Annotated in this window: 60 protein-coding genes, 1 tRNA gene, 1 pseudogene and 1 other annotated feature; of the genes and pseudogenes, 41 read left to right on the top strand and 21 right to left on the bottom strand. The window is 36.8% G+C overall.

Going from position 1 to position 57671, the window contains the following annotated elements; translation table 11 throughout:
• Nucleotides 1–170: 170 nt before the first annotated feature.
• Genes sufB through sufC form a run of 5 tightly spaced genes read right to left on the bottom strand, consistent with a single transcriptional unit; the run spans nucleotide 171 to nucleotide 5240 of the window.
• A complete protein-coding gene (gene sufB / locus ACQV2X_RS02745; RefSeq protein ID WP_428873105.1) occupies nucleotides 171–1565 on the bottom strand; it encodes a Fe-S cluster assembly protein SufB in 1395 nt (464 codons plus the stop codon).
• Nucleotides 1565–2074 carry a Fe-S cluster assembly sulfur transfer protein SufU gene (gene sufU, locus ACQV2X_RS02740; RefSeq protein WP_428873106.1) on the bottom strand — a complete coding sequence of 170 codons (510 nt, stop codon included), beginning with the start codon at nucleotides 2072–2074 and terminating at the stop codon, nucleotides 1565–1567. Before sufU ends, sufB begins: the two co-directional genes overlap by 1 nt.
• Nucleotides 2064–3311 (bottom strand): aminotransferase class V-fold PLP-dependent enzyme, encoded by a 1248-nt coding sequence (locus ACQV2X_RS02735; protein ID WP_428894215.1) that lies wholly within the window; start codon nucleotides 3309–3311, stop codon nucleotides 2064–2066. Before ACQV2X_RS02735 ends, sufU begins: the two co-directional genes overlap by 11 nt.
• Nucleotides 3295–4464, bottom strand: a complete 1170-nt coding sequence (locus tag ACQV2X_RS02730; protein WP_428873108.1) for a SufB/SufD family protein — start codon at nucleotides 4462–4464, stop codon at nucleotides 3295–3297. Before ACQV2X_RS02730 ends, ACQV2X_RS02735 begins: the two co-directional genes overlap by 17 nt.
• An 8-nt stretch (nucleotides 4465–4472) precedes the next feature.
• Nucleotides 4473–5240 (bottom strand): Fe-S cluster assembly ATPase SufC, encoded by a 768-nt coding sequence (gene sufC, locus ACQV2X_RS02725; RefSeq protein ID WP_428873109.1) that lies wholly within the window; start codon nucleotides 5238–5240, stop codon nucleotides 4473–4475.
• A 164-nt stretch (nucleotides 5241–5404) separates the two neighbouring features.
• Between sufC and dnaX the strand changes: the two genes are divergently transcribed.
• The 12 genes from dnaX to ACQV2X_RS02665 all read left to right on the top strand — a co-directional run bounded on the left by dnaX (nucleotide 5405) and on the right by ACQV2X_RS02665 (nucleotide 14716).
• Nucleotides 5405–7447, top strand: a complete 2043-nt coding sequence (gene dnaX, locus ACQV2X_RS02720) for a DNA polymerase III subunit gamma/tau (RefSeq protein ID WP_428873110.1) — start codon at nucleotides 5405–5407, stop codon at nucleotides 7445–7447.
• Nucleotides 7448–7763: 316 nt separating this feature from the next.
• Complete coding sequence (locus ACQV2X_RS02715; RefSeq protein WP_428873163.1) at nucleotides 7764–8069, top strand: YbaB/EbfC family nucleoid-associated protein; 306 nt, start codon at nucleotides 7764–7766, stop codon at nucleotides 8067–8069.
• Nucleotides 8070–8096: 27 nt separating this feature from the next.
• Nucleotides 8097–8693: a recombination mediator RecR gene (gene recR / locus ACQV2X_RS02710; protein WP_428873111.1), complete on the top strand. Its 597-nt coding sequence runs from the start codon at nucleotides 8097–8099 to the stop codon at nucleotides 8691–8693.
• Between the two features lie 14 nt (nucleotides 8694–8707).
• Nucleotides 8708–9343: a dTMP kinase gene (tmk, locus tag ACQV2X_RS02705; RefSeq protein ID WP_428873112.1), complete on the top strand. Its 636-nt coding sequence runs from the start codon at nucleotides 8708–8710 to the stop codon at nucleotides 9341–9343.
• A 21-nt stretch (nucleotides 9344–9364) separates the two neighbouring features.
• The gene (locus ACQV2X_RS02700; protein ID WP_428873113.1) at nucleotides 9365–9694 is read left to right on the top strand and encodes a cyclic-di-AMP receptor; all 330 of its coding nucleotides are present in this window, start codon (nucleotides 9365–9367) and stop codon (nucleotides 9692–9694) included.
• A 27-nt stretch (nucleotides 9695–9721) separates the two neighbouring features.
• Nucleotides 9722–10702 carry a DNA polymerase III subunit delta' gene (locus ACQV2X_RS02695; protein WP_428873114.1) on the top strand — a complete coding sequence of 327 codons (981 nt, stop codon included), beginning with the start codon at nucleotides 9722–9724 and terminating at the stop codon, nucleotides 10700–10702.
• Between the two features lie 19 nt (nucleotides 10703–10721).
• The gene (locus tag ACQV2X_RS02690) at nucleotides 10722–11093 is read left to right on the top strand and encodes an initiation control protein YabA (RefSeq protein WP_428873115.1); all 372 of its coding nucleotides are present in this window, start codon (nucleotides 10722–10724) and stop codon (nucleotides 11091–11093) included.
• A complete protein-coding gene (locus ACQV2X_RS02685) occupies nucleotides 11094–11882 on the top strand; it encodes a tRNA1(Val) (adenine(37)-N6)-methyltransferase (RefSeq protein ID WP_428873116.1) in 789 nt (262 codons plus the stop codon).
• Nucleotides 11869–12243 carry a GIY-YIG nuclease family protein gene (locus ACQV2X_RS02680; protein WP_428873117.1) on the top strand — a complete coding sequence of 125 codons (375 nt, stop codon included), beginning with the start codon at nucleotides 11869–11871 and terminating at the stop codon, nucleotides 12241–12243. The genes ACQV2X_RS02685 and ACQV2X_RS02680 overlap by 14 nt, the downstream gene beginning before the upstream one ends.
• On the top strand, nucleotides 12240–13127 hold the full coding sequence (gene rsmI, locus ACQV2X_RS02675; RefSeq protein ID WP_428873118.1) for a 16S rRNA (cytidine(1402)-2'-O)-methyltransferase: 888 nt from the start codon (nucleotides 12240–12242) through the stop codon (nucleotides 13125–13127). The genes ACQV2X_RS02680 and rsmI overlap by 4 nt, the downstream gene beginning before the upstream one ends.
• 173 nt (nucleotides 13128–13300) lie before the next feature.
• Nucleotides 13301–14152 carry a YdcF family protein gene (locus tag ACQV2X_RS02670; RefSeq protein WP_428894214.1) on the top strand — a complete coding sequence of 284 codons (852 nt, stop codon included), beginning with the start codon at nucleotides 13301–13303 and terminating at the stop codon, nucleotides 14150–14152.
• Between the two features lie 9 nt (nucleotides 14153–14161).
• Nucleotides 14162–14716, top strand: coding sequence for a DNA-3-methyladenine glycosylase I (locus tag ACQV2X_RS02665; RefSeq protein WP_428873120.1), 555 nt, complete (start codon nucleotides 14162–14164; stop codon nucleotides 14714–14716).
• 70 nt (nucleotides 14717–14786) lie between these two features.
• Here ACQV2X_RS02665 and ACQV2X_RS02660 read toward each other — a convergent pair whose 3' ends face one another.
• The 5 genes from ACQV2X_RS02660 to ACQV2X_RS02640 all read right to left on the bottom strand — a co-directional run bounded on the left by ACQV2X_RS02660 (nucleotide 14787) and on the right by ACQV2X_RS02640 (nucleotide 18332).
• Complete coding sequence (locus ACQV2X_RS02660) at nucleotides 14787–14900, bottom strand: helix-turn-helix domain-containing protein (protein WP_428894213.1); 114 nt, start codon at nucleotides 14898–14900, stop codon at nucleotides 14787–14789.
• Nucleotides 14855–15466 (bottom strand): hypothetical protein, encoded by a 612-nt coding sequence (locus ACQV2X_RS02655; RefSeq protein WP_428894212.1) that lies wholly within the window; start codon nucleotides 15464–15466, stop codon nucleotides 14855–14857. The genes ACQV2X_RS02660 and ACQV2X_RS02655 overlap by 46 nt, the downstream gene beginning before the upstream one ends.
• A 45-nt stretch (nucleotides 15467–15511) precedes the next feature.
• Nucleotides 15512–16615 carry an ABC transporter ATP-binding protein gene (locus ACQV2X_RS02650; protein ID WP_428881968.1) on the bottom strand — a complete coding sequence of 368 codons (1104 nt, stop codon included), beginning with the start codon at nucleotides 16613–16615 and terminating at the stop codon, nucleotides 15512–15514.
• Nucleotides 16616–16743: 128 nt separating this feature from the next.
• Nucleotides 16744–17118 carry a large conductance mechanosensitive channel protein MscL gene (gene mscL / locus ACQV2X_RS02645; RefSeq protein ID WP_428873123.1) on the bottom strand — a complete coding sequence of 125 codons (375 nt, stop codon included), beginning with the start codon at nucleotides 17116–17118 and terminating at the stop codon, nucleotides 16744–16746.
• Nucleotides 17119–17204: 86 nt separating this feature from the next.
• A complete protein-coding gene (locus tag ACQV2X_RS02640; protein WP_428873124.1) occupies nucleotides 17205–18332 on the bottom strand; it encodes an NAD(P)/FAD-dependent oxidoreductase in 1128 nt (375 codons plus the stop codon).
• Nucleotides 18333–18412: 80 nt separating this feature from the next.
• On the opposite strand from ACQV2X_RS02640, the gene ACQV2X_RS02635 reads away from it, so the two are divergent.
• The 5 genes from ACQV2X_RS02635 (at nucleotide 18413) to ACQV2X_RS02615 (ending at nucleotide 23155) form a co-directional block, all read left to right on the top strand.
• Nucleotides 18413–19180: an NADPH-dependent oxidoreductase gene (locus ACQV2X_RS02635; RefSeq protein ID WP_428873125.1), complete on the top strand. Its 768-nt coding sequence runs from the start codon at nucleotides 18413–18415 to the stop codon at nucleotides 19178–19180.
• A 176-nt stretch (nucleotides 19181–19356) separates the two neighbouring features.
• Nucleotides 19357–19615, top strand: a binding site (T-box leader).
• Between the two features lie 41 nt (nucleotides 19616–19656).
• Nucleotides 19657–20712 (top strand): methionine ABC transporter ATP-binding protein, encoded by a 1056-nt coding sequence (locus tag ACQV2X_RS02630; RefSeq protein WP_428873126.1) that lies wholly within the window; start codon nucleotides 19657–19659, stop codon nucleotides 20710–20712.
• 20 nt (nucleotides 20713–20732) lie between these two features.
• Nucleotides 20733–21449 (top strand): methionine ABC transporter permease, encoded by a 717-nt coding sequence (locus tag ACQV2X_RS02625; RefSeq protein WP_428873164.1) that lies wholly within the window; start codon nucleotides 20733–20735, stop codon nucleotides 21447–21449.
• Between the two features lie 15 nt (nucleotides 21450–21464).
• Nucleotides 21465–22292, top strand: coding sequence for a MetQ/NlpA family ABC transporter substrate-binding protein (locus tag ACQV2X_RS02620; protein WP_428873127.1), 828 nt, complete (start codon nucleotides 21465–21467; stop codon nucleotides 22290–22292).
• 125 nt (nucleotides 22293–22417) lie between these two features.
• Nucleotides 22418–23155 (top strand): DUF3021 family protein, encoded by a 738-nt coding sequence (locus ACQV2X_RS02615; RefSeq protein WP_428873128.1) that lies wholly within the window; start codon nucleotides 22418–22420, stop codon nucleotides 23153–23155.
• Nucleotides 23156–23225: 70 nt separating this feature from the next.
• On the opposite strand, the gene ACQV2X_RS02610 is transcribed toward ACQV2X_RS02615, so the two are convergent.
• Genes ACQV2X_RS02610 through ACQV2X_RS02600 form a run of 3 tightly spaced genes read right to left on the bottom strand, consistent with a single transcriptional unit; the run spans nucleotide 23226 to nucleotide 25929 of the window.
• On the bottom strand, nucleotides 23226–23630 hold the full coding sequence (locus tag ACQV2X_RS02610; protein WP_428873129.1) for a bis(5'-nucleosyl)-tetraphosphatase: 405 nt from the start codon (nucleotides 23628–23630) through the stop codon (nucleotides 23226–23228).
• Between the two features lie 11 nt (nucleotides 23631–23641).
• Entirely contained in the window at nucleotides 23642–25045 is a 1404-nt protein-coding gene (locus tag ACQV2X_RS02605) for an HD domain-containing protein (RefSeq protein ID WP_428873130.1), read from the bottom strand.
• Between the two features lie 23 nt (nucleotides 25046–25068).
• Entirely contained in the window at nucleotides 25069–25929 is an 861-nt protein-coding gene (locus ACQV2X_RS02600; protein WP_428873131.1) for a lipoate--protein ligase family protein, read from the bottom strand.
• Nucleotides 25930–26045: 116 nt separating this feature from the next.
• On the opposite strand from ACQV2X_RS02600, the gene ACQV2X_RS02595 reads away from it, so the two are divergent.
• The 10 genes and pseudogenes from ACQV2X_RS02595 to pcp all read left to right on the top strand — a co-directional run bounded on the left by ACQV2X_RS02595 (nucleotide 26046) and on the right by pcp (nucleotide 34612).
• Nucleotides 26046–26118, top strand: a tRNA-Arg gene (locus ACQV2X_RS02595).
• 31 nt (nucleotides 26119–26149) lie between these two features.
• On the top strand, nucleotides 26150–26572 hold the full coding sequence (locus ACQV2X_RS02590) for a DUF1934 domain-containing protein (RefSeq protein ID WP_428873132.1): 423 nt from the start codon (nucleotides 26150–26152) through the stop codon (nucleotides 26570–26572).
• A 38-nt stretch (nucleotides 26573–26610) separates the two neighbouring features.
• Nucleotides 26611–26874, top strand: a pseudogene (gene rpoE, locus ACQV2X_RS02585) (DNA-directed RNA polymerase subunit delta); the annotation flags it as partial.
• A 559-nt stretch (nucleotides 26875–27433) separates the two neighbouring features.
• Entirely contained in the window at nucleotides 27434–28279 is an 846-nt protein-coding gene (locus ACQV2X_RS02580) for a hypothetical protein (protein ID WP_428873133.1), read from the top strand.
• Between the two features lie 32 nt (nucleotides 28280–28311).
• Complete coding sequence (locus ACQV2X_RS02575) at nucleotides 28312–29571, top strand: UDP-N-acetylglucosamine 1-carboxyvinyltransferase (protein ID WP_428873134.1); 1260 nt, start codon at nucleotides 28312–28314, stop codon at nucleotides 29569–29571.
• A gap of 14 nt (nucleotides 29572–29585) precedes the next feature.
• On the top strand, nucleotides 29586–30851 hold the full coding sequence (gene rho / locus ACQV2X_RS02570; protein ID WP_428873135.1) for a transcription termination factor Rho: 1266 nt from the start codon (nucleotides 29586–29588) through the stop codon (nucleotides 30849–30851).
• A 94-nt stretch (nucleotides 30852–30945) separates the two neighbouring features.
• Complete coding sequence (locus ACQV2X_RS02565; protein ID WP_428873136.1) at nucleotides 30946–32118, top strand: zinc-ribbon domain-containing protein; 1173 nt, start codon at nucleotides 30946–30948, stop codon at nucleotides 32116–32118.
• Between the two features lie 141 nt (nucleotides 32119–32259).
• Complete coding sequence (locus tag ACQV2X_RS02560; RefSeq protein ID WP_428873137.1) at nucleotides 32260–32943, top strand: DUF969 domain-containing protein; 684 nt, start codon at nucleotides 32260–32262, stop codon at nucleotides 32941–32943.
• 83 nt (nucleotides 32944–33026) lie between these two features.
• Nucleotides 33027–33932 carry a DUF979 domain-containing protein gene (locus ACQV2X_RS02555; RefSeq protein WP_428873165.1) on the top strand — a complete coding sequence of 302 codons (906 nt, stop codon included), beginning with the start codon at nucleotides 33027–33029 and terminating at the stop codon, nucleotides 33930–33932.
• 32 nt (nucleotides 33933–33964) lie between these two features.
• Complete coding sequence (gene pcp, locus ACQV2X_RS02550; protein WP_428873138.1) at nucleotides 33965–34612, top strand: pyroglutamyl-peptidase I; 648 nt, start codon at nucleotides 33965–33967, stop codon at nucleotides 34610–34612.
• A gap of 76 nt (nucleotides 34613–34688) precedes the next feature.
• Here the strand turns inward: pcp and ACQV2X_RS02545 are convergent, their stop codons facing one another.
• The 4 genes from ACQV2X_RS02545 to ACQV2X_RS02530 all read right to left on the bottom strand — a co-directional run bounded on the left by ACQV2X_RS02545 (nucleotide 34689) and on the right by ACQV2X_RS02530 (nucleotide 39205).
• On the bottom strand, nucleotides 34689–35420 hold the full coding sequence (locus tag ACQV2X_RS02545) for an amino acid ABC transporter ATP-binding protein (RefSeq protein ID WP_428873139.1): 732 nt from the start codon (nucleotides 35418–35420) through the stop codon (nucleotides 34689–34691).
• Nucleotides 35421–35440: 20 nt separating this feature from the next.
• Entirely contained in the window at nucleotides 35441–36997 is a 1557-nt protein-coding gene (locus ACQV2X_RS02540; protein WP_428873140.1) for an ABC transporter substrate-binding protein/permease, read from the bottom strand.
• 167 nt (nucleotides 36998–37164) lie between these two features.
• The gene (locus tag ACQV2X_RS02535) at nucleotides 37165–38742 is read right to left on the bottom strand and encodes an AbgT family transporter (protein ID WP_428873141.1); all 1578 of its coding nucleotides are present in this window, start codon (nucleotides 38740–38742) and stop codon (nucleotides 37165–37167) included.
• Between the two features lie 193 nt (nucleotides 38743–38935).
• Nucleotides 38936–39205: a type B 50S ribosomal protein L31 gene (locus tag ACQV2X_RS02530; protein ID WP_428873142.1), complete on the bottom strand. Its 270-nt coding sequence runs from the start codon at nucleotides 39203–39205 to the stop codon at nucleotides 38936–38938.
• A gap of 200 nt (nucleotides 39206–39405) precedes the next feature.
• Here ACQV2X_RS02530 and ACQV2X_RS02525 point away from each other — a divergent pair, with 200 nt between their 5' ends.
• From ACQV2X_RS02525 to ypfJ, 7 genes are all read left to right on the top strand, one after another.
• Nucleotides 39406–40062, top strand: coding sequence for an NUDIX hydrolase (locus tag ACQV2X_RS02525; RefSeq protein WP_428873143.1), 657 nt, complete (start codon nucleotides 39406–39408; stop codon nucleotides 40060–40062).
• A complete protein-coding gene (pgeF, locus tag ACQV2X_RS02520) occupies nucleotides 40055–40792 on the top strand; it encodes a peptidoglycan editing factor PgeF (protein ID WP_428873144.1) in 738 nt (245 codons plus the stop codon). The genes ACQV2X_RS02525 and pgeF overlap by 8 nt, the downstream gene beginning before the upstream one ends.
• A 100-nt stretch (nucleotides 40793–40892) precedes the next feature.
• A complete protein-coding gene (locus tag ACQV2X_RS02515) occupies nucleotides 40893–41102 on the top strand; it encodes a hypothetical protein (protein ID WP_428873145.1) in 210 nt (69 codons plus the stop codon).
• Nucleotides 41103–41132: 30 nt separating this feature from the next.
• On the top strand, nucleotides 41133–41753 hold the full coding sequence (locus ACQV2X_RS02510; protein ID WP_428873146.1) for a hydrolase: 621 nt from the start codon (nucleotides 41133–41135) through the stop codon (nucleotides 41751–41753).
• Between the two features lie 17 nt (nucleotides 41754–41770).
• Nucleotides 41771–43771, top strand: coding sequence for a transketolase (gene tkt / locus ACQV2X_RS02505; protein WP_428873147.1), 2001 nt, complete (start codon nucleotides 41771–41773; stop codon nucleotides 43769–43771).
• A 20-nt stretch (nucleotides 43772–43791) separates the two neighbouring features.
• On the top strand, nucleotides 43792–45351 hold the full coding sequence (gene cls / locus ACQV2X_RS02500; RefSeq protein ID WP_428873148.1) for a cardiolipin synthase: 1560 nt from the start codon (nucleotides 43792–43794) through the stop codon (nucleotides 45349–45351).
• 17 nt (nucleotides 45352–45368) lie between these two features.
• Nucleotides 45369–46310 carry a KPN_02809 family neutral zinc metallopeptidase gene (ypfJ, locus tag ACQV2X_RS02495; RefSeq protein WP_428873149.1) on the top strand — a complete coding sequence of 314 codons (942 nt, stop codon included), beginning with the start codon at nucleotides 45369–45371 and terminating at the stop codon, nucleotides 46308–46310.
• A 58-nt stretch (nucleotides 46311–46368) separates the two neighbouring features.
• On the opposite strand, the gene pepD is transcribed toward ypfJ, so the two are convergent.
• Nucleotides 46369–47784: a beta-Ala-His dipeptidase gene (pepD, locus tag ACQV2X_RS02490; RefSeq protein ID WP_428873150.1), complete on the bottom strand. Its 1416-nt coding sequence runs from the start codon at nucleotides 47782–47784 to the stop codon at nucleotides 46369–46371.
• 242 nt (nucleotides 47785–48026) lie between these two features.
• Between pepD and ACQV2X_RS02485 the strand changes: the two genes are divergently transcribed.
• Complete coding sequence (locus ACQV2X_RS02485; protein WP_428873151.1) at nucleotides 48027–49304, top strand: RNA polymerase subunit sigma-54; 1278 nt, start codon at nucleotides 48027–48029, stop codon at nucleotides 49302–49304.
• 44 nt (nucleotides 49305–49348) lie between these two features.
• Here the strand turns inward: ACQV2X_RS02485 and ACQV2X_RS02480 are convergent, their stop codons facing one another.
• Nucleotides 49349–50032, bottom strand: a complete 684-nt coding sequence (locus ACQV2X_RS02480) for a hypothetical protein (protein WP_428873152.1) — start codon at nucleotides 50030–50032, stop codon at nucleotides 49349–49351.
• Nucleotides 50033–50259: 227 nt separating this feature from the next.
• On the opposite strand from ACQV2X_RS02480, the gene ACQV2X_RS02475 reads away from it, so the two are divergent.
• A complete protein-coding gene (locus ACQV2X_RS02475) occupies nucleotides 50260–51570 on the top strand; it encodes a uracil-xanthine permease family protein (RefSeq protein WP_428873153.1) in 1311 nt (436 codons plus the stop codon).
• Between the two features lie 65 nt (nucleotides 51571–51635).
• Here the strand turns inward: ACQV2X_RS02475 and ACQV2X_RS02470 are convergent, their stop codons facing one another.
• Complete coding sequence (locus tag ACQV2X_RS02470; protein ID WP_428873154.1) at nucleotides 51636–52043, bottom strand: transposase; 408 nt, start codon at nucleotides 52041–52043, stop codon at nucleotides 51636–51638.
• A 422-nt stretch (nucleotides 52044–52465) separates the two neighbouring features.
• The gene (locus ACQV2X_RS02465) at nucleotides 52466–52717 is read right to left on the bottom strand and encodes a helix-turn-helix domain-containing protein (protein WP_428892398.1); all 252 of its coding nucleotides are present in this window, start codon (nucleotides 52715–52717) and stop codon (nucleotides 52466–52468) included.
• Between the two features lie 376 nt (nucleotides 52718–53093).
• On the opposite strand from ACQV2X_RS02465, the gene ACQV2X_RS02460 reads away from it, so the two are divergent.
• From ACQV2X_RS02460 to ACQV2X_RS02440, 5 genes are all read left to right on the top strand, one after another.
• Complete coding sequence (locus ACQV2X_RS02460) at nucleotides 53094–53792, top strand: zinc metallopeptidase (protein WP_428892356.1); 699 nt, start codon at nucleotides 53094–53096, stop codon at nucleotides 53790–53792.
• A 20-nt stretch (nucleotides 53793–53812) separates the two neighbouring features.
• Nucleotides 53813–55018, top strand: coding sequence for a YcjF family protein (locus tag ACQV2X_RS02455; protein WP_428873156.1), 1206 nt, complete (start codon nucleotides 53813–53815; stop codon nucleotides 55016–55018).
• 151 nt (nucleotides 55019–55169) lie between these two features.
• The gene (locus ACQV2X_RS02450; RefSeq protein ID WP_428873157.1) at nucleotides 55170–56105 is read left to right on the top strand and encodes a metal ABC transporter solute-binding protein, Zn/Mn family; all 936 of its coding nucleotides are present in this window, start codon (nucleotides 55170–55172) and stop codon (nucleotides 56103–56105) included.
• 23 nt (nucleotides 56106–56128) lie between these two features.
• Entirely contained in the window at nucleotides 56129–56824 is a 696-nt protein-coding gene (locus tag ACQV2X_RS02445; RefSeq protein WP_428873158.1) for a metal ABC transporter ATP-binding protein, read from the top strand.
• Nucleotides 56782–57606, top strand: a complete 825-nt coding sequence (locus tag ACQV2X_RS02440) for a metal ABC transporter permease (RefSeq protein WP_428873159.1) — start codon at nucleotides 56782–56784, stop codon at nucleotides 57604–57606. The genes ACQV2X_RS02445 and ACQV2X_RS02440 overlap by 43 nt, the downstream gene beginning before the upstream one ends.
• Nucleotides 57607–57671: the final 65 nt, after the last annotated feature.

Raw genomic sequence — 57671 nt, 5'->3', positions numbered from 1 at the left:
AGCACTTTGTATTGCAATAACTAAATAATTAAAAAGAAGATTTTACATGGTTGAATGAAAATGTCTTAATGAACTTATTTCTTTATTACAAGACACAGTATGTTCCTTATTGGATGAATTGTCAACACTTATTTTAAAATAAATAACAATTTAAATCATTTAATAGAGATTTAACCCACGCTACCTTCCATCTCATAAGCAATCAGACGATTCAACTCGACAGCATATTCCAATGGCAATTCCTTGGCAAAAGGTTCGACAAAGCCCATGATGATCATTTCAGTCGCTTTTTCTTCGCTAATACCACGACTCATTAAGTAAAAGAGCTGTTCTTCAGAAATACGCGACACTTTCGCTTCATGTTCTAATGAGACATTAGAATTATGGACTTCATTAAAAGGAATGGTATCTGATTTTGATTTGTCATCCATGATAATGGTGTCACACTCTACGTGGGATTTAGCCCCATCTGCTTCAGGGCCAAAGTACAACTGCCCCATATAATCGACATTTCCCCCATCTTTAGCAATCGATTTGGAAACAATGGTTGAGGAAGTGTTTGGAGCATTGTGATAGATTTTAGCTCCAGAATGTTGATGTTGTCCTTCACCGGCAAAGGCAATGGATAAGACAGTTCCTCTAGCTCCCTCGCCATTTAAGCGACAGGAAGGGTACTTCATCGTTTTATAAGAGCCTAAGTTACCATCTACCCATTCCAAGGTACCACCCTCAGCAACTGTTCCACGCTGTGTTACTAGGTTGTAGACATTATTGGACCAGTTTTGGATGGTCGTATACCGGCAAGTAGCATTTTTCTTAACTACGATTTCCACCACCCCAGTATGCATCGAAGTAGCGGAATAAGTTGGAGCAGTACAGCCTTCCACATAATGCACGCTCGCCCCTTCATCAACAATAATTAAGGTGCGTTCAAATTGTGCCACACTCGAATTGTTTAAACGGAAATAGGCTTGTAGCGGCATATCAACTTTAACGCCTTTAGGAATATAGATAAAAGATCCACCACTCCAACAAGCTGAGTTTAAGGCTGTTTGAAAGTTTTCATTGGGATGAATGACTGAGGCAAAATGTTCTCTAAAAAGTTCGGGATGGTCTTTTAAAGCAGAGTCGGTATCGGTAAAGATTATGCCTAATTTATCCACTTCGTCTTTCATTCGCGAATATACGGTTTCTGATTCATACTGAACACTGGTTCCAGCTAAGAAAGCCCGTTCGGCTTCTGGCACACCTAGACGTTCAAAAGTTTCTTTAATTTTGTCTGGCACCTCATCCCATGTACGAACAGGTTGGTCGGTTGCTTTTAGATAGTAGATATAATCGTCGAAATTTAAATCAGATAAATCAACGCCCCAGGTAGAGACTTTTTTATTGCGGAAAGTTTCATAAGCTTTTAACCGGAAGTCAAGCATCCACTCGGGTTCATCTTTTTCTTTTGAAATCGTACGGATGACTTGCTCATTAAGTCCTTTTCCAGTCGAAAAGAGGATTTTAGCATCGTCTTTAAAACCGTATTCGTATTCACCTAATACAGGAACTTCTGACATTATTCATCTTCCTTTCTTTCAATGCCATCTTGATGGAGCAATTGTTCATTGCGGTTTTGATCGAGTCCGTACTCGACGGCTCGCCAAGAAAGAATGGCACATTTATAACGGGCTGGAAAATTTTTGACGCCAGCCAAAATAGCTGCATCTTTTAATTGTTTGCGTAATTCAGCTTCATCTTTTTCTTCTTCATCGTTACCGATTGTTCCACCTACTAATTGATTGAAGTCATGCACTAATTGGATGGCTTCATCAACCGTTTTACCAATCATTAAATCGGTCATCATACTGGCTGAGGAAATAGAAATGGTGCAACCTTCACCATTAAAAGCAATTTGTTCAATCTGATTATCTTTAACAATCATATCCACAGTAATGGCATCACCACAAGTTGGGTTGAGTAATTGCATTTGATGGGTAGGTTTTTCTAAATGCCCTCGATGATGAGGGTTTGAAGAATGGTCAAGTACAATCGTACGATAGAGTTGGTCTAATCGACTAAGTGCCATAAGTGAAAAACTCCTTTATTTCTTTGGTAGCTTCTATAAAACGGTCGACTTCTTCAAGGGTATTATAAACCATCAGGCTGGCTCTTAAAGTCGCTGGAGTTTCTAGCAGACGCATCAAGGGTTGAGCACAGTGGTGTCCTGCTCGGACTGCGATCCCTAATTGATCATAACCTGTTGCAGCATCATGCGGATGGACTCCCTTAATATTAAAAGAAAGAATACCATGACTTTTAGCCGATTCAGGAGTATAAAGAACGACGTCCTCTAACTCTTTCATTCCTTGATAAAGTCTATCGCCTAATAATTTCTCTTGGGCTTGAATTTGATCAAAGCCAATAGCTTCAATCCACTGAATTGCTTGAGTCAACCCAACCACTTGAGCGATTGCCTGGGTGCCGGCTTCAAACTTCCATGGAGCTTGTTTGTAGTTGGATTGAGTATCCTCTACTAGGTGAATCATCTCACCACCGAAGCTAACCGGTAAGCAGCTTTCATGATGTTCTTTAGCTAAATAGGTGATCCCCAATCCCATCGGACCATACATTTTATGGCTTGAGAATGCATAGGCATCAACTTCCCATTCCTTCAAATGTAAACGAATATGTGGACTGGCTTGAGCGCCATCAACAATCAAAAGGGCACCTTGTTGGTGGGCCCATTGACTGAGAGCTTGAATGGGTTGCTGTACACCTAACACATTTGAAAAGTGTTGAATAACAATTGCTTTGACTGGCTGATCTTTATACTTACGTGATAAAGCTTCTACATCCACTTGATAATCAGCAGTTAGGTCCATAAATTTGAGCTTAGCTTCGGTGCGTTTACATACTTCTTGCCAAGGCACTAGGTTGGAATGGTGCTCTAAGCGCGTTGTGAGTATGATATCTCTATCTTGAAGGCGTGGTTCGATGAGTCCACGAGCAATTTTGTTGATGCTATCGGTTGTCCCTGAGCTAAATGAGATGCAGGCACTGGCTTCTGCCCCGACAAAAGCCGCAATTTTTTCACGACCTTTTTCAAAGGCTTGGGTAGCGCGCTCACTTAGGGTATGTACGCCACGGTGAACATTGGCATTATCCTGTTGATAATAGGCAACAATTGCCTCGACCACTGATTGAGGGGTCTGGGAAGTCGCCGCATTATCAAAGTAAATAAGTGGCTCATCATTAACGATTTGATCGAGTATAGGAAATTCTTGACGAACTTTTAAAAGATTTTGTCTAGTCAAGGCTATCACCTGAATTTATGCTTTCTAATTTTAGGTCTAAAGCATCAATCATCATTTGTCTTCTCTCAGGATCTTTAATTTGATTTAAAGTTTGCATTAAGAAGCCACGGATGACTAGATATTCTGCTTTAGTGCGATTTACTCCACGAGTCATTAAATACCATAATTGACTGTCATCTACCTTGGATACGGAGGCAGCGTGTCCTGCAGTCACTTCAAATTCATCAATTAAAAGAATGGGGTTAGCATCACCACGGGCTTGATCAGAGAGCATGAGTAAACGGTTTTCTTGTTGAGCATCCGCGTTTTTAGCATTTTTGAAAATTTTGCCAATACCATTCATTGTCAGGACTGCTTGGTCTAAGGCAACACCTCTTTGGTTAATGTGTCCAATGGAATGGTTGCCATAATTACTGATTTTGGTGTCTAAAATTTGTTTAAAGTTTTGATTAGAAATAGCCACTTCGGATAAATGAGCGTGTGAACCTTTACCTTTTAAATTAGAAGCTAAATCGACAATCGTTGCTCCATCATTAAATGAACCAATTGACCATTGAATATGAGCGTCGTTCTTAGCCAAAGCATGGCGACGAATATAGCTAGCTTGGTCGGTTTTCGTTTGATCAATAGCCATATAATGCAAGTTTGCTCCATCTTCGAGGATGATTTCTACTGTGTAGCTTTGACTATGGTTAGCCACTTGATTTTGTTTTAGTTTTTCAAAAAAAGTAAACTGACTGTTTTTGCCAACGGCAAGTAGTAGATATTGATGGGCTCCATCATCGAAATTTTGCTCCCATTCAAAGGTTTCATTGCCTTGATAGTTATCAGGAACATAAATCAAGGTGCCGTGATTTAAATGAGCTAATTGGAAAGCAGAAACTTTATCTTGATTAGCAGGAACTGCTTGGAATAAATACTTTTTTAAAAGTTCTTCGTGATCAGTTTGAGCGCTTTGCCAATCAGCAATGATAAGGTCCGGATGAGTAGCTAATTTTCTTTCAGCTGCTGAAGGCCTACTTTGAGCTTCAACAAATAAAGGCCAGGTTTCGATCTTCGCTCGTTCGATGGTGGGAAGTCTTGTATTCTCGAATGCTTGTTGACTTTGGTCAAAGATATCCTTAAGCCAGTTGACAGTTGGTGCGAATAATTGTTGAGTCATCTTTTCACCTACTCTTCATTTAATTCAATGCCGTTTTCGAGAGCTATCTCTTTATACCCTTTGGCTTCTAATTCTAGGGCTAACTCAGATCCACCTGATTTCACGATGCGTCCATCCATCATAATATGAACAAAATCTGGCTCAACATAGTTCAAAAGGCGTTGATAGTGGGTAATAATTAAAGCGCCAAAATCTTCACCACGTAAAGAGTTGATGCCTTTGGATACAACTTGTAAAGCGTCAATATCTAAGCCAGAATCAATCTCGTCTAAGAGAGCAAAACGAGGTTCGATCATTAACATTTGAAGGATTTCATTGCGTTTTTTTTCGCCCCCTGAGAATCCTTCATTCACATAACGTTCAACCATTTCATCAGACATATCTAAAAGCGCCATTTTTGCATCTAATTTGTCTAAGAATTCAAAAATAGGCATCTGATCATCTTCTTTACGGCGTGAGTTGATGGCTTCACGCATAAGAGTGGCATTAGTAACACCTGAAATCTCACTTGGGTATTGAACGGCCATAAACAGACCGGCTCTAGCACGCTCATCGACTTCCATTTCTAAGAGGTCAACACCATCAAGTAGAACCTGACCTTGTGTAACTGTATAGTCAGGGTGCCCCATGATAGCTTGTGAAAGAGTAGACTTACCTGTTCCGTTTGGTCCCATAATAGCATGCACTTCATTAGTGTTAATTGTTAAATTAACACCTTTTAATATTTTTTTATCTTCAATTTCTACGTGTAGATTTTTGATTTCTAGTGTGGACATAAACTCGCTCCTTCTAATCATTTTCACAAGCTATATTCTACCATAAATTGTGAAGATTAAAATCTTGAATTTTAGAGTATCTATTTAGGCAGATTTTAAAAGCATTCGCCAAGCGGTGACAAATTCGATATAATAAGTTTACTAAATGGAGGAGGCTATAAATAATGAGTTATCAGGCATTATACCGTGTTTGGCGACCGCAATCTTTTGATGAATTAGTCGGGCAAGAAATGATCGCCCAAACTTTGAGGAATGCGATTGCTAAACAACAATTAAGCCACGCCTATCTCTTTTCAGGTCCAAGAGGAACGGGTAAAACTTCTGTTGCTAAGATACTTGCAAAAGCGGTCAATTGTCCTAATTCAACGGATGGAAATCCTTGTAATGAATGTTCTATTTGTCAAGGGATTACTTCAGGAGAGATTAGTGATGTGATTGAGATTGATGCGGCATCGAATAACGGAGTTGATGAAATTCGTGACCTGAGAGACCGTGTTCGCTATGCTCCTACACGTGCCAAGAATAAAGTATATATTATTGATGAGGTTCATATGTTAACAACTGGTGCCTTTAATGCACTCTTAAAAACATTAGAAGAGCCTCCTGCCAATGTAATTTTTATACTTGCGACGACGGAGCCTCATAAAATACCGGCCACTATTTTATCAAGAACTCAGCGCTTTGACTTTCAACGGATTAAAGACCTTGATTTGATTAGAAGGATGCAATATATTTTGGACCATGACCAACAAGACTATGATCTTGAAGCGTTGAAAGTTATTGCTCGAGCAGCTAACGGTGGAATGCGGGATGCTCTAAGTCTACTAGACCAAGCGCTTTCTTATGGGCAAGATCACCTAGAACTTGAAACGGCTTTGTTAGTATCCGGTTCTTTTGCTCAAACCGTTTATGTTCAATATATTCAAGCGCTTGCTCAATCACGAGTAGAAGAAGCCTTACAGATCTTGGAAGAACAATTACAAGAGGGAAAACAGGCTGGGCGATTTATTGAAGAACTGATTTTATTTGCTAGAGATGTCCTTTTAAGTTTATTTTCAATTAAGAACCATACACTGCTAACTGACCAAGAATTACAGCCATTGAAAGAAAATGTTGAGCCAGCATTCTTTTATCAGTTAATTGACTTTTTGAATCAAGCGCAAAATAAGATGCGTTTTTCTACACAACCAGAAGTTTATTTAGAAGTTATGACGGTTCAATTAGCACAATTAGGGCAGGACCTACTTCTAAGAGAAGAAGTAGAGCAAGTAGAGCCTCAAATGTCTGGACAGATAGAAAGTCAGATTAGACTGTTACAAGAGGAACTAGAAAAACAAAAAAAATTACTTGCTGAACTTATAAATAATCAAAAAAGTACTACTCAAGGAGTTAATAATCAAACGGAATTAACTCCGCGTAAAAAGCCTGATTTTGCTCAAAAAGATTATGTGGTCGACTTACATGCGATTTATAATGTTTTGAATCAAGCAACTAAAGAAGATATTAACCATTTAAAAAAAGAGTGGTCAGCTATTTTAGCTGAACTAGCTCCTAACCAAAGAGTTCGCTTGAATAATACTAGACCGTTAGCGGCAGGGCCAGACTGCGCTTTGATTTCCTTCGAAGACCAAAATTTATGCGCGATTGTTCAACATGATAGTCATTTAATGGATCAGGTGAACAATATAGCGAGTCAGCGTTTAGGTAAGGCGATTCACTTCACTTATTTGTGGCAGGCTGATTGGTCTCGTATTCGAAGGGATTACAAAATCTTGTTTGAACAAAATGGTAGAAAGCCGATAGAACTAGCTAAAAAGTTATCAAAAGTTCAAGAAAGTATAACTCCGTCAGAAGGAACTATTGATTCGCTACAAAATGATCAGACAGATTCGCAGGACAATCCCCCAGGTCACATTAATCAGGATAATTTATCAGAAATTGATCAAACTGAAAAAAATAGGCCTCAAAATGAAGAGTTAGAATCAATTGAAGCTCAATTACCTGAGCCGGCAGAAGATGTAGCAGCTTTATTCCAACGGAGTCAAATTCACCATATTGAAGAGGGAGAAAGTTCAAGTATTCAACCGGCGGATGGGCAAACGGGATTTTTTGATATAGAGGATAATCTAGAGGAAGAAAACCCAGCAGTCCAAAAAGCCATTGAACTCTTTGGAGAAGAAAATATTATCATTTACAATGATCGTTAAGAAAATTAGTTGGTGATGAATTTAATTAATTCTTTAAGTATCACTTTTACTGCTGAAATAATATGAATTACAATTGATCGTTAGTCAATAGAGAATCCAAGTGTTTAAGCGCTTGGATTCTTTTGGTTTATTAATACTTTACGAATGGTATGAGGTGGAGTATGAGTTGAGGTGAATTTGAATTATTTAATTTGATTATAAAAGACTTCTTTTGTAGTCGAAAGAAGTTATTGCCGTATGCTATAATTGAAGCGTAGTCGAAATAAAAGACAAATTTTACAATAATATTGAAACAATGGAAGGAAGATGCAAAATGATGCCAAATATGAACAATATGATGAAGCAAGTTCAGAAGATGCAAAAAGAGATGGAGAAAACACAAAAAGAACTAGAAGCTAAAGAATTTATGGTGGAGGATGCACAACAATTAGTTAAAGTGGTTATGACTGGTAAAAAAGAAATCAAAGAATTAACCATTAAACCAGAACTAGTTGATCCAGAAGATATCGAAATGTTGCAGGACGTAGTTTTAGCAACCATTAACCATGCGATTCAAGAAGTTGAACAAACAACACAAGATCAAATGGGCCAATTCACCAAAGGGCTAAACTTGCCTTTCTAGTAGTAAGAAAAGAAAGGGGGAGTTGGAATGGATTATCCATCACCCATTGCCAAATTAATAAATAGCTTCACTAAATTACCAGGTATCGGAAGTAAAACAGCCGCTCGTCTAGCTTTTTATGTTTTAGAAATGTCTGAAGCAGATGTTTCTTACTTTGCTCAGGCCTTGATAAACGCTAAGCGTGATCTTAAATATTGTTCGGTTTGTGGGAACATTACTGATACAGACCCATGTATGATTTGTAGTGATTCGTCAAGAGATCGATCGATTATTTTAGTTGTTGAAGATAGTCGTGATGTGATGTCGATGGAAAAAATGCAAGAATTTCACGGATGCTATCACGTCCTGCAAGGTGTACTCTCGCCTATGGAAGGCACAGGACCTGAGGATTTAAATATTGCCTCACTAATAAAGAGACTTCAAGATGAAGAAGTTAAAGAAGTTATTGTGGCAACTAATGCCACTGCTGAAGGTGAAGCGACAGCCATTTATTTATCAAGGTTGATTAAGCCGGCCGGCATAAAAGTAACGCGTCTCGCTCATGGATTATCAGTGGGATCCGATATCGAATACGCAGATGAAATGACCCTCTTTCGTGCCATTGAAGGCCGAAGAGAGTTATAATAAAGGAGTATCAAATGCCAAAAGGGAAGTTTATTGCGTTTGAAGGACCAGATGGATCAGGGAAAACCTCGATTATCAAAGTTTTAGGTCCAATGCTTGAAAAAGAAGGTGTAGAAGCAGTATTTACTAGAGAGCCAGGGGGCAGCCCGATAGCTGAGCAAATTCGCGAACTCATTTTAGATATTAATAATACAGCTATGGACTATCGAACAGAGGCCTTACTATATGCAGCAAGTCGTCGGCAACACTTGAGTGAAACAATTTTACCCAATGTTCAAGCGGGGAAAATGGTGATTAGTGACCGTTTTGTGCTGTCTTCATTAGTCTATCAGGGCGTTGCAAGAGCAATCGGTTTAGAGGCCGTTTGGCAGATTAACCAGTTCGCCATTGAAGACCACTTACCAGACCTTACCATTTTAATAGATGTTCCTGCTGACATAGGTTTGGAGAGGATCGAGAAAGCTCGTGGTAGTAGACAGTATGATCGCCTCGATCGGGAGGCACTTGCCTTTCATCAACGAGTCAGACAAACCTATCTCGACTTGATACCTCAATGGGAAAATATTGTGGTAATTGATGGTAATCAAAGTGTAGAACAAGTTAGCTTGGAGTGCTTCGAAACTCTAAAAAAACGTGGTATGATTAAGTAATAATACATCAGGAGGGATAATATGAAATTACTAGTAGCGATCGTGCAAGATCAAGACCAACAAGTTTTGGGGAAGGCTTTATTAGAAAATGATATCCGTGCGACAAAATTATCTTCAACTGGAGGTTTTCTTCGTTCAGGCAATACAACATTCTTATTAGGAGTAGAAGATGAGCGAATTGAGGAAGTGCTTGAAGTTATTAAAGCTTCATGTCAGTCTCGTGAGCAATATATTTCAACACCTATCCATCTAGATATGAATTTGGAAGTTTCAAATACTTACCCATTAAAAGTTGAAGTTGGTGGAGCGACTGTTTTTGTTCTACCTATTGAAAGTTTCTTCCATTTCTAAGAGACAAGCATTTGAAAGAGGGAGTCTATGCGGTTAGAAGCTGCCAAAAAGCATTTTAATCTATTGATACAACATAAGCGACTCGCTCACGCTTATTTATTTACTGGCGAATTAAACCCAGCAAAAAAAGAATTAGTGGATACAATTACTCAAGCCCTTGTTTGTAAGCATTTTGATGCAGAAGGAAGGGCTTGTTTAAATTGCATGGACTGTCAGAGAATTACTAGGGGTCAGTTTGCAGATTATATGACTATTGAACCCGATGGGCGTAGCATCAAAGTGGATCAGATCCGAGGGCTAAAAGAATGGTTAGGAACGAGTCCGATTGAGGCTGATTTTAAAATTGCTACGATTGAGCAGGCAGATTTAATGGGCCCAGCAGCAGCCAATGCTCTTTTACTTTTTTTGGAAGAACCAAGTCCTAATGTTTATATCTTTTTATTTAGTCGTCAGGCTGAACAATTACTACCGACTATTCAATCGAGAGTTCAGGAAGTGATCTTGGAAGATGATAAAGAACACTCTCAAATTGATCAGATGGTGCAAGCAGGTATTCGTGATCAGCATGCAAGAGTAATGTTAAAGCTATCAGCCAATCGCTTGGAGAATTTAATGGATGACTATGAGGCGGAGTCTTTCGAAGCTTGGCTAAAAGCCATAGAATATTTTTATCAGTTATTGATACAAGAAAACCCTTATGCTTTTGTCGCTATTCAGCAACATTTAAAACCCTATCTTAATTATAATCAAGGCCAAGATGGTCTCGATTATTTAAATTGGTTGAATGCCCAATTGTTATTGAGTCACTATCCATCTAAAGAAAACCACTTAGGAAGTTTACAAAAGAGGGTAAATAGAATTAAAGAGAGAATCGATCATCAAATGAGTCAAACAAGCTATCATAGAATGAATGAGCTCTTAATGGATAGTAAAAAACTCCTTTTGTTTAATGTCACACCACAGTTGGCCTATGAGCGCTTAGCGATTAAAATGTGTGAATGGAAGTAATATGAAGAGAGGTGTTAGCATGTCTGAAATAAAAATTGAAGAACTTCTTATGCAAGTTAACCAAGAGCTGAATCAATTGTTCGAAACGGTTAACACCTTGTCGGAAGAAGTGACACGGTTAACTAATGAAAACAATCGGTTAAGGATGCAGCAGTACCAAGCAGTTGAGCAAATAGAAATTAAGCCATTAAAAGATGAGGAAAATCAAAAAAATCAAGTTATTGATAAATCAGAGCAAACGCTTGAGCATCGTCAAAGTGGGCAAGCTCGTCTTCAAGCCTTCTATAATGATGGTATTCATATTTGTCATCATTATTTTGGTAGTAAGCGTGAAACCAATGAAGAATGTATCTTTTGTCAAGACATTATTGACTCTTTAGGAGAGCAATAGATGACAAAAGAACTGTTTATGCCAAAACTGACTGATGAACAAATACGATTGGTGAAAGATGAAGAACGACTTGATTTTCTGATTCGAGAAAACCGTTATGTAATACAAAATCCAAATTACTTTCCTTTTTCTGTGGATGCCGTTTTGCTGGCGAATTTTATCACATTCAATCAGCGGTCCTCTTCCTCAAGGATAATGGATTTTTGTACAGGCGGTGGCATCATTCCTCTACTCTTATCGCATCGGACAGATGCTAAAATTCAAGCTATTGAGTTGCAAGCAGATATTGCGGATATGGCAAAACGATCGGTTCGATTAAACGGTTTAGAAGAACAAATTGAAATCATCCAGGGGGATTTAAGGCAATTAAAAGCAAATAATCAGCGATTAGATGTTATCAGCTGTAATCCTCCTTATTTTTCGCTCAATGAGGCAGCTAAATTACATTCTAATCCTTATCATGCTATTGCTCGTCATGAAATTCACTTAACTTTAGATGAATGGGTGAGCAAAGCGAGCCAATTACTTAAGCAAAAAGGCAGGCTATTTATTGTTTATCGCCCAAATAGATTAGACGATCTAATGATGAGTTTATTAAATCATCACTTTGCTATCAAACGCCTTTGCTTTGTCCATCCAAAACAAGCTGAAAATGCCAATAGTGTCTTGGTAGAGGCCATTGCCAGGGGAGGAAGACAAGGCGTTCGAGTTGAACCTGCAATTATCGTACATCAAGAAGATGGATCCTATACCCCTATGATGCAGGAGATCTACTATGGAAATCATTAATGATGAAGGGTTCTACTTTTATGTTTTATACTGTCATGACAAAACACTTTATGGAGGATTTACAACCAATCTTAGGCAAAGGTTAGAAGCTCATAATAAGGGCAAAGGAGCGAAGTATACTCGCGTTAAAAAGCGGCAGCCTTTAAAACTAATCTATGTTGAAAAGTGGCCGAATAAGTCTTTAGCGATGTCTGCGGAGTACCATTTCAAACAGTTAAATCGTCCCAAAAAAGAATATTACTTGGCTAAAAACGGTATGGCTAATTTTGATAAGGGTGTTTATATTATTAAAGATTACAGTCAGCATTTGATTTGTCATTTACAAAGAGATTTAAGCTTAAAGGAAGTGAGTGCATTTTGAATATTCAAAAGAGTTATCAAACAGAAAGCTCTTGTCTCTACTTGGTTCCTACTCCAATAGGTAATTTAGAAGATATGACTTTTCGAGCGGTTAGAATTCTTCAAGAAGTCGATCTAATCTTGGCTGAAGATACGCGAAAAACAGGAATTTTGTTGAAGCATTATGATATTAAAACAAGAATGTTTTCTTTCCACGACCACTCGAATCAATCGGAAGTAGATAAGTGGACGGCCTATATTGGAGAGGGACATACGGTTGCCCTAGTCTCAGATGCTGGTATGCCACTAATCAACGATCCTGGCCATCCTCTAGTACAATCCCTACTGGCTAATTCATTAGCCGTAATAAGCCTTCCAGGAGCGAGTGCCGCCATTACTTCTTTGGTTGCTTCAGGATTACCTGCAAACACCTTTACTTATTATGGCTTTTTTCCAAGAAGTAAAAATGAGCAAGTTGAGTTACTAACAGATATCGGAAGGCGAAAAGAAACGGCTATTTTTTACGAGTCGCCCTATCGATTAAAGCAATCTATTCAGCAAATTAATCAGCTGTTAGGAACGGATACAAAAGTGGTTGTAGCTCGTGAAATCAGTAAAAAGTTTGAGGAATATCTTAGAGGCACAAGCCAAGAACTAATCAATCATTTTGAGGAGCATTCTTTAAAAGGTGAATGTGTCCTTTTGTTGCATTCTATGGGTCAATTAGATCAAAGGCAAACGCTACTCAATCCAGACTTAAGCTATAAAGACCAGGTTCAATCTTTAATGGATAAAGAGAAACTTTCAGCCAAAGCAGCCATTAAACAGGTTGCCCAAGCACAAAATGTCAAAAAACAAGAAATTTATGCGGCTTATCATGAATTGGATCTCGACAGAAAGGACTGAGCGGTTTGTTGTATTTTCTGTCTTTCATTTTATTTGTCTCATCCGTTTTGGTCTACGTTTTTAAATGGCGCAAAGTCTCATTAATTGCTTTGCTTTATTTTTCACTCCTGATAGTTTTTTTTGCGATACTTAATGAATCAAGATGGTATCTATTATCACTTATGCGCTATTTATTGTATTTTTCAAGTTCAGGAATTGCTATCATTATTCCCTTTTTTCTTTTGTTGTTAGCCTATTTAATGTTAAGTCGAATAGAAGATGACCGTTCGCTATCAGGCATGCGTATTTTTTTTAATTTGACGATCTCTTTTACTTTTGTTGGGATTGTTATTTTTACAGCATGGGTTGTTATACAAAGAAACTATTATATGACTCGGTTCTTAGCTATTTATACCTTAGTGGCTATGTACTTAATTATTAATTTTTTTCTTTTTATTGTTCTCAACCTTCTCTTGTTACTATTTAAGTTTAAAATGCGATCTAATGATATTTTATTAGTTCTTGGCGCCCAATTAACAGCGAACGGTGAGATGGACAAGACTTTAATTTATCGATTAAAAAAGGCATTAAAAATTTTTAAACAAAGTAGAGCAAAAGGTCAAAAGCTGCATTTAATTGTCAGTGGGGGAAATAGTCACGAAAATATTGCTTCAGAATCTGAAAAAATGGCGAAATTTTTAATTGCTAATGGTATTGACCATCACTTCATTACTATTGAAGATCAGGCTCGAACGACTAGAGAAAATCTCATTAATATTCAAGAGCTTTTAAATGATTGTTTTCCTGAACGTGGGAAGACGCTCATTGTAACAAGTTACTTTCACCTTTTAAGGACTTATCTTTATGCTTGGCGCTTCGGTTTTGATTTAAGAGTCGTCGGGGTAAGAACCCAATTTGGTCATGGTTTTTTTGCTATTTTAAGAGAATACCTTGCTTTTTTTGTATTAACTAAAGAATTAAATTATTTTTTTATGATTGGATTATTAATTTATGGTATTCGTCAAGTGCTTATGATTTTCCAGTAGGAGGTAAAAATGCAAAGATGCCAATGGGTAGCGAATAAGCCTGATTATTATATTCAGTATCATGATAAAATATGGGGAAAACCAGAACATGATGATTTACTTTTGTTTAAATGGTTGGTGTTAGAAACGTTTCATATCGGCTTGTCGTGGCAACTAATTTTATCTAAAGAACAAGCTTTTGAACAAGCTTTTGATCAGTTTGACTACCGAAAGATAGCCAATTATCAAGAAGATAAAGTTGAGGCTTTATTAAAAAACGAAAAGATTATTCGTCATCGCGGTAAGATAGAAGCTACAATAACCAACGCTCAAGCTTTTATCAAAATTCAGCAAGATTTTGGTAGTTTTGATAATTATATCTGGCATTTCACCAACAGACAGCTAGTATTAAGACCAAAAAGTCAGAAAGAACCCAAGACAGCTTCAAAGTTAAGTGATGAAGTCGCTCGTTCCCTAAAAAATTATGGTCTTAAATTTGTAGGTTCAGTAACTATATATTCCTACTTACAAGCTATTGGTGTTATTAATGATCATGATGCCGATTGTACCTTTCGTTTAAAATAGTAAAAGCCCAATTACTTCCAGTAACTGGGCTTTTCATGTGTAATGTGTTTAAAATAATCGGTTATTCAAATTAGCAAATCAGTAAATATAAGAGAGTCAAGTCTGATATTAAGCGTAAATTCAAGCCGCTTGACTTATTTAAACGGTCAATTCGATAATTAAGCGTGTTGCGATGTAAGTACAAATCCTGGGCGGTTTTACTAATATTCCCCCATTTAGAAAGAGTTGGCGTATCAACGCACGATCTTGATCATCTGAAATCGTTTGACCATAGTTAGCAAATTGGGCGAGATGACTTTCTTGTAAGTTCCTACCAACTTGTTGTAAAAGCAAATGGCTCATGCGATTAATGGTGTTTTTCTTAAGTACCCTCTGATGACTTTCTATCTGAGCCACGTCAAAAGAAATTTGATCTTCAACACTTTCTATACCAGTATAAGGAGACCCTATGATGACAAGCGCTGATTGTCCAAAGTCATCATTAAGCATTTTTAGAATTCCTTCCATCATTTGGGATCCTTGGTTAGCCCAAAAAGAATTGTGGATGACATAAACAAAGTGATGTGAATTTCGTTTTATATAATCAATAATGTTTTGACTGCTTGATCTGAGAGTAGATAACCACAAGGATTGATCAAAGTCTGTTTGCAAATGCTCAAAAAAGATATGAAACAGACAATAACCTTCTTTATGAGAGCCCTCTAAATCAAGAAGAGAGTGAGGAATTTGAATGACTCCATTTGCTTTCATTGTAAGACCTCCTCGTAAATAAACGGTTTAAAGATTATACTTAATTTAGCGAATAACTTTTTCGCTTTCTTTATCGAAGAAATGAATTTTTTCCATATCGAAGGCTAATTCAATGGATTCTCCTGGAGTATATACTTCTTGTGCGTTTACTCTAGCAATGAACTCATCTGATCCAATCGTTAGATACAGCATGGATTCGGACCCCAGCAACTCTGCGACAGAAATCTTAGCATTAACAAGCGAGTCTTTAGATTTCGCAACAATGCTTGTTTCCGCGTGAATATCTTCCGGACGAATGCCAAGAATAATTTCTTTTCCTAAATACCCCTTATCTGATAACAACTTTTTGTGATGAGGGCTTAATGGCAAGTTAATACCTTGATTATTGGTTAAGGTATTACTTTCAATAGTAACAGTAAAGAAGTTCATAGCTGGTGAGCCGATAAAGCTTGCCACAAAAACATTATTGGGTTTATTATAAACTTCCTGAGGGCTACCTATTTGTTGAATATAGCCGTCTTTCATAATAACGATTCGACTGGCCATTGTCATAGCTTCAGTTTGGTCATGGGTTACATAGATAGTAGTTGTTTTTAATTGCTGATGCAGTTTGGCAATTTCTGCCCGCATTTGTACGCGCAATTTAGCGTCAAGATTTGATAAAGGCTCATCCATTAAAAAGACTTTGGCATCACGAACAATCGCTCGACCTAAAGCGACTCTTTGTCTTTGACCACCGGACAGAGCGGCTGGTTTGCGGTTTAAAAATTCAGTTAAGCCGAGTAAGTCAGCGGCATGATTGACACGTCGGGTAATTTCACTTTTATCATACTTACGCAGCTTTAAACCAAAAGCCATGTTGTCGTAGACAGTCATGTGCGGGTAAAGGGCATAATTTTGAAAGACCATAGCGATGTTTCGATCCTTAGGTGCTACGTCGTTCATCAATTTACCATCTATAATCAGTTCGCCTGCTGTTATTTCTTCTAAACCAGCAATCATTCTTAAGGTGGTTGATTTTCCACAGCCGGAAGGTCCAACAAAGACGATGAACTCTTGATCAGCTACATCTAAATTAAAATCAGTTACTGAATTGGTTTTTGCGCCTTCATATCTTTTATTAATCGACTTTAAGTTTATTTCAACCATTTTAATCCTTCTTTCTTACATAATAATTCTAGCTTAACTGAAATTTGTGGATTATACGATAGGCAATGTGCACAAGAAAAGGGAAATCCCAGAAAAGCTGGGCTTGTCTGGGTATTAAAATTAATTAATTATTTACTTTTTAATTCTGAGAGTATATCTTGTAATAGTTCGACTTCTGAAGGGCTTGCTGGCTCTTCTTCTGGAGAAATAATTTTTTTGTTTTGTGCTTTTTCTAAAGCTTTAAGTGTGATAAATAAGAAGCTACCAATTAAAAGAAAATTAATAATTGCTTGGATAAATGCTCCATAAACAATTTCAGTCTTACCAACTGTCAGAACAAGACCTGAAACATCTGCTTGACCTGTAATGGCTATAATGAGTGGCATAAAAATATTATCGACTAAAGAAGTAACAATTGCTGTAAAAGCTGACCCTAAAATAATCCCAGTTGCCATAGTAACAACATTTTTATTTGCAATAAAACCTTTAAATTCTTTCCACATAAAAATTAATTCCTCCGTAACAATTCATTTAATACTTATAGAGTACCATGAATTCGAAATAAATCAATGTCGAAATTTTTCATTTGCTATATTTTATGAACAAGTTGGTGACTGGAAATAATTTCTTCGGGAAGATCCCAATAATTATTGATGATTTTATGGACCCATTGATAAGCTAGATAGGGTCCACTTGTTAAGCCGGAAGACCCTAAGCCAGAAATTGTCCATAGATTGGATAAATCAGGGATGGATCCGATTAAGATATCGCCATTGTCAGTGAAGGCTCGAGTACCTACTTTTACTCGATAAAGAGGATAGTTAAAAACATCCGGAAAAATTTGCTCAGCCTTTGTTTTTAGCTCTTTGATAACCATGGGATTAATGGTTAAGTCTTTTGCTTGGTCATCTTCATGACTTGCGCCAATTACTATCTCACCATTATCAAAGGGAAGGATATCAATGCCACCCGGTGACATAATAACAGGCCAGTTGTTATCGACCCATTGTGGGTGGTAGATAGAAAATAGCTGGCCTTTTTGAGGGCGTAAGTTACAATCAAACCGCAAGGAGCTTAGAAGTTCTTTGACAGCGGGTCCTGCTGCCAAAAGGACCTGATTTGCAGTAAATGAGTCTTGATCAGACTGAATCAAAAAGCTCTTTCCTTCTTTAAGCAACTGAACTTCTTTTTTAACTATTTTCCCCCCTTTTGTTAGAATCGCTTTATGTAATAAAGCAACCAATGCCTGTCCATCTACTCGGCCACCCCCTTTAATTAAAGAGCCAGGCCAAGGGCTATCAATAAGAGGAAACAAATCATGAATTGCTTCTTGTGTTAGTGTTGAAACTTTTCCGATAGAAGGAGATTGCTCTCTTTTTGAATCTGCGTTTTCAAGATCTCTGTGTAAGTCTTTTTCATTTTTACGTAGAATCAAAGTCCCAGTTTCCTTAAAAAGACTGGAAGCATCAAATCCGTCTTCAGTTAAATCTTGAATAAATTGACGGTAGAATTCTGCACCATGAACGACAAGGTGATACCATTTTTTATTTCTTCTTTTGGAAAACCAAGGACAAATAATTCCAGCCGCCGCCTGGCTGGCTTGACCAACTTCTTTATCGAGAAGAATTACTGGATAGCCAGAACGAGTCAGATAATAGGCAGCTGTCGATCCAACAATACCACCGCCAACAATGATAAAAGGAAAATGTTTTTTCAAAAATATCCTACCTTTCATTAATAGAAATTAAAATCAGTAAATGCTAAATTAGAGACATCAAATTAAAAGGAGACCTTTTTATGGAAGAAACACTCAGACAGATTCAAAATCACCGTAGTATTCGCTTTTATAAAGATCGCCCAGTTGCAGTGGAAACTCGTCAGCAACTAATGGAAACTATGAATGCCAGTCCGACTTCAAATGGGTTGCAGGCCGTTTCAGTTGTCCGTATTACTGATCGTATTTTACGCGAAGAATTAGCCAAGGTTGCAAAACAAGCCTATCTTGCCGAGGTGCCTGAACTATTGATTTTTCTTGTGGATTGGCATCGCAATGCTGAAATAGCTAAGGCTAAAGGCTATCAAGGAGAAAAATATCGCTCAATGGATTATTTCTTTCAGGGAGTGGCTGATGTTTATATTCAAGCTCAAAGCTTAGTGATCGCTGCTGAATCTTTAGGATTAGGAACGGTTTATTTTGGATCGATTTTAAACGATTCAGCTAGAGTCATTGAACTATTAAAACTACCTGACTTGACTTTTCCTTTAGTAGGGGTTGGGTATGGCTATCCGGACGATCAACCCCCATTGAAACCACGAATGCCAATCGAATTTAAATTATCTGAAAATTATTATCGCGCAAATCCAGATTATCTTCAAATGTTGGCAGACTATGACAAGGAAATGACACAATACTATGACACTAGAAATAGCAACCAAAGAGTGGATAGCTTTACTAATCAAGTTAAAAATAAAATTGCTATTGGCGAAAAGAAAAGAGCCCAGTTAATGCAAGTTGTTAGTAAACAAGGCTTTAATGTAATGCTAGAAGATGGAATGGATTATTAAAAATTAGAAAATAATATTTTTGATGAGAAAAGAGTGAGGGATTTAATCTAGCGATTCCTTAAATATAACTAGCTATATGCTTATTGCTAAGGTAGTTATCCTTCGATAAAAATTTTTTGTAGATTAATGGTTGACAGGATTGTTTTTTTTGATTAGAATACTTCTAACAAATCGAATGAAACACGTAGATGTGGAAAGTAGATCGTCAGACTATTTTAAAGAGAGCTTGAGTAGGGTGAAATCAAGCAGTAGGAAGCGATTGAAAATGGCCATGGAGTGGTTATCCTGAATGCATAGCAATAAGGATAAACGGCTGCAACCGTTAGTAAGCCTCAGTATAACAAGTGATATTCACTTGCGTACTGGCAGAGGTAACCTTAGTGATGAGGTTACAAATTAAGGTGGTACCACGAAGTATTAACTCTCGTCCTTTATTGGAGGAGAGTTTTTTGTGTTTTATTGAAAGGAGTGAATACTTGATTGAATTAAAAAATGTATCTGTCACTTTTGAAAAAGAAAATAAAAAAATCCAAGCGGTTTCAGGTGTAAGCTTACAGATACAAGCGGGGGAAATCTTTGGCATTGTGGGTTATTCTGGTGCCGGCAAATCCACTTTAGTTCGAACAATCAATCTTTTACAAAGACCTTCTAGCGGGCAAGTGATAATAAATGGAGTTGATTTGATGCAACTGTCAGCGTCTGAATTGAGAAAATCTCGCAAGAAGATAGGGATGATCTTTCAGCACTTTAATTTGATGAATTCAAGAACGGTGGCAGAGAATGTTGCTTTCCCACTTAAAGATTTAAAATTATCTACTGCTGAAAAAGAAGCGAAAGTGTCTGCTTTGTTAGAAATGGTTGGCATATTAGATAAAGCTCAAGCCTATCCTGAACAGTTATCAGGTGGGCAGAAGCAAAGAGTAGCGATTGCTAGAGCCTTAGCTACAGACCCTTCAATTTTATTGTGTGACGAGGCAACCTCTGCTTTGGATCCTAAAACCACACATTCTATTCTTGATTTGCTAAGGCAGTTAAATCAAGAATTGGGCTTATCGATTATAATGATTACTCACGATATGAATGTTGTTAAAAACCTCTGTCATCGAGTGGCTGTAATGGCTGAAGGGCAAGTGATTGAAGAGAATGGCATTGTCGAAATGTTTACCCAACCTCAAAACCCATTGACGCAAGAGTTTATAAATATGGCTACCCACTTTGATTGGGACTATGAATTAGTGCTTAAAGAAATGCGAGGAGCTAACTCTTCAGAAGATTATTTCATCGCTCGCTTATCCTTTGTCGGTCAAGAGGTGACGGAGCCCTTTATTGCACAGTTAGCCAGAGACTATCAGGTACATTGTAATATTTTATATGGTAATATTGAAGCTTTAAGAGGATCATTTGTAGGTAATCTTGTTGTCACGGTTGAATCAAAGTCGCAAGATTGGGAACGAGCTTTAGTCTTTCTGGAAAAACATAAAGTAAATGTCGAGATTTTAACCGATAGGGAGGGTGTTAAGTGGATGAATTAGAAGTAAATGTATATTCCTTTATTAATGACCAATTCCCCAATTTATCATCTTTTTTAGAAAAATGGTTACCCAATGCTTGGCCCATTCTCGACGAATTTATTGTTGCAACTATCGAAACCTTATATATGCTGATACTGACCATCCTTTTTGCAGGTTTATTAGGTTTAATGCTTGGCGTAGTTATTGTTGTAACAGGACCAAAAGGTATTTTAAAAAACCAATGGATTTATCAAGTCTTAGACAGTTTTATTAATATTTTTAGATCCATTCCTTTTATTATTCTTTTGGCTTTATTAGTCCCTTTTACACGTATGCTTGTAAATACTTCCATTGGCCCGACGGCGGCTGCCATTCCTATCATTGTAGGAACGATTCCCTTCTTTGCTAGGCAGGTGGAGATTGCTTTGTTAGAGGTAGATGAAGGGATTGTTGAAGCGGCTCAGGCCATGGGGTCTTCACCGTGGGACATCATATGGCGTGTCTATATTCGAGAGGGCTTAGGATCTTTATTAAGAGTATCTGCTTCGACTGTTATTAATGTTATTGGCTTGACAGCTATGGCGGGTGTAGTAGCTGGAGGTGGTTTAGGAACCGTTGCGATCGCTAGAGGCTATCAAAGAAGTCGTTTTGACGTTGTCATAGTAGCAACCTTATTGATTTTATTAATTGTTTTGATCAGTCAATTGCTATTTAATTGGTTGATTCGAAAGGCAGAAAAACATAAAAGAAAGTATTAGAAAAGGAGAATTATGATGAAAAAATTTTTAAAAGTATTATTAGTGGGTTCTTTATTAGGGGGGGTTACTCTCAATAATGTCTTCGCTGAAGATAAAGAAGATTTTTCAGGTCAGAGTGTTTCAGTGGGTGTCGCTTCAGAATATGAAGAAGATGTTTGGCAAAGTGTTGCTGATATTGCAGAAGAGGAGGAAGGAATAAAAATCAAACTGGTTCTATTCAATGACTATGTTCAGCCAAATATATCTTTGTCTGATGGGTCGATTGATTTAAACGCCTTCCAGCATGTTGAGTTTTTAAATGATTGGAACCAAGCTAATGACGGAGATTTAGTATCGATAGGTTATACATATGTTGCACCTTTGAAAGTTTACTCTGAAAAAATTGATTCTCTCGATCAATTAAAAGAAGGAGATAAGATTGCTATTCCAAATGATGCGACAAATGGGGGGCGTGCTTTACTAGCACTTGAACAAGCAGGTGTGATTGAAGTGGATGATGAAGCGGGTGTGTTAGCTGAAGTAAGTGATATCACCAAAAATGAATTGAATTTAAAGTTTGAAGAATTAGATGCTGCACAATTAGTGTCGGCTTTACCCGATGTAGCGGCTGCGGTTATTAATAATAATTTTGCCAATGATGCAGAACTCGAAGAAGATCTCGTTATTTTTAACGATGCGGCGGATATTGAAAAGCTACCAGATTCATATAAAAATATTATTGCTAGTCGTAAGGAAGATAGTAAAAACCCACTATTTTTAAAAATTGTAGAACTTTATCAAAGTGAACAAACAGCTAAAAAAATAGAAGAAGTTTCAAAGGGTTCGGATCAACCTGCTTGGTAATAATAGTGATACGACATGTTGAGCATTGTTTTTCGACTGTATAAAAATACAATTCGTTTAGACGGCTTATTGTCTCAAATATGGTATAATTGAACCATCAGTACAGACATAGAGGAGGAATTTCAATGTTCAAGCGTGCCGGATCATTTGTGCAATATGGTTTATTAGTTACTTTACTAACTTATGGATTATTAACCAGTTTGGGAGGACCTCAAATTTATACTTTCTTATCCATTGTAATTTTAGGAATTATTTTAGGTCTATTGTTCCTAATCTATTACACAAAATCACTAACTTTTGGTCAAAAGTTAGCGAGTCATATTGGGGCTTCAGCCTTAGTGATAATTGCTGTTGCTTTATTCAATGGTTGGATGCAAGTCGATTGGGATAAGGTTCTTGCAGGAATACTTATCTTATCTGTTTTATGTTTGTTTGTTTATTTTGGCTATCACTATCTAATGAACAAGCGTCAAAAACCGCAAGCTACTATTGAGCCTGAGGTCACTGATAAAGTGGCTCCGAGGTCGGATTTTGATCCTAGGACAGGTGAAGTCCTTCATCAAGAGTCGGTATCAAAAGAAAAAGACACTCATAAAGCCGACTTTGTAAAAGAGGAAGCAAAAGACATTGACCCAAGACAAACAAAGGAAGTTGAAGTTGCCGAGCCAATGGATTTTGAGGTAACAGAGCCCAACCAATTTGAGGAAGTTGAAACTTATGAAGTAGTTGAGCCTTCTGATGAAGCAGAAGAAGTTGTTGCTGTTAACACAGATCTAGAAGGGGATCTCGTTCTGGAAGAAGAGGTAAAGTCAGACGAAAGCTATGAAACTCTCAATAAGTCAGAAGACCAAGAAAAGATTTAAAATGAAAAAAGATTAACCCATTAACTATGAGCAGTGTTTATCTCACCGCTTCATAGGTTAATGGGTTTTCTTAATGAAGAAAGTTCTGAGCTTTGACTAATAAGTCTTTATCATTCGAATAAGTAATTTTATCTAGAGCTTCTTGGTAAGGAAGCCATATGAATTGACTCACTTCTTCTAATTGACGAGTGACTTTATTTGAGTTTGTCTTTGCTATAAAATAGACGACTTCTTTCATAACATCTTTTTTAGGAGAAAAGAGAGTAGTCTCTCTGAATTGATTATTCAATTCAACTTCGAGACCTGTTTCCTCTTTAATTTCTCGAAGGGCTGTTTCTTCTTCCGTTTCACCTTTTTCAATATGTCCTTTAGGAAATGCCCAGTGGCCACCATTTTCATGTTGGATGAGGAGAAAAAGAAAGTCTTGATTATCTTTATAGTAGATAACTGCTCCACATGATTTTTCTTTTTTCATAGATTTCCTTTCTAGAATAAGCGTTCTTGAATATTGTGGGTAACATCGTGGCGTTCATTGGTATAAGCATCTAAAATTTTCTTTTGACTATCAGTGAGACTTTCTTGAGGCAAATTGTATAAATCAGCAATAAACTCTCTAGGAAAGAAAATACGATGGTCTCCTCTGACTTGACCTGTTAAGGAATGAACTAAACTTGAAACTTGAGAAAGTTCGACAACTTGATTGGTTTTAGTGACTAAGTCAATTTGTACTTTTTGACTTGAGTGATAAGGTCGATAATAATCGTAAGGAAGGTCAAAGCTGGAATCTTCATTAATATAATAGTTAGGGTCAAATCCGACTTTACTTAATTCATTGAAGATGGCAGTACGTAGCTCTTCTCTTTCATTGTCATTTGTAATGACTGATTTAAAAGGCTTACGATTAATAAAACGGTAGGCCAAATCAGCAAGAATGGGATCTTTTTCATCTGCCCATTGGATAAAATAAGCGTTCATTATATGATCATCTAACTTGAGATAATCATCAAGGGTCCAATTGTTTTTTAAAAAAGGTTCGAGTAAGTGGATAGGAGCCTCAATTTTTTGACAGTTGTCACGTTCAAGATAACAATCTTTAGCACGAGCTAAAAGTCCCTTGAGGACTTGTTCCATTCCTCTAGAAACTGGGTGGAAATAAACTTGCATATACATTTGATAGCGACTCATAATATAATCTTCTACCGCATGCATACCAGAAAAATCAAAAACGATTCTTTTATCAAACGGTCGGATGACACGCGAAATGCGAGTTAAGTCAAATTCACCATAGGATACCCCTGCATAAAAGGCATCTCTTCTTAAATAATCCATACGGTCGGCATCAATTTGACTGGAGATTAATTGAACAACTTGTTGATTAGGATAGGTTTTATTGATGACGGACGCTACCTTTTCAGGGAAGTCATCACCTAATCTTCTTAAAACTTGGTTAACTTCCGTTTGCTTAGAAGTGATAATTAATTGAGTTAAGGCCTCATGGTCAGTATTAAAAATAGCTTCAAAAGTATGTGAGAAAGGACCATGTCCAATATCATGTAAAAGGGCTGCGCAAATAGCAACCATTCGTTCATCATTATTCCATAACCCATCGCCATCCGTTTTAGAGCGATAATTACGGTCAAATTGGCTGATAATGCGACGGGTAATTTCGTAAACACCTAGCGAATGGTTAAAACGAGAGTGTTCTGCACCGTGAAAAGTATAAGAAGAAGTTCCTAATTGTTTGATGCGGCGCAAGCGTTGAAACTCTCTGGTGTCAATTAAATCAATGATGATACGGTCACGAATATGAATATAATCATGAACAGGATCACGGAAAACTTTTTCACGTTCAAGTTTTTGATTGGCAATAATATTTTGGAATTCAGACACCTATTTCACTCCTTTAGACTTTTCTATGTTAGTGGTTGAATTTTTTGACTACGTTGATAGGCTTTTTCAAATAGCGGTTGATAGATAGAAATTAATTCAGGGTCTTTATAATTTCCTTGATCAATCGCTGTTTTTTGAGAGAGGTAGTTTATAAAATGTTTTTGATAATCAGATAAGGAAAGATCTTGGCCAAGAATTTCAGATAGCGTTGACATAGAACGAGGTTCAATAGTAGGAAAGCGTTGATCGGATTGACTAAGTGAGTAAAATTGCTTCATTAGTTGGCCACGAGCAAATTGGTTACCATTGACACCAATATAAGCAGCAGTAGTAACAGCATCTTTATAGCGACGCTGTGCAATTCCACCTACCTTTTTTTGGTTAATGACCACATCATATTTACCTGGACAGTAAGAATCAGCAATTTCATAAGCCTCTACTGTTAAACCGTAATGATTTAAAGTCGCTTGAATTACTGCAATGGAAAAGCTAAAAGCTTGATCAATTGATAAGTTGATTGAACGATTGTCTGTTACAATTGCAAAATTTAGGATGCCTGCATCTTCAACCACTCCCAATCCACCATGTGGTCTTACAGATACTTGATAGCCTGCTTCTTTTAAATAGCTAACACCCTTGGGTAAGTTTTTTAAAAGTTTATCTTTAGCTCCTAAGAAGACACTCGGTTTAAAAATAGGATAAAAATGAAAAATACCATAAGCTTTATCTTTTTTTTGAAGGTCATTTTTTTGTAGGAGATATCTAAGAAAACTATCTTGATAAGCTAAGGCTACATCTCTTTGATCTTTCAGTGGGTTTTCTTGTTCTTGAAAAACTAACCATTTATGTTGTGATAGAATAGATAATAGATTTGAATCAGTCATTGACGAATACTCCTCAAATTGTTAAATTTTAAAGGCTATTAACACTTTGATTATAGCAAATTTTGTTTTATAATAACATGAAAGCTTTAAAGTAAAACTACTTATTAATCAATTAAGCACCAGTAGCTCAGCTGGATAGAGCACTCGCCTCCTAAGCGAAAGATGATGGTTCGAGTCCGTCCTGGTGTATCAGTGACGACATAAGGATGAGAGGAGAAAGATGGAAAAACAAGCAGTCGATGTTTATGTCGAGCAAAAAATAAATTATGCACAAACGAAACATTCAGACCGATGGGAGCACTCCTGTCAAGGTCATACTTATATTCTTTCTACCTATCAAAAACTAATTTATCATGATCAATTAGAAAGAAAAATTGAAGTAAAATGGCAACTGGATGATTCAAAACAAAAGATTAACAAAGTGAAGGTAGATCAAGGAAAGCAGACTTTAGTTTTTAATATAAATCATGCAACCACCACTCTATATGAAAGTGATCAAGGTATCTTATTATTAGAAATCAAAACGGATAGAATTGACTATAGTAAGACAGCTGACGGTCAAATGATACAAATTCACTATCAAATGCATACGAACGATCAATCACTAGGTGATTATTTCTATCAATTGAAATTTACATCATAAATTAGCAATTCCTAGTGAGAATTTTAAGGAGGATAAAAATGGAATTAAAGAAATTTGAAGGCCAAATAAAGGAAGAATTATCGTTAATTGAAGTGGCATATGCTATTTTAGAAGAAAATGGTGAGGCTATTGATTTTACTCAACTGCTTTTAGATATACAAAGTTATCTAAAAGTTTCAGATGAGTTTATTGAAGCCAAAATGATTCGCTTTTATACAGATTTAAATATTGATGGGCGTTTTATCTCAGTAGGTGACAACCGTTGGGGATTAAGATCATGGTACGCAGTGGATGAAATTGATGAGGAAATCATTACCTCTTCTGAAGAAGAAGCTTCAAAACGCCGTAAGAAGAAGTCAGGAAAAGTGAATGCTTTCGCTGACAATGAAGAAGATATGATTGATTACAATGATGATGACCCTGAAGATAGCGATGATGGGTATGTTTATGATGAAGACGAAGATGAAGAAGACGAAGAGGACGAAGAAGATGAACCAATCGAAATCCTAGTTGCTGACGTTGAGGAAGATGAGCCAGATGAAGATGAAGAGCTGAATGAGTATGCAACGGATTTATCTGAATTAGGTGACGAAGAAATCGACCTCGATGAAGATGAAGATTTTGACGAAGAGGACGATGATTTAGAAGAATTAGAAGAAGACTAAAAATAAAAAAGTTAGAGAGACCGGTTCATTTGAATGGGTCTCCTTTTTATTCCAGATAAGATAATTGTAGTTAGCTAAGTTAAAAAATCTATTTTAATGCTATCACGATTTGATGACAATTTGCTGCTTCGTTCGAAATTTAAGCTTCAATATGATAAAATACGCCTATATTATAAGAAATTAGGATGTGGATTCATTGTCACATAATAGTATTCACAATAATCAGACTCAATTTGCTTTGCTGAAACAGTTACTTTATCATCAGCATTATCAAACAATGCTCAAATTTTTAGAAGACAATCCTTCTTGGGAAAGTCAAGAATTATCTAAACTTTTGCAATTAGGTCATGCTTATATTCATACAGATTTGAAAACGATCGAAGAATTATCTGGGCAAGTTGAAATGGACTATCTTACAAAGCCTAGTCTTTTAGAGCGTCGTGTCTATTCTTATATTCAAGGCTTAGCCATTAAATTGGAAATTAAAGAATATGATGATTATTTAAGAGCAATTACACCTTTATTGGTAGATGTATTAAGGCTAACTTTAGAAAACACGGTATTCCCCGACCTTGAACGTTATTTGGTTGAGGTAATGAAAGAAACTGATGAAGGGATCCCTATTTATCGCGGTTTACAGTGGAACCAGTCTTTAATCGAAGCTGATAAAAATGGCAAAATTAATAGAACTTGGGAACGCTACTATGGGAAACATTTTAATTATTCGCACTATGTTTCTTCTAGTCACTTATTAAAGTTAGTAGAAGACTATGTAAAAGACCCGAAAATTTTAAAGTTAGCTGTTCAAATGCGACATATTGAAAAATACGCGAGAAATATTGTGGCCCATGAATTAATCTATGTAGATGATGCTTGGTTAAAACATCGTCTAAAAATTGAAGCTAAGGAAGTTCATCAGCAAATTATTAATATGATAAATGCTGCAGGGTTAAGAGATCCTCAGCAGTGGCAAGGCTTAGCTAGTATTCAAGCCGCTATTGAAAAAGAATTAGAAAAAAATTATACGAAAATGTCGAAATAACGACTAATCTTGATAAAAAGGAGTCATTATCTATGAAAAAATTGATCATCCGTGGAGGCAAAGCACTAAATGGTGAAATTAATATTAATGGAGCAAAAAATTCTACCGTTGCCTTAATTCCAGCAGCCATTTTAGCCGATTCGGAGGTTATCTTAGAAGGAGTGCCAGATATTCAAGATGTCCACTCTCTACTTGAAATTTTGGATGAGTTCCACGTCAAGACTTCTTTTGAAAATAATATATTAAAAATTGACCCTTCTCATATGCAGTCAATCCCTATGCCAACAGGTAAAATTCAGAGTTTGCGAGCTTCTTATTACTTTATGGGAGCAACCTTATCAAAATTTGGGGAGGGCGTAATAGGGTTACCCGGAGGTTGTTTTTTAGGACCTCGTCCCATTGATCAGCACGTAAAAGCCTTCCGAGCTTTGGGTGCGGTGGTTGAGGATGAATACGGGGTAATTACCCTCTCAACTCCCGAAGGGCTTAATGGAAACCGAATCTATATGGACGTGGTTTCAGTTGGAGCAACTATCAACACTATTTTAGCCTCAGTTAGAGCTGAGGGGAAGACGATTATTGAGAATGCCGCACGTGAACCAGAAATTATTGATTTAGTGACTCTATTAAATAAAATGGGGGCAAAAATTCGTGGAGCTGGAACTTCAGTTATACGAATCGAAGGTGTCGACCGTCTAAAAGGAACCACTCATACAATTATTCCCGATCGAATTGAGGCAGGAACCTATATTTCAGTTGCAGTAGCAATGGGAAATGAAATTAAAATTAATAATGTAATTTTTGAGCATATTGAAAGTTTTATCGCCAAACTAAATGAGATGGGTGCTAAGATGGAAATTGGAGAAGATAGTATTCTCGTTCATCGCTCGGATGATTTAAAAATGGTTTCATTAAAAACTCAACCTTATCCAGGATTTGCAACGGATCTACAGCAGCCATTAACTTCTGTATTAATTAAAGCAAATGGAAAGGGAACGATTACGGATACCATATACCCTCAAAGAGTTAAGCATATTCCTGAATTAAATCGTATGGGAGCTAATATTAAGGTGGATGGCGATATTATTCGTGTGGAGGGCCCGGCTAAATTGACTGGTGCTCCAGTTCGTGCCAGTGACTTAAGAGCAGGAGCCTGTTTAGTTATTGCTGGTTTAATGGCAGAGGGTCAAACAGAGATTACAGGTGTTGATAATATCTTAAGAGGTTATTCAAATATTGTTGAAAAACTGCAAGAAGTCGGAGCTGATATCCAAATGGTTGAGGATGAATAGAAAGGAAGTACCCAGTGAGTGATGCATTTTCCTTAGAGAATTTATTAAATAAAGAAGTAAAAGACTTATATGCTTATGCTAGGGAATTAAAAATCCCTGATTTTAGTCAACTGTCTAAAAAAGAATTAGCTTTAGCTGTGATGCGAACACAAAAGGAAAAGCAAGGTTTTTTCCAAGTGGAAGGTATCTTAGATATTCCTAATGATGAAGGCCTAGCCTTTATTCGTCCGATTAATTTCTCTCCTAGTAGGGAAGATGTTTATATTTCAGATTCACAAATCCGCCGGTTTTCCTTGAGAAATGGTGATCGAGTAGGAGGACCTGCTCGACCGCCTAAGGACTCAGAACGTTATTATGGTTTGATGCAGATATCGAGCGTCAATGGGAGAGATCCTGAAGAAACGCTTAATCGAGATGCTTTTGCCAGTCTAACACCCATTTATCCAGACCGGCAGATAAAATTGGAATATAAACAAAATGTTTTATCAAACCGCCTGATTGATGTGATTGCACCAATTGGGTTCGGTCAAAGGGGATTGATTGTTGCACCACCTAAGGCTGGTAAAACAACTATTATAAAAGAGATAGCACGAGGGATTGCCAGTAATTATCCTGATAGTAAACTCTTTATTCTCTTAATTGATGAGCGTCCTGAGGAGGTAACTGATATTGAGCGTTCAGTCAAGGCAGAGGTTGTCTCATCAACTTTTGATGAAAGACCGCAAAACCATGTGCGTTTGGCAGATTTACTACTTTCTCATGCACGTCGCTTGGTGGAAGATGGACAAGATGTTGTTGTCCTTTTGGATTCAATCACACGGTTAGCACGAGCTTATAATTTGGTGGTGCGACCGAGTGGAAGAACATTGAGCGGAGGGTTCGATCCTGCAGCTTTTTATTTTCCTAAGCGGTTCTTTGGTTCAGCTAGAAACATTGAAAATGGCGGGTCTTTAACGATTTTAGCTACTGCTCTAGTAGATACTGGATCAAGAATGGATGACATTATTTATGAAGAGTTTAAAGGCACGGGCAATATGGAACTTCATTTGTCCAGAGAATTAGGCCAAAGACGTATCTTCCCAGCTATTGATATTAAAAAATCTTCTACCCGTAAAGAAGAATTATTAATTGAGGAAAACTATTTAAGTCAAATCTGGGACTTGCGCAATTTAATGACTTCTAACGGTTTAGAATATACCGAACAATTAATACAATTAATGCGTCAGACAGATAATAATCAAGACTTTTTTGCACAGTTATCCAAACTTTCAAGTAAATAAATAAGAAATACCCTTACTAAGTGAGGGGTTCTTTTTTGAGAAAAATATATATTTCTTATAGATTTGGTTGAATATAGTAAGAAGGAGAATACTTATGAAATGTTTGAATTGTGGTTATGAAAATCTGCCAGATGCTAAATATTGCTCAGAGTGTGGCTTGCCGTTAAACAATGATCATTTATATAAAGAAAATGATAGTGCATCCTTTGATGGAAGAGTAAATCTATTAGAAAATGAAAAGAGTCCAAAAGATTCTGTTCTGTCCCAAAGTAGAATGGATTTATATCATGGACAAGATGAAAGAAACTTGTCAACAGACCAGGAGGATAATAAATCTGAGACTACACAATTAGATCATAAAGATCACAGGGTACTAACTAAGCGAGAAGGCTTTGATTGGAAAAAGCTTGTTGGTTTTAGCCTGATTTTTTTAGGAGTAATTAGTTTTGTCATGATTTATCGCTTAAATTTTTCTAAAGCAGCAGTTGAAGAGCAATTCACTAAGGCTATTAAAAAGAAAGATTATTTAAAGGCAGCAGCGGTAGTAAAAACACCTATTACTGAAGCGCCCTGGACAGATTTAGATGTCAAACGAACAATTGAACATTATCAAGAAGCTGATATTGATTTTCCACAATTATTGCTAAATGGTAATTTATCAACAGGTATTGAATGGCAAGGAAGTAAGTTGGCGAAAACAGAAAAAACGGGAAGCTTCCTGTTGATATTTCCTAAATATGCGATTAATCTTTATCCCTTACCAGTCCAACTCTCTCTTTCTAATGAATATCGTGACCTAAAAATATTGAGTGAAGACCAAACTACTCAGTCTATTAACTCAAAAGGAGGCATTTTAATTGAGCCTCGAATACAAAATGTGATGATTCAATATACTTATCAAGGAAAAACCGAAGAGGTTTGGTTTGATTTAGATTATAGTCAATTAGAAACACTCCGACATAAGCTGTCCTTAGTACCAGTGACAAACACTTTAATGGTGGATAAAGCTCTATTAGGAGTAAGACCTGATCTACCTTTTCAAGTAATTTCATTTAATATTGATGGTCAGGAGTATTCACAGAATCAGATTCAATTGTCAGGCTTTGTTGGTCAAATTTTTGAAGTGAGCTTAAAGGCTAATTATAATGGCCACGAATTACAGACAGAAACCATTCCAGTCAAACTAGTCAATAAAACAAAAACCACTTTAGACTATTCCCAAGATCAAAACCTCAAAGCGCAGATCCAACAAGCGGAGTTAAAATAAAAAAAGAAGGCTCGTTTTGAAGCCTTCTTTTTCAATAAATAAACTATTCATATTAGCAAAAGATTATAATAATAAAACGAACTTGTTATAGAGTTAGCTCTATGGTACTATTAGAATCTAACATAAAAAAGGAGGTTACTTATGGAATGGATTAAATTAATTGGAATTATTATTATCGTTCTTGGTTTTTATTTTAAGCTAGATACCTTAGCAACTGTTATACTGGCAGGATTAGCTACAGCTTTAGTTTCAGGGATTTCCCTGGCTGAATTTTTCACAATTTTGGGAGAAACTTATACTAAACAGCGAGTTGTATCTTTATTCTTTTTATCTTTACCAATGATTGGATTATCAGAAGCTTATGGTTTGAAACAGCAAGCTGTTAAACTGATTGGAAAACTAAAGGGGTTAACCACTGGTTGGCTATACTCTCTTTATATGTTGATTCGTATAATTGCAGGATTTTTATCAATTCGTTTGGGAGGACACCCACAATTTGTGCGTCCATTAATCTACCCAATGGGTGAAGCAGCAACTAAGTTAAAAGTAGGCGACGATCTTAATGAAGAAGAAACCGAATTGATTAAAGGGCGTGCGGCGGCTAATGAGAACTTCGGAAACTTTTTTGGACAAAATACTTTCATAGGTTCAGCTGGAGTCCTCTTGATTGCTGGGACTTTAAAAGAGTTAGGTTATGAAGGAACGACGGCTAATGTAGCCGTTGCTTCAATGCCAATTGCTATCATTGCTTTAATTGTAGTGGTCGTTTACAACTTATTATTGGATGTCAAAATTAGACGTCATCATAAAGGGGAGGTTAAATAATGCAACTCTTAAGTAATTATGCTGGGTTTCTAGCGATAACTTTCCTTGAAAGCTTAAATGCCGCACTTGAACCTTATGTGCCAATGCTTTTGGAAATCACTTTTATTCTTATTGGTTTGCAACTTCTCCACACGGCATGGCGAGCTTTTACAGACGAAACGAATCCTAATCGAGTTGGAACAGCCATGTTTTGGGGTTTATCTGGTCTCACTTTTTTAGGTGGACAATTTATCCCCCCTATGATTATCGGAATTATCATCTGTGTCATGGGTGCTTTATCACTCTTTAAACAAGTTAAAGTGGGAACTTTACCAATAGTTGATGAAGATAAAGCAGAAGCTCGTTCTGAAAGAGTCGGTAATAAAATCTTTATCCCTGTATTAACACTTGGGATAGTGGCTTTAATTATTGGATTTACGATTCAAAGCTTTAATGTAGTCGGGATCGCAATGGGTGCAGTTTTAGCCACCGTTATAGTGTTCATCGTTTCAAAAGCTAAACCCTATGAGTTTCTTGATGAAAATAGTCGAATGGTACAACAAGTTTCTACTACAGGTATTTTACCTCAGCTACTAGCCGCTTTAGGAGCAGTCTTTACAGCGGCAGGTGTTGGTGATGTCATTGCCAGTTTGATTGGTGGCGTCGTTCCTGCTGATAGCCGTTTCTTTGGAGTGGTTGCTTACGTAATGGGAATGGTAATCTTCACTGCCATTATGGGCAATGCTTTCGCAGCCTTCACCGTTATTACTGCAGGAATAGGAATACCTTTTGTATTTGCCTTAGGGGCAGATCCTTTTGTGGCAGGAGCCTTAGCCATGACTGCTGGTTATTGTGGAACTTTGATAACGCCGATGGCTGGAAATTTTAATGCTTTGCCAGCAGCTCTATTACAAATGAAGAATGAGTATGGCGTCATTAAACAGCAGATTCCAGTTGCAGTGGTAATGATTGTAGTCCATATTGTATTAATGTATTTCTTTGCTTTTTAATTGTAAAATAGAAGTGAATAGGGAGGAATTTGATGAAAATTTTAGTAACAGGCTTTGATCCCTTTGGTGGCGAAGACGTAAATCCAGCCATTGAAGCAGTAAGAATGTTGCCTGATGAGATTGCAGGAGCAGAAATCATAAAATTAGAAATACCGACTGTTTTTCATAAATCAGCGGAAGTTGTTCGTGAAAAAGCCTTGGAAGTAAAACCGGATGTTATTTTAAACATCGGTCAAGCAGGGGGGCGTGCGGAGTTAACACCTGAGCGTGTGGCCATTAACCAAGATGATGCGCGTATTCCAGATAATGAAGGCAATCAACCGATTGACGTTTCTATTCAAAAAGACGGAGAACCTGCGTATTTTGCTAGCTTACCGGTTAAAGCAATGGTAGAAGCTATTCGTAAAGCCGGTCTACCCGCAAGCGTTTCGAATACTGCTGGGACTTTCGTTTGTAATCATATTATGTATCAGTCACTTTATTTTGCGGCAAAAGAGATGCCGAATACTAAAGCAGGCTTTATGCATATTCCTTTTATGACCCAACAAGTGGTTGATAAGCCAAACGTTCCTTCAATGTCATTGAAGGATATTGCTAAGGGAATTGAAAAAGCAATTGAAGCGATTGTTGAGTATAATGAAAAAGAAGATATCAAAGCTGTTGGTGGCGCTACTCATTAATCTTAGAATTAAAAAAAGAAATTAAAACAGCACTCTCTTTGATGGGGATTAATCCATCAAAGAGAGCGTTATTTATTTAGGAAATACTTTCAATAAAAGCTTGTGTTCGTTGATGTCGTGGATTATTAAAAACATCGTAGCTGCTTCCTTCTTCTAAAAGGATACCTTTGTCTAAAAATACGACTCGGTCTGATACTTGTTGGGCAAATTTCATTTCGTGAGTTACAAGGATTAAGGACATATGCTGGTGGGCAATTTTTTGAATAAGGTCTAAAACGCCTCCAACCAGTTCAGGGTCCAAAGCAGAAGTGGGTTCATCTAATAGGATAACTTTGGGTTCAATCGCTAAAGCCCTAGCAATTCCAACTCTTTGCTGTTGTCCGCCTGATAGCTGGTGAGGGTAGTCATCTAGATGGTCCCCCATACCAACTTGCTGTAGGAAGGGGATGGCCCTTTCCTTTGCTTGAGATTTAGAAAGTTTTTTCACCATTAAAAGATGTTCCATCACATTCTCCAGCGCAGTCTTTTTAGAAAACAATGCATAATTTTGAAATACCATAGCTGTTTGTCTACGGAGGTTAAGAACATCAGTTTGAGAGACCGTTTCAACATTCAGTGTTAACTGATCCAAACGAATAGTTCCCTCGTCAGCAGGTTCAATAAAGTTAATTGTTCGTAGTAGAGTCGATTTGCCCGATCCAGAGGGTCCGATAATAGTCAGGACTTGTCCAGCCTCAACTTTTAAATGGATATCTTGAATAGCTTTTTTATTTTGAAATGACTTTGACCAATGATTTAGTTCTAACATTTTAAGTTCCTTTCTAAAAATCAGCCCACTTGGTAATAGCTTTCCAGTTTTTTAATCAACCATTCTAATAGAATGCATAAGAGCCAGTATATCAATGAAATAGCAATATAAGCTTCAAAAAAGCGTAAATTAGAGCCAGCAGTTATTTTGGCTTGTCCCATCATATCAACGACCGTAATGGTAAAGGCTAGGGATGTCCCTTTTAATAAGCGAATAAGACTGTTTCCTAGGTTAGGTATGGCATTAATCATAGCTGAAGGTAAGATAATTCTCCACATGGTTTGACTAGCATTTAAGCCAATAGAATAGGCAGCTTCAATCTCCTTATGATCGACAGAAAGAATGGCTGAGCGAATCGTTTCAGAGTTATAGGCAGATTCATTTAGTCCCATGGCTAAGAAAGCGTAAAGAATGGCAGGGACTTGATTCACATCCCAATCAGTACCAATTGATCGATTAAGCCATTGTAGAAAGATGGGTAAGCCGTAATAAGCAAGAAATAGCTGAACAAGCAAGGGGGTTCCACGCATAAAAGAAACAAAAAGATTGACGAACCCTCTTAGACCTTTGATCTTTTTGAGTTTGATGATAGCTAAAATAAATCCAAGTATTAAGCCGATTATCCCAGCAATAAGAGTAATTAATAAGGTAATCGGAAGTTTTTCAAGAATCCGTGGGAAAGCGATTTTAATGGCATTTAATGAAATAAGTTGACTGTTTGTTTGTTCTTTAAGTCTTTGGGATTCAAAGCTCTGATTGCGCTGAATAATTGTTTCATTTAGCAGAGTATCATCTTGACCTAAATATTTCAGTGAAATTTCACTCAGACTACCATCTTGTCGCATAGCTTGTAGGGTTCGATCAACCACTTGCCGCAATTCAACTTCATCTTTGCGGAAAATAAAATAAGAGCCAGGAATTCTAATTTCTTCTTCGTTAGCTATCGGATGCATTTTTAATTGGATGCCGTAAGTATCCTCAACATCCTTTAGATAGGTTGTGGCGTAAATAGTCGCGTCGATTCGACCGTTATAAACATCACGTATTAAAGAGGCTGGGTCAGACTCTGCATATTGGATAACAACTGCCTTATCAGGGTGAGTCTCATTCCAAGCTTCTAGGTAGATAGATTGCGGGGAAGAAGGAACGACACCAAAAGATTTGCCTGCCATTTGTTCAATGGTGAGGCCTTCCCTACTATCATTAGCTGTAATTAATACATTGTGAGTGATGACATATGGGTAGAGGGAAAATAAAAATTTTTCACGCCGTTCGGGATTTTCACCCAAATTATTGGCGACTAGATCGAACTGACCAGAATCCAGTCCTGCGAAGAGGGAAGAAAACTCAGTAATTTCAAATTTGAACTCAATATCTTCATTACGTCGATCAATTTCTTGCAGGATTTCAATTTCAATTCCTACTAATTGACCCTTATCATCAAAATAGTTGAGTGGTTTGGTCTGACCGGAAGTTCCAATCGTATACTCTTGTTTAGCTAATATGGAAGGATGAGTTAAAATTAAACTTATGGAAATAAGCAGTAAAGTAAAGATCAATTTATAAAGATTTTTCATGGAATTCTCCTAAGCACAATAGAATATGATTATTTTATCAAAAAAATGAATAGATAGATAGATTATGTGAATAAGAAAACAAGCAAAAAACAATCCCACCTATACGCTGATTAGGTAGGATTGTTTTTGTAGCAATTAAGAAACACCTGTTTTGACTATATGAAATCTTATAAAAGCCCTAATAGAGGTTGAATCATTGAAACTTGTACGGGTGCGCCAGGTCCTAATGGAAGGTTGAGACTGTACCATACAATTAATAAGATTGACCAGAAGATTAAGAAAGCAATAGAGTATGGTAGCATAGTTGAAATAAGGGTCCCAATTCCACTCTTATTATCATATCGTTGCATAAACACAAGAATCATTGCAAAATAGTTCATCAATGGTGAAATAATATTAGTGGATGAATCAGCCACACGATAAGCCATTTGGGTCATCTCTGGGGACAAGTTAATGGCAATAAACATTGGAACAAAGATAGGAGCTAAGATTGCCCACTTGGCAGAAGCTGAACCAATAAACAAGTTGATAAAAGCTGCAAAGAAAATAAAAGCAAGGATTAAAGGAATTCCTGAAATCTTTTGACTTTTTAAGAAATCTGCACCTGTTGAAGCTAAAATAATTCCCAAATTAGACTCGGTAAAGTAAGCAATCAGTTGGGAAGCAAAGAAAGCCATTACGATGAAACCTGCCATTGATCGCATAGCCTCAATCATTGATTCCACGAAGTCATTAGAATTTTGAATTTTGCCAGTTGTACGACCATATACATAGCCTGGTATACCAAATAATAAGAAAACCATAAATATTAAGCCGGTATTCATAAAGGGTTGTAAAGTCTTTAGACCGGTCTCAGGATCGATTGATTGGAAGGGACCAAACCAAGGGTTCATTAGTAGAAAAGCCGCGACTAATGAAACTAACAATGCGATCCCGGCATTCTTTAGACCTTTTTCTTCCTTAAGGGATAGCTCGCTAGTTTCATGTTTATCAAAGTCGCCATGGTATGAACCAAGATGTGGTTCAACAATTTTTTCGGTTATTAAAGTACCAATAATGGTTAAGAAAACAGTAGAGACGATTAAGAAATACCAGTTACCACTAATGGAAACTTCATAATCAATGCCACTGGCATTTAAAGCGACGTTAGTGATCCCTCCTAATAAGGCATCAGTTGGTCCAAACATAAGGTTGGCTGAAAATCCGCCCGATACCCCAGCAAAGGCAGCAGCTAGACCAGCAATTGGGTGACGCTTAGCACCAGCAAACATAATAGCGCCAAGTGGCACAACCACTACGTAACCAGCATCAGAGGCAATATTTGAGATAATACCGGCAAAAACAACCACTATGGTTAAGAGTGAATTAGGTACCTTCATAATTAACTTAGTCAAGGCAGAGCCGATTAAGCCTGACCATTCTGCAATTCCAACACCCAACATGGTGACGAGAACAGTTCCTAAAGGAGCAAAGCTAGTAAAGTTTGAAACCGCCGATTCAAATATATAGCGTAAGCCATCACTGTTTAAGAGTGAGACGGCTGCTATAGTACTGGTTTCATCTGCTTTCGCATCAAAGAACTCTACTGAAACGCCTGAGCGGTAAACCAAGTCAGAGATTAAAATAGTGATAGCCGACAAGATGATAAAAATTACTACTGGGTGCGGCATCTTATTACCGACTTTTTCCACCCAATCTAGTGAACGCTGTACAAAACTTTTTTTATTCTTTCCATTTGATTCCATACTACTATTAATTATTCCTCCTATAACAATATTTTAAATCATTATAATAATAAATCTTATTAAATTATTTAAAGAGATGCAAGGCCTTTTCAAAACAATAGAAAGCCATCAATGAGTCTCTAAAAACAAATGCAAATAAAAACCGACCGGAGCGCTTTTAAGCACCTGGGTCGGCTTTTTGAGCTGTTTAAAATTAGTCTTCTTTTTTTGCGTTTTTGTCCACAAATCCGAACTTTTTGTTGAACTTGTCGACGCGTCCATCGGCTTGTGTAAATTTCTGACGTCCAGTATAGAATGGATGTGAATCAGATGAAATTTCAATCCGGATTAAAGGGTAAGTGTTTCCATCTTCCCATTCAACTGTCTCTGAAGAAGACTTAGTTGATCCTGATAAAAATTTATAACCTGTCGAAGTATCCATAAACACAACTGGATGATATTCTGGATGAATGCCTGCTTTCATGTGTATACTTCCTTTCTGCCGTAAATTATTTGCTAATCTACAGTTATTCTTTGCACAGGGTGCAACATAAGAATAATAACAAAATTTTATAGTGCTGACAATCTTTTTTTGGAATATAATGAACTATCCCATCTCTTTTATTTCGAAAACGAGATAAAAAGTGCTATAATTTATGAAAATACTTTAGAGGGGGGAAGAAGTTGAAACGAGAAGAAGAACAGATTAGACAATCGCTTGCTAATTATCGGCCGAATCAATTTAAAGATAAGACACATTATGCTGTTTTAATTCCTCTTATTCAAAGAGAAAATGAATGGCACCTCCTTTATGAAGTAAGAAGCTCCTTAATTTCTCAGCCGGGCGATACTTCTTTTCCGGGAGGAAAGGTGGAAGCGGGTGAAACTTTTGAAGCAGCGGCAGTTAGGGAAACGATGGAAGAATTAAATATCAGTCGTAAACACATAGAAGTTATTGGAGAGTTAGATGGATTGATTCATGATGCAACAATGATTCATTCTTATGTAGCTTTGATTAAAGATATTACTTTTGATAATATAAGTCCGAATGCCAAAGAAGTCGCTTATTTGTTTACCCTTCCCTTAGACTATGTCTTAAATAATAATCCAACTTATTACGATGCATCTGTATTGACGGAAGTAGGGGAAGATTTCCCCTTCCACTTAATGGCTCATGGTGCATCTTATCAATTTAGAGTGGTAAAACGTAAAATTCCGTTTTATAATTTACCTAGTGGAGAGTATCTATGGGGATTTACTGCCAGTATGACACAATGTTTTGCAGAGGTCATTCGTAATCATTATGATATCAATGTTCAGGAGGAAAAAATTAATGAATGATTTTTTTCAGCCATTCGAAAAAATGGGTCTACAAGTATTTTTAGCAGGAGCAGAATATAATTTTAGAGTCGCTAAAATAGGTGAAGCAGCGGTAAGCCAACAAATTACAAAAGCGCTTGAAAAAGGAGGTTTTGACTTCCAAAGTTTCTATACTGGAGAACAAGTTCATGGTCCCAAGGTTGCATTTCCTCAAGAAGAAATTAGCAATCCGTTTGCAATTGGGCATATAGTGCCTCAATCGGATGGTTTGTTAACTAATCAGCCTCAGCAAGTTTTAATGATAAAGTTTGCGGACTGTACTCCTGTCATTATTTTTGATGCCAACCAAAAAGTTTTTGCAATTGTTCATTCAGGCTGGAGAAGTACGGTGCAAAAAATCAGTCAATTGGCTGTTAAAAAGATGCAAGAGAAATTTGCTTGTAAATTAGAAGATCTTTGGGTCTATATTGGTCCTTCCATTGACCAAGATCATTATGAAGTGGGCGAGGAAGTCTATCAAGCTTTTGCCGAGTGGGATAATCATGCTTTTTATATAAAACCAGGTCAAAAAGAGGGCAAGTATCAATTGAGTATGACTGATGCTAACATGAAGTTAATTCAAGATTTGGGGATCCCTCAAGAAAGAATAATGGTAGATAGGCGTTCTACTTATCTATCTTCCGAGCTTCACTCTGCGCGCAAAGAAGGCAGTGACTATCAATTGAATGGTCTTTTTGCCATGATTAAGTAAAAAAACGAACCGAGCTTTTGCTTGGTTCTTTATCTTTTTTCTAGCTTTTAGTTAAGGATTGTTTAGAATAAAGGATATTAAAAGGAATTGGAGATTTTATATGGCAGAGGATAAGTTTAATAAAGAGGACTTCATGGCTCATTATAAAGGGCGAGGCTATTCTTACGAATCCATTCAAACAGAGATAGATAGTGAAAATAACAGTCGGGTTGTCATCAAAGAGCTGGAGGCGCAAGTAACAAAACAAGTTCCGGAATTTTCATCTAAATTAAGCCATCGCTTAGTTGAGATGCCGGACGAAATCTATTAAGCTTCTGGAATTCGGATTTTTGGTCATCGAATGAAGAGTTTATTATTTTCGCCAGATGTGGCCCTTATTCGAAACTCAAATGCCCATGCTGTTATGTCAGTTTATCCTTTCACACCACAAATGGCTATTAATCAGTCATTGATTAATGTCTCATCCGTACCAGTTTTTACCGGAGAAGGAGGAGGAACGACCAGTGGCGAGCGCAGTATTCAACTAGCCTTTCAATCTGAGCAAGCGAGAGTCTTTGGAGTAGTCGTTAATTCACCAATGGAAAATGAGCTAATCCGTCAGATTGCCCAGGTGGTTGATGATCCTGTAGTGGCAACTGTTTCAAGTGAGCATGATGATGATATTGGGAAATTAAATGCAGGGGCTAATATGTTAAATGTTTCTGGAGGTGCTAGAACCGCTCAGTTAGTGGCAGAAATTCGTCAACAAGTGGGTGACGTTGTACCTATCATAGCTACAGGAGGTCCAACAGGCCCCAGCATCTTAGAGACTCTTGAAGTAGGTGCTAATACCATTACCTATAGCCCACCTGCTTCTGCAGATATCTTCGCTGAATTGATGGCTAAATATCGTAAAAAAAAAAATAAAATAAGACGGGATATAAAAACTAAGCAGAAAGATGGTATAATAAATTTAAAATAAGTATAAGGGAGTTCAATATGTTTTCTAAAAAAGATCAAATTGCTGTAAATACGATTCGTGCTTTAAGTGTTGACCAAATAGAAGCGGCCAACTCAGGACATCCAGGATTACCACTTGGAGCAGCGCCAATGGCCTATGCTTTGTGGTCGAGTCATTTGAATATTAATCCTAAAGATAGTCAATGGATTAATAGAGACCGTTTTGTGCTATCTGCTGGACATGGTTCAGCCATGCTATATAGTCTATTACATTTATCTGGCTTCAAAGTTACAATGGAAGATTTAAAACAATTCCGTCAATTAGGTTCTATAACACCAGGGCATCCTGAATATCGTCATACTGATGGAGTTGAAGCGACTACGGGACCGCTTGGTCAAGGAATTGCGCAAGCAGTTGGTATGGCTATGGCAGAACAACATACGGCTGCTTTATATAATACGGACCAACATCAAGTTATTAATCATTACACCTATGTATTAGTGGGTGATGGCGACTTAATGGAAGGTATTTCTTATGAAGCTTGCTCTTATGCTGGCCGTCAAAAATTAGGCAAATTAGTGGTTCTCTATGATTCAAACGATATTTCTTTAGATGGTGACTTAGACTTATCATTTGTGGAAGATATTAAAAAACGTTTTGAGAGTCAAAATTGGCATTATCAAAGAGTAGAAGATGGTAATGACCTAGAGGCTATTTCTCAAGCAATCGAAGTTGCTAAAGAAGTAAGCGACCAACCTTCAATTATTGAAGTAAAAACAGTGATTGGTTTTGGGTCACCGAATGAGGGAACTTCTAAAGTTCACGGAGCGCCATTGGGAGCAGACGCTTGGTCACAAACTAAAGCTAAATATGGATATGATTATCCAGCCTTTACTGTGCCCGAAGAGACTAAATCTGTTTTTAATGAAAAAATAGTGGAACGTGGAAAAAAAGCTCAAGATGAATGGCAAAATTTATTTGAACAATATCAAGAAGCTAATCCTGAATTAGCAAAAGAATTAAAAGCAGCTTTTGCAAATGAATTACCTGAAGATTATGCAGCTGACCTTAAATTTCTCGATGTGAATGCTAAAGCTGAAGCGACAAGAAGCTCTTCTGGAACAGCCATTCAAGGCCTAAAAGCTAGAGTTTCATATTTATGGGGAGGCTCTGCTGACCTTTCTGGTTCAAACAAGACCATGATTAAAGAGACAGAAGACTTTATGCCAGGAAGTCGACAAGGACAAAACATTTGGTTTGGTGTTAGAGAATTTGCCATGGCTGCCATGATGAATGGAGCTGCTTTGCATGGTGGAAATAAAATTTATGGTGGGACATTCTTTGTATTCTCAGATTACTTAAAAGCGGCCATTCGTTTGTCAGCTTTATCTCAATTACCCGTTACTTATGTTTTAACACATGATTCAGTTGCTGTAGGTGAAGATGGGCCAACACATGAACCGATTGAACATTTAGCAGCTTTTCGTGCCATGCCAAATCTTAATGTCATCCGACCGGCAGATGCAAACGAGACAATGGTGGCTTGGAAGATTGCCGTGGAATCTCAAACAACACCTACTTTATTAGTTCTTAGCCGTCAAAACTTACCGGTTATCAACAACTCTAATGAATTAGCAGAAGAAGGTGTTCGTAAAGGTGCTTATATCATCTCACCTGCCAAGGAAGACGCACAAGGTGTTTTAATTGCTACAGGATCTGAAGTTTCAGTAGCCATTGAAACTCAAGCACTATTGGCTGAAAAAGAAGTTTATGTAAATGTTATTTCGATGCCTGCTCAAAATATTTTTGATCAACAAAGTGACGAGTATAAAGAAATGATACTACCTAAACAGCTTGACAAACGAGCTTCTATAGAGATGGGATCTAGCTTTGGATGGCATAAATATATTGGTATGGATGGCTTAACCATTAGTATTGATGAATTTGGTACCTCAGCTCCAGGCCACCAAGCCATTGAACACTTTGGTTTTTCAGCAGAAAAAATCGCTCAAGCTTATCTTAAACACTTTGAATTATAAAATTAAAAGGGGGAGAAGGTATGGGGAAAAGAACAAATGAGACAAAGCCTCTAATTGTTCGTTTATTAATTATCGCTGCCTTAACTATTCTCCAGATTATATGGATAGTTGTATTGGTCAAAGATCTAATTGCCTATTCTGTTTGGCTAAACCTCTTTATGACTATTGTATCTTTTGGGATCATCATTTATTTGCTAGATAAGAACGAAAGTCCTGCTTATCGCTTATCATGGATTGTGTTATTAGCAGTTTCACCTATCATAGGCTCTTTGTTTTATCTCTATGCTGGTAACAAACGACCTTTGGCAGATATGACAGAACGACTTAATCGTCAGAATCGCTATCATTTAAGGGACTTAAAAAAGGTGCCCAATGCCTTAGGGTCGCTAGCACAAGATAATCCACGGATTGCAGGCATTGCAAAGTATGTCAATGATTACGCAAAAATGCCTGTTTCTGCGGGGGTAGACGTTAAGTATTTTGCGAATGGCGAATCAATGATGGAACCACTTATTCAAGACCTAGAGTCAGCACACTCACATATTTTTCTTGAATTCTTCATTATTGAACAAGGTCAAATGTTTGATCAAATCTTTGACGTGCTTAAAAGAAAAGCTCAAGAAGGTGTAGAAGTACGTTTAATATATGATGATTTCGGTTGTCTTTTAAGACTTCCTAAAGACTTTGTCGAACAAATGGAGGCATTTAATATTAAGGCCCTTAAATTTAACCCAGTGCGGCCAATTGTTTCTCTTGTTTACAATACTCGAGATCACCGCAAGTATATTGTTATCGATGATAAGATTGCTTATACAGGGGGTCTAAACATTGCAGATGAGTATATTAATGCGGTGGAGCGATTTGGCTATTGGAAAGACACTATGATTCGTATTAAAGGTGCTGCTGTATGGAACATCTCACAAATGTTTTTAACTATGTGGAATGCCTACGTAACTGAAGATTCAGATGATAAAAAATTTACTGACCAAGCCAGTTTAGATGAAAGTTTAAGTATTATCGAAGGTAATGAGTCCAGCGGCTATGTCCAACCCTTTAGTGATACACCTTTAGATAGTGAAGTAATAGGTGAAAATGTCTATCGTGAGATTCTCAACACCGCAGAGCGTTATGTTTATATTTTTACTCCCTATTTAATTATTTCCTATGAGTTACAAACGGCTATGACTTTAGCAGCTAAAAGGGGTGTGGACGTGCGCTTGATGACACCAGGAATTCCTGATAAAAAATTAGTTTATCGAATTACTAGGTCTTTCTATCGTCCTTTGATAGAAGGTGGAGTAAAAATTTATGAATATACTCCCGGCTTTCTACATGCTAAGTCATTCGTTTCAGATGATCGGGTGGCGATAGTCGGTACCCTTAATTTAGATTATCGTTCACTATATCTTCATTTTGAAACGGCTACCTTGCTATACTATCATCCAGAAATAAAAGCGATTAAAGATGACTTTATTCAGGCACAGAGTGTGGCTGAATTAATTCGGATGAAGCACCTAAGACGTTCGATTGCTGGAAGGATTATCGACGCATTATTGAGATTGTTAGCTCCATTCGTCTAGTATTAAGGAGGCCGAAAATGAGATGGGAAGATTTAAGACGAAGTAAAAATGTTGAAGACCGTCGAAGCCAAGGCGGAAGTTCTTTTGGCGGAGGAATGGGCTCAGGCCGTTCGGGTGGTATGAGTGGTAATCTCCTAATGATGTTATTGATGTCAAAAGGGAAATTTAAATGGATTTTGATAGGAATCTTGCTTATTTCCTTTTTTACAGGAGGATCTTCTTTGTTAGGAGGCGGGCAACCAACGAATCGCAACTACGGTGATTCAGGTGTCGTTTTTGAAGATGCTAGTGAAAAGTCCGACTCTAACAATCAAATAACTGATGAAGAAGGAGAGTTTCTTTCAGTAGTATTAGCTAATACCGAAGATTTTTGGACTGAAAAGTTCGCTGAATACGATTTAACTTATAAAAGACCAAAATTAGTCCTTTACACAGAAGGAACAAATACTGGTGGATGTGGATTTGGCCAAAGTTCTGCAGGCCCCTTCTACTGTCCAGGTGACCAAGCTATCTATATAGATGTTAGTTTTTATCGTGAATTAGCTAATAAATATGGCGCTCCAGGAGACTTTGCGATGGCTTATGTTCTGGCTCATGAAGTGGGGCATCATGTCCAACAACAGCTAGGGACAATGGATGATTATCAGAAACTGGCTCAACAAAATCCAGGCGTTAAGAATGAATTAACGGTTCGCTTAGAATTGCAAGCAGATTATTATGCAGGAGCTTGGGCACGCTATGCTGATGAGCAAGGTATCTTAGATGAAGGAGACATTGAAGAAGCACTTCAAGCAGCCTTTTCAGTAGGGGATGATACTTTACAAAAAGAAACGATGGGGTATGTAGTTCCTGATTCCTTTACTCATGGAACATCTAAGCAAAGACAAGAATGGTTTGCTAGAGGCTATAAATATGCTGGTGATTTCCAAGAAGCAGATACCTTTAATGGTGATATTTAACAAAAAAGAACGCTTTATGAATTTTCATAAAGCGTTCTTTTTGTTCTAAAGCTTTTCTCTAAAGCTTTTCAAGCAATTTGTTGATAAATTTAAAGGTTCTTTCAGTTGAAGAAATCGAAAGTCTTTCATTAGGGCTATGCACGTCTTTCATCGTAGGGCCTACTGCAATCATTTCCATTTCAGGGAAAGTATCTGTAAAAACAGCCGGTTCAAGAGCAGCATGGACAACCTCAACTTTCATTTCTTTATTAAAAGTCTCTTTAAATGCTTCTAGGGCAGTCTCTCTAAGACTAGACTCTTTTGCAAATTCCCAAGCTTGATAATAATCTGCTTCAATCACATCAAATCCATTTTTTTGATAGATTTTTGTCACATTTTCAGTATGTTTATCAAAAGATTCAGGATTCGAACTTCTAAGGGAAATAGTGACTTTTAATTGACGATCTTGAATATCAAAGATAGCGAGATTGTTAGAACACTCAACAATATCAGGATATTCTTCCATCATACTATAGACACCGTGTGGGACTTCAGCGATAAATTGCTCAATATTTTCTTGGCTTTGTGCCGATAAGACCTCATCTATATTATCAATTTTTTTAATGGTTACTTGCATGTCTTTATCAAGAGGATATTTAGCGATTAAGTTTGTAAAATCAATGGAATAATCTTCTTCATCTGATGCAAATACTACTCTTGCATCGCGGGGTATCGCGTTATGTTTTGATCCGCCGACAATCGACACTAATTCATAGTCGGACACCTCTTTAATTAAGTTCATAGCCTGTAAGGCAAATTTAATGGAGTTTCCTCTTTTTTGGTGGATTTCCATTCCTGAATGTCCACCTAACATATTATTAATGGTTAATTCAAAAGTGTTTTTTAACTGGCGAGCTTGATATTTAAGTTTTTGCTTACCAATAAGGTTATGGCCACCAGAACAACCGGCCAGTAAGATGCCTTCTTCTTCTGCATCAATGTTAATTAATTTTTTGCCACGAATATTTTCTTTTTTTACAGCTCGTGCACCAGACATGGTGGTTTCCTCATCCGTAGTAACCAGCAATTCAAGAGCAGGGTGTTTAGCTTCTTTGTCTTCAATGATTGCTAGACCCATAGCTACTGCAATTCCATCATCTGCTCCTAAGGTTGTCCCTTTGGTTTTAACCCAATCCCCTTCCACTGCCAATGGAATAGGGTCTTTGGCAAAGTCGTGTTTTATGCCTTCTGCCTTTTCAGCCACCATATCCATATGTCCTTGAATGATGATTGGTTCATGATCCATATAGTCGGGATGGGCTGGCTTTCTAATAATAATATTATTAGCTTCATCTTGAATAGTTTCATAACCCAATTCTTTTCCTAAATGATACAGGTAGTCGCTAACTGCTTGTTCATTACCAGATTCTCTAGGTATTTTGGTTAACTCTTCAAAGTAGTGGAAGACTCGATTAGGTTGTAGATTTTCTAACAATTTAATTTCTCCTTTCATCTTAAGCGTCGACAAAATCAAACGCTATCAAATGGCTTCTAAGTTGATTATAAAACTAAAAAAAAGCAGATACAAAGGTTTTCAAAATTATTTTTAAAATTTTAGTCTTTTTAAATAATTTAAGCACATTAAATTGTGCTAGTACAAGAATTATGATTAGACGAAATTCTAAGCATTAGCTATAATAGAGAGAGAATGATAAAAGTCAGAAAGAAGGTGATTAGATGTCAGAAGAAGTAAAAATTTTTCGATCGCTTACACAAGAAGAAGTCACACAAAATCCATTACTTTTAGAAATTTTAGACTTAAATGGCGAACAGCTAACCTATTATTTTGAAGAAAAGTTTTTGGATAATCCGTTTATAGAGTTTGAATACCCTATTGAGCATAAGGTTTCCCAGATTTTACAAGAAAGAAGGCCTGCAGCTGATCCAGATATCGATATTCAAAGTCCAAGCTCTCCTCAAACATTAGAAACCTTCCTTTTCGAGCAGATTATGTTATATAGGCAAACACCGATTAGAGATGCTATGGTGCAAATGGTTCCCTTTTTAGATGAACGTGGCTATTTACCTTATAAATATGGAGAACTTGCAAAAAAACTACAAATAGACCCTATGATTGCCTTAGATGCTATTACTCTTTTTCAACAATTAGAGCCGACTGGGATTGGGGCTTATGATTTGAAAGAATGTCTAATGTTGCAAACAGACCAAGACCAACATTCGCCAAATCATGCCTATTTTTTATTAGAAAATTATTTTGCTGAATTATTAGAAGAAGATTATGCAGAGATTATGGAGCGTACAAACTTAACGCTAGCTGAAATCCAACAAATTGTTAATTATTACCATACATTGCGGACACGCCCATCTTCATTATATGAACGAATTGAGCGAATTAATTTGATTCCAGATGTTGAACTGCAACTCATGGGAGAAGAAATACAAATTCACATTAACCGTCAGTATTATCCACGGCTAATTTTTGATCAAGATTATTATGATGAAATGGAAGCTAAAAATAATACTGAGCTTCAAGAATATATCCAACCGCATAAGGAATTCTACCAGCAAATGTTATCAAGTATTCGCTCTAGAGAGAAATTGTTAATTGCAGTGACTAAGATTATCGTTCAATCTCAGCTGCAATATCTCAAAGGAGAAGACAAAAGCCCAACGCCTTTATTAATTAAAGACATTGCTCATCAGCTGCGCTTATCTGAGTCTATTGTCAGTCGCATCATTATCAATAAGAACCTCGCTTATGGAGAGAATGTGTCTCCACTTTCGGATTTTATTAATGTTTCAGCAAAAGTCGGACGTAGTGGGTTGTCTGCTCTAAATATTCAATCTTTTATTCAAGATGTTATAACAAAGCATGGCCAAGATGTTTCTGATCAAGAAATTATCGATCAACTGGCAGATAAAAAAATCATTATCAGTCATCGTTTAGTAGAGCGCTATCGTCAAAACATTCTAAAAAAGCAAGCAAAGGGATAAAACATAAAGTCCCAGCCATTTAACAAATGGCTGGGACCTTATGCTTATTGCTGATAGAAAAAGAGTGAGTGTGTTGAATTGACTAGATGCATAGGAATAAGTTCCTTTGTTTGAGGACGATAATAAGCTAATAGCACTAATCGGTTTCCTACTTGTGTTAAAGCGTGGTTTATTAAACGTGTATCGTTATCACTGGCAATCTTTTCGGCTTCTTGGTAAGTTAAGGGTACGATGATGCGAGGAATAAAGATTGTTTCTCCATTGATTTGGAATTGGCTTTGATCAATAGAAACATCTAGTTGGCTTAAATCTTCCTCCGAATTAATTTGTGTAAGGATTTGATTCAAATCCTTACTTGCTACTTTATTTTTATTAACTTGTTGCTCTTGATTTGTAAAATTATTTAGATAATAGCTTTCCATGGCTTGATTAATATCTTGAGGCACTTCATCTGGAAGTGTCAAATTAGGGAAATCAGAAGAAACGCTTAATTTCTCTTTTAAAAAGCGAGGGGCTGTACTGCTCTGTTTATTTTTTTCTGTTTGCTCCTTTTGGCTATCTTCTGATTCAAGGTTTTCAGTTGTTTGACTAGTTATTTGGTCTTGGGAGAAAGCAGCCAATTCTGATTGTTCATTTTTCTCATTAGCGGTTGGTTCTTGAAAGTATTGGAAAATCTGACAGGCAGATAATAAAAGAGATGCAATCATAAGGCTAAGTATTTTTTTCATGAAATCATTCCTTTTTGTTTCGTTCCATCAGTGTATCAGAAAAATATGGATATTAGGTAACAAGTTGATAACAAATTACTAAATTAAATCCTAAAAAGAGTGTGACAACTTGGTCAAACAATGATAAAATCGATTAGAAATGTAAGGACTTTTAATGCATTCCAGCGAGGATGCCAAAGTCTACTGAGTATTTTAAGTCCTTATTTTCAAATAAAGGGCTCTTTTTTATGCCTTCATATAAGGAGATTAAAATGGAAAATTCAAAAGATAAAATGACGCTATTGCTGCAACCTCACGAAAAGCCGGAGTTTACCAAAGGATTATTATTAAGTTTTCAACATGTTTTTGCTATGTTTGGAGCAACGATCTTAGTTCCCTTAATTTTAGGGCTATCTGTTTCAACTGCTTTGTTAGCAAGTGGGATAGGAACATTGATTTACCTTACTATAACAAAAGGGGAGGTGCCTGTTTATTTGGGATCCTCTTTTGCTTATATTGCTGCCATGGCTTTAGCAATGGAACAACTAGGTGGGGATGTTTCTGCAGCGCAAACTGGAATCATGATGGTCGGTTTATTTTACGTTGTGATTGCTGGAGTAATCAAGTATACCGGCACCGATTGGTTGAATAAAATATTACCACCGATTGTTATTGGGCCGATGATTATTGTTATCGGTTTAGGATTAGCTTCTTCTGCAGTAAATAATGCTGGCTTTGTATCGGGTGGGGATTGGCGAAACATTTTCGTTTCAGTAGGAACGCTACTCATTTCAGTTTACATGCAGATATTTGGTAAAGGCTTCTTTAAAGTAATTCCATTCTTAATCGCTATTATTGGCGGCTATCTTCTTTCGTTAATGGTTGGAATCGTTGATTATACTCCCGTAATAGAAGCTAGTTGGATTCGTTTGCCGGATTTATCCCTTCCATTTGCTACACCTGTTGCAAATTGGCAACAATATAAGTTTTATTTTGGACCAGAAGCCTGGGCGATTTTACCAATTGCTTTGGTTACCATTGCTGAGCATACAGGTGATCATGTGGTTCTTAGTGAAATTTGTGATCGTAATTTTTTATCAAAGCCAGGATTACACCGAACTTTAGCAGGAGATGGGTTAGCTACTTTCGTTTCAGCTTTAATTGGTGGTCCTGCAAACACAACTTATGGTGAAAACTCTGGTGTGATTGCTTTAACAAGAATTGCATCTGTTAGTGTCATTAGAAATGCAGCTTTTCTAGCTGTTTTGATATCTTTCTTTGGCAAATTTAATGCTTTAGTGGCATCAATACCTTCCGCAGTATTGGGAGGAATGTCGATTCTATTGTATGGTGTGATTGCTAGTAATGGTCTGAAGGTATTAATAAAAGATCACACTGACTTTTCACAATCTAGAAATTTAATTATTGCTTCAGCTATGTTGGTTATCGGATTGGGGGGAGCTGTTTTAGATTTGGGAGGCTCATTTGTTGTTTCCGGAACAGCCTTAAGTGCACTGGTAGGAATTACTTTGAATGCTATGTTACCTGAATTAAAATAAAAAATAATTAAGCATTTAGAATTTTGATGTGAACCCATAAACACGAACAATAATATTAAAATTAATTATGCGGCCTGCAACCTATATTCAATAGGTGAAAGGCCGTTTAATTTTTCTTTTAGCCTATGATGGTTATACCAATAAATAGATCTTTTTATTTCTTCAGCTAATTCATCTATACTATCATACTTAACCGCATAAAATATTTCTTGTTTTAGAAGCCCAAAGAAGTTTTCCATAGGCGAATTGTCTAGACAATTAGCTCGTCTTGACATACTTTGTTTTATAGTGTTATCTTCAAGGTTTTTTACCCATGACTTAGGTTGATAATGAAATCCTTGATCTGTATGAACTATTAAATGGTGATCTTGTGGAAGTTTCTTTACAGCATCTTCTAAGGACTTATTGGTAAAATATACAGTAGGTGATATATTTAAATGATATGATATTATTTCACAGTTAAATAAATCCATTATTGGTGATAGTTATAACCTGTTTTCAGAAGATTTAACTTTAAGTTTTGTTATATCACTCACCCATACTTCATTAGCTTTTTCTACTTTGAAGTTTCTATTTAATTTGTTATCTGCTATCCTACCTATTTCTCCTCTATATGAGCTATATTTCATTGTTCTTGTGTGGAATTTTTTACATAGAAGTTTACTAACTTTCATGATTCTTAATACTCTTTTATGGTTAACTCTATCTTGCTTTTCTTTCCATTCGTAGAAAGATGTTCTTGGTAGTTTTGCTATATCAAGCCATATTTTTAACTTAATATCCGGTTTAACTAGCCTATTTCAAGTACTATTTTTGTCTTTTTTTTGTTTGAGATTTTTTCTTTTGAATTAAGTCATCTAACTTTTTTAGATAGAGTATTTCTGCTTCAAGATATTCATTTCTTTGCCTTAGCTCTATTAATTCTTCTCTTTGATTTTTTTAACTTCTTAATTTCATTTGATTTATCGGTGTTTTTAGACATAGTCGTATCCCCATTCTTTATAGGTCTTCCTTCATTAGCATTGAATCCTTCAAAACCTTCTTGTTTATATTTTCTTTTCCAATTAGCAATTATTGAAGGATTATTAATTTTAAAGTACTCTGCTGTTTCTCTATAGGATAGTTCATTGTATTGCCTATATTTTATTACAGATTTTTTAATTCTCCGCTGTATTTAGTTTTAGACATAGATTTTCTAAGTCCATTTTCTCCATACATTTTATCTTGTCTTATCCAATTAGAAACGTTTGAAGCTTTGACTCCAGACCTTCTTGAAAGAAATTTTCTTTCATATCCTTCTTCGATTTCTCTTACTAACTATAATATAAATTCAAAATTATATTTTGCCATACAACCCCCCCTAAATCCTTGTTCGGGTTTAAGGGGTCAGTACATTTCTAAATGTTTTTTAATTTAAGTATCAGGACTGGGAAATTTTCATCTAAAAGTTACTAAAATAGAAAACCAAAGGAAGTTTTGATAGAATACTGTTTATAGTGTTTGAACTTTAAAGGAGGAATTCAATGTACCCCTACGGTTTTTATTTTGATTCAACATATATTTTAATACTAATAGGTATGGCTATTGTAATGTATGCTCAATGGAAGGTTAAATCAACCTTTGCTAAATACAGCGAATTAATGAGTGAGCGTAATATAAGTGGACAAGAAGCCGCGGAATTAATTCTGCAAGCAAATCAAATTCAAGATGTGAGAGTTGAAAGAGTAGCTGGGAACTTAACAGACCACTACAGTCCCAAAGAGAAAATCTTAAGATTATCGGAAGCTACTTATAGCAACAGCTCTGTAGCAGCGGTAGCAGTTGCAGCTCACGAGTGTGGTCATGCCGTGCAAGATGCTAAGAACTACCAATTTCTAAAATTAAGATCAGCTTTAGTTCCTGTATCACAATTTGGCTCAATGATTGGTATGCCAATTATCATTTTGGGTTTTCTTTTCCAAATGATGGGATTGGTAACAATTGGTATCATTGCACTATCAACGGCTTTATTATTTCAAATAGTAACTTTACCAGTTGAACTAGATGCAAGTAAACGGGCTTTAATTTCTTTGGAACAGCTAGATATCTTCACTCAAGGGGAGTTGCCCGCTGCTCGTAAAGTTTTGAATGCAGCAGCCTTTACTTATATAGCGGCTACTTTTTCAACGGCTTTACAAATTTTAAGGCTAATAATTTTATCTAATCGCTCGCGTAGGAATTAAGGCATAGATGGAGGCGAATTATGGATTTATGGAAGAAATTTAAGACTAGTCCTTTAAATCTTAACTTAGCACTTGATCTATTAAGGCAAGCAGATCAGGAAGTGGAAAAGATGGAGCCCATTCGCATTTTACTCGCTGGTAAAACGGGATCGGGAAAATCCACTCTTGTGAACGCTCTTTTTAGAGAAAATATTGCTTCAACAGGAGTAGGTCTTCCAGTGACTCAAAAGGTCCAGAAAATAACTAAAAAAGGCTTACCACTAGTTATCTATGATACTAAAGGATTAGAGTTACATTCAAAGTCGCAAGATGAAAGTATCCAACACTTACTTCATTTAGTAAAGGACGCTAAAAAAGGCGATGCGGTAGAGCCTATTCACTTGGTTTACTATTGTATCAATGCGACGATGGCAAGAATTGAACCGCAAGAAATTACCCTAATTGCAATGCTGGCTCAAGAACTGCCGGTTATTGTGGTCTTAACACAAGCAATTGGTGAGGATATTAAAGGCTTTAAAGATTCTGTTAAAAAAGCAGTCCCTCAAGTCAAAGTGGTTATTCCTGTTTTAGCCAAAGACTTTGAATTAGCAGGTGGCCAAAAAATTAAAGCTTATGGCTTAGAAGAGTTGACTAAACATAGTTATGAGTTTGTTCCAGAAGAGGTAGAGAAGGCTTTTATTAATGCCCAACGAGTAGACTTGGCTTTAAAAATAGCTCAATCTAGAAGTTGGGCAAACAAGTATATGAAAACAACTTTTGGAATTGGTCTAACCCCCTTACCGATTGCTGACTCAGCTCTTTTAGTTCCTATCCAAATTACAATGCTAGCTCACATTACTAGTATATTCGGCTTGTCTATCGATAAAAAACAAATTGTTAGTATGATGGCTGGGGTAGGAGGGACAGGTTTAGCGAGTATGGTGGGTAAGTACCTAGCTTCGTCAGCTGCTAAATGGGTGCCAGGAGTGGGATCAGTTACAGGAGGAATGGTTAATGGTTTTACTGCCTCAACTGTTACTCTAGCATTAGCTTATTCATACATTGAAATACTAAAGCAGATAACGCTTGCAGAGAACCAAGGGAAACAGTTATTACCTAAGGAGATAACAGCTTTGATGCGCAAGACATTTGGTCAGGAGCTCGAAACAATCAGTCATCGATTTCCCGACAAGGTCAAAGATTCATTACCAGAATGGATGACTAACAGTTTAGATCAATACGAGTAATATCAATTTAGCGGTTTGCCTTCTTAATAGAGGACTTACCGCTTTTTTAGTGAATTATATCTTAAAATTTACCTTGACAAACTTCTAGTAGGAAGATACTATACATAAAGATATATGTAACTATTACTATTTAAACGGAGGGTAAAATAATATGAATAAACTAATGAAAATAATAGCTACTATCTTTTTAAGTCTAGCGATGGTAGGTCATACAACTTTTAAAATTGTTTCTGCACAAGATAGGCCAAAAGTTATGGCCACTTTTTATCCAGTGTACTTTTTGGCTTCAGAAATAGCAGGAGATAAAATGGAGGTTTCTATGCTACTAGATGCCAATCAAGATGCTCACGCTTATGAAGCAAGTGCACAAGCTGCAATTAAAGTTCAAGAAAGTGATCTATTTATTTATCAAGATGATGAAATGGAATTTTTTATAAAGGATTTAATGTCTTTAGTTGATTTAGATACTACCAAAGTTTTAGAATCAACCGACGGCATTGATTTGTTATCCGGTGATGGTGAAGAGCACGATCATGAAGGTGAAGAGCATGGTCACGAAGGACACGTTCATGAATTTGACCCTCATACCTGGTTAGACCCAATGGTTTATAGTCAACAAGCCAAAAACATTAAAGAGGCAATGATAGAAATAGATCCTGATAATCAGAAGGTCTATGAAGAGAACTGTAAGGCTTTGGTTGAAAAACTTGAAGCATTAAATACAGAATTTCAGACTAAATTAAAAGATTTAGAAAATAAAACCATCGTGGTTCAACATAAAGCTTTTAGCTATTTAGCTCAGGCCTATGGTTTAGAGCAAATTTCAATTGGAGGACTTTCTTCAGATCAAGAACCTTCAGCCAAACAAATTGCTGAAATGCAAAAGCTATTAGCAGAAAAACAAGTGAACAAAATCTATGTTGACCCTGCTATTGATTCTAAGATTGCTCAAACAGTAGCAAGCTCTACTAAAGCAGAATTACTGCCCTTAAGAACTTTGGAATTAGTTTCTGAGGAAGAGGCAGCAGCAGGGGAAAACTATTTTACATTAATGCGTAAAAATCTTGAACAACTACTTCAAAATTAGAAACTAGTGTAAGGAGGCCAAAAATGAAGGTGTTATCCGTTAAAAACTTGTCTTTTTATTATGAAGAAGAAAAAGTTTTGAATAATATCACTTTTGATATCGCATCCGGAGAATTTGTTATTTTAACGGGAGAAAATGGAGCGGCTAAGTCAACGTTAGTTAAAAATATTATCGGTCTGTTAAAGCCAGCAACAGGAGAAATAAGTATTGCCAAAAAAAATAAAGCAGGAGATAAGCTATCGTTGGGTTATGTTGCACAAAACATTTCCGCCTTTAATTCAGGCTTCCCTAGCACGGTTCAGCGCTTTATAGAGTCGGGTCGTTACAGTCAAAATAGATGGTTTAAATCTTTAGATGCTGAAGATTATGAACACGTTGATCGTGCCCTTGAAGCAGTGGGTATGGCGAATATGCGAGATAAATTAATCGGGCAACTTTCAGGCGGCCAAAAACAGCGGATTATTTTAGCGCGCATTTTTGCATTGGATCCAGATTTATATGTTTTAGATGAACCGACAAACGGTATGGATAGCCAATCACGCCGAAAGTTCTATCAACTTTTGCAACATCTTACCAAGCATCATGGTAAATCCATCATGATGGTGACACATGCTGATGATGAAATTGAAGGCTTCTATGATCGTGAAATTCGCTTAATTAGAGAGGAGGGTTCTCCTTGGAGATGTTTCAGTATGACTTCATCCAACGCGCCTTTATAGCAGGATTAGCCATGTCCTTTATAACACCTATTTTAGGTCTCTTCCTCATTCTCAGAAGGCAATCTTTAATGGCAGATACCTTATCTCATATTTCTTTAGCTGGAGTTGCTTTAGGAATTATACTAGGTATCCAACCTACATACTCGACCATAGTGATTGTTGTGATTGCTTCATTGGGAATTGAGTATCTTAGAACGGTGTATAGACATTTCACTGAAATATCTGTGGCTTTAATGATGTCCACTGGTATGGCTTTAGCCTTGTTTCTTCTAAGCTTTAATTCCAATAGTGGTGTATTTAAAGTAGACCAATATCTGTTTGGATCGATTATCTTAATTCAAGACCAAGAGGTTTATTTATTAATTGGACTAGCGCTGGTGATTTTATGCTTATATCTAATTTTTAGAAAACCACTTTATATTATATCTTTTGATGAAGCTACTGCTAAAACAGCAGGACTGCCGGTTCGTTTTATTTCAACTTGTTTTTCAATTTTAACAGGGGTTGCTATTTCCATTATGATGCCAATTGTTGGTGTTTTATTAGTATCAGCATTAATTGTGATTCCTTCTTCAACAGCTATTAGACTTTCTAGGTCCTTTGAACAAGCAATAGCGATTGGTTTTGTGATAAACATCGTGGGAATTTACTTGGGATTATTCGCTTCCTACAGATTAGACACCCCTCCTGGAGCATCTATTACTTTAATATTTATTTTGATATTCGTTTTAGTAGCTGTTGTTCAAAGCCTACAAAGATACTTACGCAAACATAAGCATTGATAATTTTTAAGGGGCTGTATCATAAGTCTCAAACCGAAAAACCACTATAAACGTTGTTTAAACAA

Source organism: Facklamia sp. P12945, assembly GCF_050409485.1.
In the GTDB taxonomy this organism is placed as follows: Bacteria; Bacillota; Bacilli; order Lactobacillales; family Aerococcaceae; genus Facklamia.
The sequence above is the reverse complement of the archived record's forward strand: the minus strand, read 5'-3'. Positions and strand labels throughout refer to the sequence as shown.

Bases quoted from the DNA above. Each gene is read 5' to 3' on its own strand.
- ACQV2X_RS02470 (WP_428873154.1), bottom strand. From the start codon at position 52,043: ATGGATTTATTTAACTGTGAAATAATATCATATCATTTAAATATATCA.
- ACQV2X_RS02690 (WP_428873115.1), top strand. From the start codon at position 10,722: ATGTCTGAAATAAAAATTGAAGAACTTCTTATGCAAGTTAACCAAGAG.
- ACQV2X_RS02560 (WP_428873137.1), top strand. From the start codon at position 32,260: ATGGAATGGATTAAATTAATTGGAATTATTATTATCGTTCTTGGTTTT.
- ACQV2X_RS02730 (WP_428873108.1), bottom strand. From the start codon at position 4,464: ATGACTCAACAATTATTCGCACCAACTGTCAACTGGCTTAAGGATATC.
- ACQV2X_RS02715 (WP_428873163.1), top strand. From the start codon at position 7,764: ATGCCAAATATGAACAATATGATGAAGCAAGTTCAGAAGATGCAAAAA.
- sufU (WP_428873106.1), bottom strand. From the start codon at position 2,074: ATGGCACTTAGTCGATTAGACCAACTCTATCGTACGATTGTACTTGAC.
- ACQV2X_RS02485 (WP_428873151.1), top strand. From the start codon at position 48,027: ATGTCAGAAGAAGTAAAAATTTTTCGATCGCTTACACAAGAAGAAGTC.
- ACQV2X_RS02680 (WP_428873117.1), top strand. From the start codon at position 11,869: ATGGAAATCATTAATGATGAAGGGTTCTACTTTTATGTTTTATACTGT.
- ACQV2X_RS02620 (WP_428873127.1), top strand. From the start codon at position 21,465: ATGAAAAAATTTTTAAAAGTATTATTAGTGGGTTCTTTATTAGGGGGG.
- ACQV2X_RS02480 (WP_428873152.1), bottom strand. From the start codon at position 50,032: ATGAAAAAAATACTTAGCCTTATGATTGCATCTCTTTTATTATCTGCC.
- ACQV2X_RS02475 (WP_428873153.1), top strand. From the start codon at position 50,260: ATGCCTTCATATAAGGAGATTAAAATGGAAAATTCAAAAGATAAAATG.
- ACQV2X_RS02535 (WP_428873141.1), bottom strand. From the start codon at position 38,742: ATGGAATCAAATGGAAAGAATAAAAAAAGTTTTGTACAGCGTTCACTA.
- sufC (WP_428873109.1), bottom strand. From the start codon at position 5,240: ATGTCCACACTAGAAATCAAAAATCTACACGTAGAAATTGAAGATAAA.
- ACQV2X_RS02610 (WP_428873129.1), bottom strand. From the start codon at position 23,630: ATGAAAAAAGAAAAATCATGTGGAGCAGTTATCTACTATAAAGATAAT.
- recR (WP_428873111.1), top strand. From the start codon at position 8,097: ATGGATTATCCATCACCCATTGCCAAATTAATAAATAGCTTCACTAAA.
- ACQV2X_RS02460 (WP_428892356.1), top strand. From the start codon at position 53,094: ATGTACCCCTACGGTTTTTATTTTGATTCAACATATATTTTAATACTA.
- ACQV2X_RS02455 (WP_428873156.1), top strand. From the start codon at position 53,813: ATGGATTTATGGAAGAAATTTAAGACTAGTCCTTTAAATCTTAACTTA.
- ACQV2X_RS02515 (WP_428873145.1), top strand. From the start codon at position 40,893: ATGGCAGAGGATAAGTTTAATAAAGAGGACTTCATGGCTCATTATAAA.
- ACQV2X_RS02655 (WP_428894212.1), bottom strand. From the start codon at position 15,466: ATGAAAGCAAATGGAGTCATTCAAATTCCTCACTCTCTTCTTGATTTA.
- ACQV2X_RS02530 (WP_428873142.1), bottom strand. From the start codon at position 39,205: ATGAAAGCAGGCATTCATCCAGAATATCATCCAGTTGTGTTTATGGAT.
- ACQV2X_RS02600 (WP_428873131.1), bottom strand. From the start codon at position 25,929: ATGACTGATTCAAATCTATTATCTATTCTATCACAACATAAATGGTTA.
- pgeF (WP_428873144.1), top strand. From the start codon at position 40,055: ATGAATGATTTTTTTCAGCCATTCGAAAAAATGGGTCTACAAGTATTT.
- ACQV2X_RS02685 (WP_428873116.1), top strand. From the start codon at position 11,094: ATGACAAAAGAACTGTTTATGCCAAAACTGACTGATGAACAAATACGA.
- sufB (WP_428873105.1), bottom strand. From the start codon at position 1,565: ATGTCAGAAGTTCCTGTATTAGGTGAATACGAATACGGTTTTAAAGAC.
- ACQV2X_RS02545 (WP_428873139.1), bottom strand. From the start codon at position 35,420: ATGTTAGAACTAAATCATTGGTCAAAGTCATTTCAAAATAAAAAAGCT.
- ACQV2X_RS02540 (WP_428873140.1), bottom strand. From the start codon at position 36,997: ATGAAAAATCTTTATAAATTGATCTTTACTTTACTGCTTATTTCCATA.
- tkt (WP_428873147.1), top strand. From the start codon at position 41,771: ATGTTTTCTAAAAAAGATCAAATTGCTGTAAATACGATTCGTGCTTTA.
- ACQV2X_RS02665 (WP_428873120.1), top strand. From the start codon at position 14,162: ATGCAAAGATGCCAATGGGTAGCGAATAAGCCTGATTATTATATTCAG.
- ACQV2X_RS02565 (WP_428873136.1), top strand. From the start codon at position 30,946: ATGAAATGTTTGAATTGTGGTTATGAAAATCTGCCAGATGCTAAATAT.
- ACQV2X_RS02445 (WP_428873158.1), top strand. From the start codon at position 56,129: ATGAAGGTGTTATCCGTTAAAAACTTGTCTTTTTATTATGAAGAAGAA.
- ACQV2X_RS02635 (WP_428873125.1), top strand. From the start codon at position 18,413: ATGGAAGAAACACTCAGACAGATTCAAAATCACCGTAGTATTCGCTTT.
- ACQV2X_RS02700 (WP_428873113.1), top strand. From the start codon at position 9,365: ATGAAATTACTAGTAGCGATCGTGCAAGATCAAGACCAACAAGTTTTG.
- dnaX (WP_428873110.1), top strand. From the start codon at position 5,405: ATGAGTTATCAGGCATTATACCGTGTTTGGCGACCGCAATCTTTTGAT.
- tmk (WP_428873112.1), top strand. From the start codon at position 8,708: ATGCCAAAAGGGAAGTTTATTGCGTTTGAAGGACCAGATGGATCAGGG.
- cls (WP_428873148.1), top strand. From the start codon at position 43,792: ATGGGGAAAAGAACAAATGAGACAAAGCCTCTAATTGTTCGTTTATTA.
- ACQV2X_RS02575 (WP_428873134.1), top strand. From the start codon at position 28,312: ATGAAAAAATTGATCATCCGTGGAGGCAAAGCACTAAATGGTGAAATT.
- ACQV2X_RS02555 (WP_428873165.1), top strand. From the start codon at position 33,027: ATGCTTTTGGAAATCACTTTTATTCTTATTGGTTTGCAACTTCTCCAC.
- ypfJ (WP_428873149.1), top strand. From the start codon at position 45,369: ATGAGATGGGAAGATTTAAGACGAAGTAAAAATGTTGAAGACCGTCGA.
- ACQV2X_RS02650 (WP_428881968.1), bottom strand. From the start codon at position 16,615: ATGGTTGAAATAAACTTAAAGTCGATTAATAAAAGATATGAAGGCGCA.
- ACQV2X_RS02510 (WP_428873146.1), top strand. From the start codon at position 41,133: ATGAAGAGTTTATTATTTTCGCCAGATGTGGCCCTTATTCGAAACTCA.
- ACQV2X_RS02590 (WP_428873132.1), top strand. From the start codon at position 26,150: ATGGAAAAACAAGCAGTCGATGTTTATGTCGAGCAAAAAATAAATTAT.
- ACQV2X_RS02615 (WP_428873128.1), top strand. From the start codon at position 22,418: ATGTTCAAGCGTGCCGGATCATTTGTGCAATATGGTTTATTAGTTACT.
- pcp (WP_428873138.1), top strand. From the start codon at position 33,965: ATGAAAATTTTAGTAACAGGCTTTGATCCCTTTGGTGGCGAAGACGTA.
- mscL (WP_428873123.1), bottom strand. From the start codon at position 17,118: ATGTGGAAAGAATTTAAAGGTTTTATTGCAAATAAAAATGTTGTTACT.
- ACQV2X_RS02450 (WP_428873157.1), top strand. From the start codon at position 55,170: ATGAATAAACTAATGAAAATAATAGCTACTATCTTTTTAAGTCTAGCG.
- ACQV2X_RS02695 (WP_428873114.1), top strand. From the start codon at position 9,722: ATGCGGTTAGAAGCTGCCAAAAAGCATTTTAATCTATTGATACAACAT.